Here is a 55234-nt window from a genome sequence, read left to right on the forward strand (position 1 = left end):
TGCTGCTCGCCCTGGTGCGGATGCCGATCGCGGCAAGCCTCGGTGTCGTGGCGCTGGTAGCCCTCGCCACACCGGTGTTTCACGGCGCGTCGAGTCGGCTGGTCGCGCAGTCGCTGGAGGGCGACGCCTATGTACTGGGCCGTTCACTGAACAACATCGCTGCCTCCGGCGCGCAATTGTTCGGCCTGGCCCTGGGAGGTGTGACCGTCGCGGCACTCGGCCCGCACCGGGCACTCGCGGTCAGCGCCGTCCTCTACCTCGGCTGCGCCCTCGCCATCCGTATCCGGCTACCCCGACTGCAACCGGGACAGTTCGGCGGCACACCTGGCGGCGCTCGGGGCGATGGCGGGGCCGTCCGGGCAAGCCTGCACGGTGCCGGCCTGCTGCTGCGCGGGCGCACGGTGCGACGACTGATGCTAGCCCAGTGGCTCCCGCCCGCGTTCGTAGCGGGCGCGGAAGGTCTGATCGTCGCCTACGCGGGAGGGCGCCACTTCGCGCCCGGCTGGTACGCGGTGCTGATGGGCTGTCTGCCGGTCGGCATGCTTGTCGGTGACCTGCTGGTGGGTCGACTGCTACGGCCACCCGCCCGGGAGCGACTGGTAGTCCCGTTGATTGCGCTGATGGGACTGCCGCTGGTCGGCTTCGCCACCGAGCCCGGAGTGGGCGTCTCGTCCTGTCTGCTGCTGCTCTGCGGCTTCGGATTCGCCTACGGTCTCGGCCTGCAACGGCCGTTCCTGGACGCCCTGCCGCAGGATGGCCAGGGCCAGGCCTTCGGTCTGCTCGGCTCCGGCAGCATGACGCTTCAGGGCGTCGGGCCGGCCTGCTTCGGCTCGGTGGCCGCAGGCATCGGAACAGGCGGCGCAATCGCCCTGGCAGGCGGCGCGGCGGCGCTTACCGCCGGCTGGATTCTCACCTGGCACCCGCCCACCTCCCCGGTCCCCGTCCCGAACTACTCAACGGGATCAGAGAACGACACCGAACAGCATGCGTGTAGCTCTCCTGCGCAGTAACCGTCGCAGGTCGGGTCGGCCGCGAACCGTCACACACCCCACCCCCACCCCCACGCCTCCCTGACAGACAGCCATTCCCGATAGCTCTTTGTGTTAGGAGTTCTTAACGGCATGAACGGCGACGATGAGCAGCTGCTGCGCGGCCGCGTGTACGGCACCGACCCCGACCACCCCGGCCCGCGTCCGAGCCGGACGTACGCCGAACTGGTCGGTGGCCCGCTGGATGGTCTGCTGCTGGACGTCACCGGCTGGACGCCAGACGAGATCGGCACCGGTGTCTCCCTCACAACCGAGCTCGGGCAGTTCGGACCGGGCGGGCGCGCGATGTACGACCCGCGCCCCGGCGACCAGCGTCGCTTCGACTGGACCGGCGACAGCCCCTGACCACGCCACAGCCCCCGCTGGTCACGGGCACGCAGCCGACCAGGCCCCCGACCATGAGGCCGACCACGGCAGGTCAGCGCGCTACTGGCCTGCCGACCACAACCGGCCTGCTACGACGTGCTCTCGGTCAGCCAGAGACCGAACCTAGAGCCCTGCTGGCCTTGGAACACTGCCCCAAACGATCTGGCCGTCGCTGACCGCCGCGTCGTTGAAGGTGACCGTGCCGCCGTCGCTGATCGTCGCGCCGTCGAAGGAGACCGCGCAATGGCTTACCGTCGCGCGCTCAAAGGAGACCCGGCCGCTGACCGTCGCGCCGTTGAAGGTGACCGCGCCGCCGTCGCTGATCGTCGCGCCGTAGAAGCTGACCGCACCACGGGCCAGGAGCAGGCGCCGCTGTTCTTGCGGGCCGCCGCGGACGGGGAGGACCCGCACGCCGGGAGGTACCGCGGAGACGAGCGAGGCGGGAAGGGTGGTCAGTCCGCACCCCGCGGCGACGAGGTGGAGTTTGGCCAGCCAGTCGCGGGCGGTGTGGGCGATCTCGGGGCGCTCGTCCAGGCCGGGCCACACGCCCATCAGTTGGTCCTCTCCCGATGAGGACCCGGCGATCCAGCGCTGCCCCCGCAGATCGGCCACGTCGACGTAGGCGCCGCGAGCGAGGGGGTGCGTGGCGGGCACCGCGAGACGCAGAGGGAACCGCTTGTAGAGCTCTTCGCGCTCGGATTGGAGTCGTAGCCCTTGTCTCCCAGCAGGGTCTCTGGACGCCTGCGAGGACGGCCTGGGCGGCCGGCGACGGGTGGGATGCCGTCGACCAGGGCGAGGGTCTGGGTGAAACCGTTGACGTTTGCTGCGGTGGTGACGACCTTGAACGGTGTGCCGCGTCCGTCGCAGATCAGGTGGTGTTTGCTGCCCGTCTTGCGCCGGTCGACCGGCGACGGACCAGTGTCGGCGCCCCCTTTTTCGCGCGGATGTGGGAGCCGTCCACGCAGGCCCGTGACCAGTCGAGTTGGCCGGCCGCGTTCAGCTCGGCGAGCAGGATGCGGTGCAGCTGGTCGAAGACGCCTGCCTCCTGCCACCGCTCCAGGCGCCGCCAGCAGGTCTGTCCGGAGCCAAACCCCAGCTCCAGTGGCAGGAGTTGCCAGGCTATGTCGTTGGAGAGGACCTAGAGGATGCCCTGGAGACAGAGCCGATCTGCCACCGGCCGCGTGCCCGGTGTCCGCTTGGGCCAGGGCGGCAGCAGCGGTTCGATCAGCACCCACAAGTCGTCGTCCACGATCCATGGCCGGGTGCTCACATCCAGAACGCCGCCAGGAACGAGAAGAACCAGATGAAGCCCTTCGACCGGCCCGACATCCCGAGGGTGACCCGGTGCCGCTGGTTCTTGATCCGGATGTGGAGCCACGGCTCGGTGTGCTGCGGATCGTGCGGCAGGGGCGTCGGCCTGAACTCAATGTCGAGCTCCACCGACAGCTCGCCACCCTCCAGCTACGCAAGGGCGCACCCGTCCTGCACGCGCCCGCGCCGCCGGCCGCGCCTGCGGACGCGGCCGGTCTGCCCCGCGAAGTACTGCTCCCCGGCGGCTCGTTCACCATGGGCACCAGCGCTGAGCCGTGGGCGCTGGACAACGAACGACCGCAACACACCGTGGACGTGGGGCCGTCCATACGCCCAACTAGCCTCGCTACGAAGAGCCTCACTCCCCGGGGGAGAAGGCGGCCGCAGTGGCGTGGTGTCAGGCTGCGGGCTTGAGTTCCTTGAGCATCACGGCGTACAGCGGAGAGTCCGGGAACGGCTGCCGCTCACCAACCTTCCGGTACCCCCAGCTCTCGTACAGTGCCTGCAAGCGTGGCCGTTTGGTGTCGACGGTGAGCACGGCAAGCGCCTCTGGCCGGTCGGCGAGCAGTGCGGCATGCAGCTGCTCCCCGAGACCCTGCTTGCGCCACTTCGGCCTGAGCATGAGTTCCGAGACAGAGAACGTGGACGTATCGGCCGGCTCCGCGTCCAGGTACTCACGCCACCATTCGCGGCCAGGCTCGCCCGGCGCCCCGTAGGTGAACCCGACGGGTTCACCGCCCTCGTAGGCGACCACGCACGCGAACCCTTCTCGGCCGCCCCAGTGGTCCACGAACCAGGGGAACCGCTGCACGAACTCCTCATGGCGCCTCTCGGCGTAGGCGTCAGCGTGAACTTCGAGCAGAGTTTGCCGTATGTCGGGAAGGTCGGCATGGCCGTAGTGGCGTAGCTGAACTGCCGTGGTCAACGGGCGCTCCATTCGGATCGGTAACGGTCGGCCCACTCCCGTGCCACCTGGCCAGACGGCGCATGAGTGAGAAGGCCACGGTAGAAATCGCCGAGCAGGACCCGGAGACGGCCGGGTAGCGGGCTGCCGGACATCATGTTGAAGACGCCCTCGGTGGACGCGCAGGCCTGCTCGGCGTCGCCCTGGTGGAGCTGGGCGACGGCGAGGTGGACCGTGGCCATCGCCCGGTTGCGCCGGTACTCCTTGGGCAGGGCGGCAAGAGCCCGGTACGAAGCGGCCTCGGCATCGGCCGGTTGTCCGAGGTATTCGCGGACGATCGCGGCCAGGGCGTGGAGTTCTGCGGGCCCGTAGAACGCCACCCAGCCCGGCCGCGGCTGCTCCTTCGCCTTGCCTAGGGCCTCCTCGGCGTATCCAAGAGAGCGGATAGCCGCTTGCCCGTCCCCGCGTTCGGCGTGGCCAACGGCGGCTCGGGCGTGAGCAAGGGAGCCAAACAGCGGATCATGGCGGGTGATCGTGGTCGACTGTGCGGCCTGAGCGGCGGCGATGCCCTGTCCGGCGTCGCCGCGCTGGTGGGCGAGGATGGCGGTGGAGTTCCACACCCGCATCTGGGCCACGGGGTCCTGTGCCATCCCGGCGAGCCGGAGTGCCTCGTTCAGGTGGGCCTGTGCGCGGTCGAGCTGGCGGGCATCGATACAGGACCAGGCGGCCATAGCCGTGTAGTCGGCGGCGACGCTGAACAGCCGTTGCCTGATGCGCTGCGTTGCAGCCTTGCCTTGAAGAGAGACGGCTTCGGCCGCGCCGGCGAGAGCTTCACGTTCGAGACCGGCGTGTCCGCCCCGTTTCTGATCAAGGGCGGTCAGGCCGTCCATGCCCTTGCGGAGCCGGATTACGTCCGAGGTGCCGACGCTGGATGGTCGAGCGGAAACGAGGGGTATGGCGGCGGCGGCGGTACCTCCGGCGCCGGTGAGGAAGCGTCGGCGGATCACGTCGGGGTCCTCCTGCGGCGGTGCTGGCGACCCTGGCGGGTAGAACCCGAGGGCCTCGATGGTGCACCTGAATACTGCCTCCAGAGCGTTGCGCTTGGCACGGTGAGGCCAGGTGGTTTTTCCGGTGAGCCATGTCCGTACGGTGCGGTCCCCTACGCTGTCCCGCTCGCCTGCGGCCAGCAGCTCAGCATTGACGGCCTTGGCTAACTCGGCTTGCTGAAAGCCCCGTTCGGCCATGGCGATCTTGAGGCGGGAATTTCCGGTCACCAACTCACCGTAGACCTGCGCTGATGACTGATGAACGCGGGCGACCGGAAATTTCCGGTCTGCTGCGACCACCAACCCCGCTGCTTTTCCTGTCCATATCGGCTCCTGCCCGTTGAACTGAACACGCATCGCGCCGGGCTGCACCCGGCCGGTGTCGCGGGCTCGTCCCCTGTCCCCGTGGGGGATGGGCCCGCCTCCACGGACGACCACCGAGGGGCAGCGATGACCCACACCGCCCAGGAACAGCACCCAGAGAGCATCACCCGGGCCAGCAGCGCGCCGCCGGTCGCCCTACGGAGCCCTGCACGCGCTGTCCGGCCGGCCCCACGCTCCCCCCAGAGGACGTGATGACGACGACAGCCGTACGCGCGCTTCGCACGGCCCCCCACCGCGGCGGCGACGTGCTGAACGAGCGCTTCCGTGTCACCCCCCGCCATGGCGACGATCCGCCCCGTACAGAGGACGCATGCCGCGTAGGAATCATGCGGCGGATCGCGGCCACCCGACTCAGGCACTGCGGCCTTGAGGCGATGCACGGCGACGTGATGCTGATCGTCTCGGAGCTGCTCACGAACGCGCTCCTGCACAGCGGAACTACGCAGATCAGCCTGAACATCACCATCGAGGACGAATCCCTGCGCATCGCCGTCGGCGACGGCATGCCGGGCTGCACCGAGCTTCAGGCGGCGGACGACAACGCCGAGTCAGGGCGGGGACTCGCGCTCGTCAAGAGCCTGGTGCAGGAGAACGGTGGGGACTGGGGGACCAGCGATGACGGCGCGACCACTTGGTGCCGCCTCAACCTCCCGACGAAGGAGGGACCGTGACGGCCCCGGCCACCGTCACGCGCTGGGACCACTCTGTGAGGCCAGCGGATCAGCCGCTTGACCCGGACCGGCTCCGTTGGGTCCTCCAGAAGATCCAGAGGTGGCAGCCGTACGTAGACGGGTCCCTGCTTGAAGACCTCGCGGTCGTACTCGATGACTACACGCCCAGCGAGGAAGAAGTCGAGGGCATCGCGCTTCGGCTCCGTGGCCACCTCATGCGGCTCGCGAAGCTCGCGGTCACATCGAGGGTGGACCAGCAGGACAACCAGGTCGCCGACCTCGTCGAGAGCGCGCGCACCGTCCGTTCCGAGGAACTGCCCGGGGGCCACCGGCAGGCCGTTGGTCACGTCCGCCGCATGGCCTGGAACGTCAACGAACTCCTTGAGCGATTAGTGGAGAACCAATGCCTCAAAGAGGCGGCATGAAGCCCGACACCGCCACCACAAAGACCAGAGGGAACAGGCCCCGCGTGCGTACCTCGACTGAGCCGGGCCTGGTGCCCTACGTCACCCTCAGAGAAGGGGAAGAAGGCGCCCCGGACACGCTGCGGATCATCCGTGAGTGGCCCAACAACCGGCCTCGACTGCGCTACGTGTATGAGGAACCTGACGATCGCGACGTGCGGGGTGTGCTGTGGGCGCGGTGCTCGCAGAACCGCAGGGACACAGACAACATGCCGACGGGCAAACCCCGGTGGAGGCTCATGCATCCCGCGCGGCAGCGGGAGACGATGCAGGGCCTGTTCTGCCAGGTATGCGTGAGGCCCGCGCGAACGCCGCTGGGCTTCGTCTTCCTGGCGGGGCCCGATGACCACCGGGCCGACGAGGCATCGGTCATCACCGCGCAGCCGCCCCTGTGCCGCAAGCACATCGTCCCCGCGGCCCGGCTATGCCCGTACCTCGACGGCCGGCCTGTGGTCTACCTGGCGCAGAGTGCGCCCCTGTACGGGGTGCACGGCACCTTGTACGGCTACGGCGCGGACGGCGTGCAGGTGGTGGCGCGGCCTGAGGCCCCGCTGCCGTACGGGGACAGCAACCTCCCCACCTTCCTGGCCTCCCAACTGGCCCGACGGCTGGGCTCTTTCCGGCTCGTCGACCTCGATGAGCTGACGCGGGAGATCGCGCTCGCGTCCTAGACCCCGCCTGGCGGCCGGTTGCTTCGGGCCCGGCTGCCAGGCGGCGCACAACCCCGGCGCAAGTGACCGCACGGGATCCCCTCGTTACGGCACCTCAAAGGCATCCTCACGGCTTGGAGAGTTCATGCTCATTGCCCCCACCTTCCGCAGCGTCGAAGGTGCCTACCTGGCACTTCTGGAGTTAGCGACCGACCGGCACGAGCACCGCCTCACCGCGCGCGGCAACGACGCCCAAGAGGTGATCGGCGCCCTCTTCCGCCTGCCCGATCCGCGTCAGCGGCTGCCCTACCTCGCGCAGCGGAAGGCCAATCCGATCTTCCATTTCGCCGAAGCGCTCTGGTACCTGGCCGGGCGCCGGGACCTGGAGATGATCGGCTACTACGCGCCGTCCATGCGCTTCAGCTCTCCCGACGGCATCCACCTCGGCGGCTCCGCCTACGGCTACACCCTGTTCACCCCGGCCGAGGGGGACACCGTCGCACCCTTCGACCGCGTCATCGAACTGCTGCGCTCGGAGACCGACAGCAAACGCGGCTACCTCCCCGTCTTCTCGTCCCATGAACTGGCCATCAGTGACAACCCGGACATGGCGTGTCTGGCGGGGCTGCACCTGCTCGCGCGCAGTGGACGCCTGCACATGGTATGCAGCATGCGGGCCAACGACCTGGACTGCGGGCTGCTCTCCGACGTGTTCAGCTTCACGATGATCCAGGAGTACGCCGCCATCCAACTCGGCCTTGAGGTGGGCACGTACACCCACTTCATCGGCTCGGCCCACGTCTGCGACCGCAACACCGAACGCGTCAAGCGGGTGCTGAACGAGGCCGCCAACCGCTCCGCACCGCACACCTTCCCCTTCCCGGCCATGCCGACGGACACCACCGCAGCCACGGTGGCGCGGGTCCTCGAACACGAGGAAGCTCTACGCACCAATGCGGTCCAGTACACGGCCGAGGAGATCAAGGCGACGGACCTGGATCCGTACTGGCAGCAGCCCCTGCTTCTGTTCGAGGCCTACCGGCAGCTCCAGCACGACAGGACCGCACAGGTCGACCCCGGTGTTCTCGACGCGTTGGAGCGGGGCCTGCGATGGCTCCTGGCGCGCAAGTGGCCGGCCTGCTCCGAGTCGGCGGGAAGCGAGCGATGAACCGCGGCGAAGTGATCCCCGGCGTCGACTTCAGCCGACGAGCCGTCATCCTGTGCAAACCGGACTGTGTGGAACGCGGCCTGGTCGACGAGGTCTTGGACCGGATCGCCGCCACCGGCGTCACGGTCTCCGGCCGTAGGGACATGGTCGCGCAGCCGTGGCAGGCCCACGTCGCCTACCGCGACATGCTCGCCGACACACGGATGCCCGCTCTCGACATCCCGGCCTGCCTCGACGCCACGTATGCGGGCCGTCCCGTCACGGTCGCGCTCGCCCACGGCGAGCCGGGCGTCCACCGCCGTCTGCGTCACCTCCTGGGACACACCGACCCCACTCGGTCCCCGCTGGGCACGATCCGCGGCGACCTCGCCGATGACAGCCTCGCCGCGGCACGCGCCGAGAGGCGGCTCGTGCGCAACCTCGTGCACACCTCCGACGACGCGGAGGCCGCCCGCCGCGACTTCGGCACCTGGTACCGCACCACGCACCACGGCGCCCACGCCCTCGACTTCCACCGTTCCGTCGTCATCCTGTGCAAGCCGGACTGCGTGGAACGGGGCTTGGTCGACGAAGTCCTCAACCGGATCGCCGCTGCCGGCGCGATGGTGTCGGACCGCCTCGAGCTCACCGCACAGGCTTGGCAGGCCCACGTCCACTACTGGGACCTCCTCGTCGACGCCGACTCCTTCCCCGACCGCGACGTCCCGGCCTGCCTCGACGCCACGTATGCGGGCCGTCCCGTCACGGTCGCGCTCGCCCACGGCGAGCCGGGCCTGCACGACCGACTTCGCCACCTCCTCGGCTACTTCGACCCCACCCAGGCAGCACCGGGCACGATCCGCGGCGACCTCGGCGACGACAGCCTCAAGGACGCGCTCGCCGAACAGCGCCTCGTGCACAACCTCGTACACACCTCGGACGACGCGGACGCCGCCCGCCGCGACTTCGGCACCTGGTACGGCGCCGGCCGCCGCGTTCTGCTCACCTCGCCGTCCCACGTGCCGCACCAGCCCGCGCCCGCCAACCGCTGACCGTCCCCGGCCTCTGGAGACTGCCTTGACTGCTCCTGCCGCAACTCGCCGCCTGCCGCTGCTGACGCCCGCGCAGATCGGCGCCCTAAAACCCGAACTCGCTGACGTTATCGAGTACCGCAAGTCCGGCCTGTCCCTGAACCACATCGTCGGCTGCCCACTGGAGTGCGGCTACTGCGTACGCCACCTGTTCGACAACTTCGGCATGAAGACACCGAAGCGCCTGATGAGCGATGAGGACGCCGTCGCCGCCCTCATCGAGCACCCGTACTTCCGGCCGCACACGACGCCGATCCAACTGTTCAATCGGGCCACAGACCCGCTGCTGCCCGTGGTGAAGCCGCACCTGTTCTCTGTGCTACAGCAACTCGACAACCGCGGCCTGACCAACCACGTCCTGGTCATCACCCGGTGGCGGGTGAGCGCCGAAGACTGCGCCGTCCTCAACTCCTTCAAGAACCTGCGGCTGACGATCCTGGTCACGCACTCCGGCATCGACGACCCGGCCATCGAGCCGGTGAACTCGGCCATCGCCGCCGACAGCCTGCGCATGCTGTACGAGCACGCCGAGCGGTACCGGACCGTCCACTACTGGCGGCCGATCGTCCCCGGCCTCAACGACTCCGACGAGCACATCGAGCAGGCCCGCGAGCTGTCCCTGCACGCACACGCCACAGTGTTCACGGGCCTGTTCTTCCGGGAAGAGATCGCCGCCTACTACGAGGCGCACGGCCTACCGGTGCCATACGAGGACACGGCCCGTCGGAAGATCATGCCGGAGCAGGCGGAACGGCGCATCCTGGACGCCTTCGACGCGAGCCGGCTGCCCGGCGGCCTGCCGTGGGGAACCCTGTTCCGCAAGACGAGCTGTGCAGTCGCGTACGCGCACAAAGAGGCCGACTACAACGGCCACTACGGGGTGCGGGAACTGTGTGACATCTGCCCGCCCGAGCAGATCGCCCGGTGCAAAAAGGCGTGGGTCAAACCGGACGTGGCGGTCGTCGAGCGTGAGGCGCGAGCCCTGGGGGCGGTCGGTGAGGTTGAGGTCAACGACCGTGCCATCGTCGTCGAGGGACTGGACGAGCCGCCCCGCTACTTCCTGCAGCACGGGTTCGGCTACCAGTGCCACGACCGCGACAAGCCCCACCACTACCGCCAGCACGGCCGGGCCCCCATCGGCTGGGAGGCGGAGAACGGACCCGACACCCCATGATCTTCAGCAGCTGGCCCGAACTGCTCGTCGTCGACGTCGAAGGCAACGGCACCACCCCGCCCGACCTTGTCGAAGTGGCCGCCCTGCCCATCCGGGACGGCCGCCCCGACAAGACCACCGCGAAGGCGTGGCTGACCCGCCCCAACCGCCCCGTCACCTCCTTCGCGACCCGGGTACACGGCCTGTCCAACGACGACTTGGCCGACCAGCCGGCCTGGGCAGAAATCTCGGGCCAGGTGCACGCCTTCATGAGCACGGCGTGGATCTGCGCGCACAACGCACACACCGACTACCGCGTGCTGAGCGCACACCTGCCGAACTGGGCGCCCGCCGGCGTGCTGGACACCCTCCGGCTCGCCAAGGCCACCTTCCCCAACCTGAGCAAGTACAGCCTGGACGCCCTCATCAAGCACGTGGAGCCGGACCTGAGCCAGGCCCCCGCGCCCGGGCGGCACAGGGCCACGTTCGACGCCTTCGCCACGGCGCAGCTCCTCATCGCCATGGCCTCCCGATACGAGACCTGGGACCAGCTGGTCGCCACGGCTGTGCCGCCCGGCCTGCCCGGTGCCCCTGAACCAGAAAAGGACCCGACTCTGTGGTGACCTCTTCCCAGCCCATCCGGATCGGCGTGCTCGGCACGCATTCCACCGGCAAGACGACACTCCTCAAGCGCATCGAGATGGAGCTGCGCGGCCACGGCCTGACCGTGGCCCGCACCGGTCGGCTCGGCAAGCGCGCTGCGGACGCCGGCCTGCCCAAGATGCAGCACCACACCGCGCAGTCCACCGAGTGGATCATCACGCAGGGCGCCGCCGACGAAATCGCCGCACGCGCCGCGGGCGCGGAAATCGTCCTCGCCGACCGCGCCTCCTACGATGCCCTCGCCTACTGGCACGCCGCACTGGAGTACCGCGGGGAGACCGCACCCCGCCTTGAGCGCGAACGCCTGCTGGCGCTCGCCGCCACGCAACTGCCGAAGTATGACCTGCTGTTCGCGACCGTGCTCGACGAGGAAGTGCCCGTCGACACCAGCCACGACTACGACCCCCGCTACCGCAAGCTCGTCGACCAGCACGCGCACCGCCTCCTGACCGACGACGGCATCCCCCACCAGCGAGTGACCAGCGACCCCGACAGCCACGCTCACGCCCTCGACGTCGCCGTTCGGCGGTGCCTGAAGGAGACGCTGGTATGACTCCTCCCGCAGGCACCATCACCATCGCCCAGAAGACGGTGTCCCGGCTCGGGTTCGGCACCATGCGCCTGACCGGCCCCGGCACCTGGCACGATCCCGACGACCGCGACACCGCGCGCAGCGTCCTCCGCCAGGCCGTGCACACCCACGGCATCAGCCACATCGACACCGCCGACGCCTACGGGCCCCACACGGTCGAGCACCTGATCCGGGACGCGCTCTACCCGTACCCGGAACACGTACTGATCGCCACGAAGGTCGGCCTGGTCCGCCCCGCCCCGGGCCAGTGGGTGCCCCTCGGTAACCCCTTCTACCTCCGGGCCTGCGTCGAAGGCAGCCTGCGCCGCCTGCGGGTCGACCGGCTGGAGCTGTGCTACCTGCACCGCATCGACCCCCAGGTGGCGCTCGACGACCAGATAGCCGTCCTGCAAGCCCTGCAGGACGAGGGAAAGATCGGGCACATCGGCCTGTCGAAGGTCACCCCCGAGCAGATCCGCCGGGTGGGCAAGGACCTGACCGTCGCCGCGGTGCAGAACGTCTTCAACACCACCGACCGCTTCGACGACGCCGTAGAGCTGTGCGCCGAGCTCGGCATCCCGTACGTCGCCTACCGGCCGCTCGACGCCGGCAACTTGGCTCGCGTGAACGGACCAGCCGCCCCGCTGCACTGGCTCCTCGAACAGGGCACCCACATCGCACCCATCCCCAGCACCAGTCAGCCGCGCCATCTCGACGAGATCGTGGCCGCCGTCCAGGACGGCCCGGCCTGATGCCGGCCACAGCTGCGATACCTGCGCTATGCCGTCGCGCCGCATACGAGAACTGGCGGCCGCCGTTGATCGGCGTACAGCTCCTCGTACCGATCGGGGTCGATTGCCTGCTGGTGGCCGAGACCCTGGGCAGCATCGTGTTACCCGTCGACACCGTGCACACGGGAGAGCGTCCGTGGCAGGCAGCCCAGCACGTTCTGCGCGGTGCCCGGCACGGAATCCCTGTTCTGCGGCACGTCGTGCTGGACCAGAAGCAGATGCGTAGGCGGAAGGTCATCACGCACGTCCTCGCGACCGCTTCTATGTCTCGCAGTGACGTTGCCGCGCTCACCTATCGGGATCCGCGCGGAGAGCTGCGCGTGTTGCCCACGGATCTCGTCATTAACCGTTTGCCCACTCTGGCAAGGCCGCGGGTCCTTTTCGCTTTGCAGGCACTTGCCATCGACGAGACCGTCTACCTGGAAGACGGCGTTGTGCAGGATTCGCCTCCCGCAGAGGCCAGCATCCCGCCGTGCGCGGGCGCTTGCACGCACGACGACGCTGGCGACTGCGACTTGGCGAACACCGAGGCCTGCAACCCCGCTTACTGAGCAAGAGAGGGCAGTGAAGCGATGAAGGGAGCTGATGTCCGATCCGATTCGGTCGTCGTTCTGAGCAGCGGCACGACGGGTACCCCGCCCGACGGCCCCGCTCGGCCCAGCCGAGCGACCGTCCTTCCGGCAGACGGCTGCGAGCGAGCCGGACGGGCTCGTCAGCGTATGCGGTCGTGATCGGCGATGTGGTGCGTTCGGGCGACGGCCGCCAGGACGAAGGTGACACTGATCAGCAGGGCCCAGGCACCGAACTTCTCCACTCCCACCGGCTGCCAGCCGCCGAGTTGGTACGGGTAACGCCAGGCGCCCAGGTAGGTGGCGAGGTTCTCCGCGATCCAGAGGAAGAAGCCGATCAGGACGAACGACAGCGCGAGCGGCATGCGGCGGCGTACGCCGAGCACCGTGTAGCGCACCGAGGTGCCGGCGGTGACGGCCAGGAGCAGGGCGGCCAGCGGCCAGCGGGCGTCGGGGAGCCAGTGGTGGTTGAAGAAGTTGACGCAGATGGAGGCGGCGACGGCGGCCGTCAGTCCCTGATGCTTCGCACCGGAGGATGCAGCGGCTGCACGCTGTCCGGCACGTGCCGGGTGTGCCGGCCGATGGCGAAGGTCTTCCAGGAGGCGAAGGCACCACGGAAGCACTACTGCCAACACGGAACGAGGTAGAGATGACCGCCGTCATGATCGAACTCACACGCAGGCCGGAGCCCGTCGTCGAAGACCCCGACGCGATCGTTCTCGTCGAGGACGTCGATGCGCTGACCGCAGGCACCGTCCCAGGCTGCGGCGACGACAACCCGTACAACTGACCCACTGTGCCGGGGCCGTGCCGCACGCACGGCCCCGGCCGGCACCTCTTGGAGGCTTGATGCCCATCCCGCGTCTGACCGAGCTGCTGGACGCCGTGCTGCGGCTGATCGAAAAGGCCAGTGGTCCCATTGCCGGCGTCGAGACCGTGACCGCGGGTCGCAACAGCGCCATCGCCGCTCGCGTGCGCACGGCGGATCGCACGCTGTTCGTCAAGGGTCTGCCGCTCGATCACCCGTGGGTCTGGACACAGAAGCGGGAAGCGGATGTCGGCCCGTACGTGAGGGACATCGCGCCTGAGCTCCACTGGCATGTGGAAGAGGACGGGTGGAGTCTCCTCGGCTTCGAACACATCGCGGGCGGACACGCCGACTTCACGCCCGGCTCGCCCGACCTGCCGGCGGTCATGGCCAGCATGGGGAGGCTGGCCGACGTACCCGCCCCGGACGTCGAACTGAAGACCATGCCGCACCGGCTCAGGACCTACGTCGACGACCCCGCAGACCTGTCCTGGTTCACCGGAAACAGCCTGCTCCACACCGAGTGGAACCCGCACAACGTCCTCATGACGGACCGCGGAGCCCTGTTTGTCGACTGGGGGTGGGCGTCGACCGGCGCGGCCTGGATCGACCCCGCCTTGTGGCTGCTGTGGCTCATCGCCCAGGGCCACACTCCCGGCCAGGCCGAGAGCGAGGCCGCCGCGCACCCGGCATGGCAGGACGCCCCGCCCGCCGGCCTTGACGCGCTCGCCCGCGTCCAGCACCGGCTGTGGGACTCGATCGCCGGCGAGAGCACAGACGACTGGGCCAGGCCGATGCAGCACGCGGCACAGGCCTGGGCCGAGTACCGGACCGCCAAGCCCTGACCGCCGTGTTCATCGACGCGGCCAGCCACTGAGCACCCCCGAGCCCTCGCCCCTGGCGTCCAGACGCGCGGACTTCCCGGCAAGACGGCCGCGCGGCCAGGGGCGGGCCCCTTTAGCCGGCCTGACAGCACCAGGCGGCGAGTGCCACCGTAGGAGCGACCGAGACGAGGAGACCCATGCAGGCCATAGCGCCGGACGATCAGGTCACACCCTGGGGCGTCAGCCGTATGAAGCCGTTCCCTCCCGCTGAAGTCCTGCCCGCGGCCCGCGCGGTCATCGACCCCCAGACGCAGACCGCCGCGTGGGTGGACCCCGACGGCACTCTGGTGCCGACGCTGGACAAGCACAAGCGGTCGCAGACGTCGAAGGAGACAACGACGAAGACCAGCATGGACGGCAACTCGGACCAGGGCAGCGACCAGCAGGGAGACTCCGACTGATGGCCGCGGGTGGGCCGCCCGTCCTCGTCGTCACGCGCCTGGACGACGCAACAGCCGACGAGGTGATCACCGAACTCAACCGGCGCAGCGTGCCCGTGGTACGCCTGGACCCCGGAGACTTCCCCACGACGGTCACCGCGGCAGCGGTGTTCGACAGCAACGGGCCCGGCGGCACCCTGACCACTGAGACGCGCAGTCTCGACCTGGACAGCGTGCGCTCGGTGTACTGGCGGCGGCCCACCCCCTACACCGCCGACCTCGCCATGAGCGAGCAGACCGCCCGCTGGGCCGTGCAGGAGGCCCGCTTTGGGCTCGGCGGCATCCTCGCCGCCCTCCCCGGCGCCCACTACCTGAATCACCCCTGGCGCAACCGGGATGCGGAGTACAAGCCGGCGCAGTTGGCGACGGCTGCCCGCTGCGGGCTGACCGTGCCTCCCACCCTGATCACCAACGACCCCGACCAGGCCCGCGCGTTCGCGGCCGAGCACGGGCCGGTCCTCTACAAGGCGCTGCGGGAAACCGACTACGCCGACGGTGACGGCCGGGCGCTGACGGTGTGGATCGACGACGTCGCCCCCGTCCAGATCGACGACCGGATACGGCACACCGTGCACCTGTTCCAGCAACGTGTGGCCAAGACCGCCGACATCCGCCTCACCGTCGTCGGCGAGTACCTGTTCGCCGTCCGGATCAATGGCTCGCCCGGTGTCGACTGGCGACGCCACTACGACCAGCTCACCTACATCCCCCTCACCGTCCCGCCCGAGATCGCCAAAGGGGTACGCGCTTACCTCGACGCCTTCGGCCTGGTCTTCGGCGCATTCGACTTCGGCCTCGACGCCCATGGCCGGTGGCACTGGTACGAGTGCAACCCCAACGGCCAATGGGCGTGGTTCCCCGACCACATCACGGCCCCGATCACCGCCGCCCTCGCCGATCAGCTTCAGCACGGAGGCCACGCATGACCGCCGACCCGGTCCAGCTCCGCCGCACCCTCGCCGCAGCCATCCCTGTCGAAGACTCCGCATGGCGTGATGCTCTCGAAGCGGTCCCACGCGAACTCTTCCTCGACGACACGGTGTTCCGCCCGTCCGGCACCCAGTGGGAGCCCGTACACCGCCATACGACCGGCGACGACGCATGGCTTCGCCTCGTCTACCAAGACATCACGTGGGTCACCCAGATCGACGGCACCGCCGCCGCGGACGCCCCCGGACCGCTGGCCGGCCGCCCCACCTCGTCCAGCACCCTGCCCTCACTGATCGTGCGCATGCTCGACCTCGCGCGCATCCGCGAGGATGACAAGGTGCTGGAGATCGGCACCGGCACCGGCTACTCCACCGCCATCCTCTGTCACCGCCTCGGCGACAAGAACGTGTACTCCATCGAATACGACCCGCACCTTGCCGCCGCCGCAGCCGACCACATCCACGCCGCCGGATACTTTCCGACGCTCATCACCGGCGACGGACTGACCGGGCACAAGGACGCCGCTGACTACGACGCAATCGTTGCGACCTGCGCCGTCCGGCACATCCCTCCCGCCTGGTTGTACCAGGTACGCGACGGCGGGACCATCACCACCACCATCAGCGGGTGGATGCTCGCCTCCGGCCTCATCCGCCTCACCGTCCACGACGACGGCACCGCCACCGGCCACTTCGCCGGGGACCAGATCGGCTACATGCTCGCCCGCCCCCACGAACGCCCGCCCCGCCCCACCTACTACCAGCACCCAGGCAACACCCGCCCCGCCCGCCTGGACCCCGGCCTTCTCGACGACTGGACCGGACAGTTCCTCGCCCAACTCGCCGCGCCCTCCGCCGAACTCATGACCACCGGCGACGGCGTGATCCTCGTAGACGCCGCCACCGGTTCACAGGCATGGACCGAACCCGCCGGAAACGGGTGGCAGGTGCACCAGCACGGCCCCCTGCACCTGTGGGACGCCGTGGAGGACGCCCTCACCATCTGGCAGGCTGCCGAAGCACCTCCACAGTCCGAGTTCGGCATGACCGTGGGGGCCGACGGCACGCAACGTGTCTGGCTTGGGGAGCCCGACGGACCCGCTTGGTGCCTGCCGGTCTGACCAAACCGTAGGTGCGGAACCGGGCCCAGGCGGGGACGATCGACGAGTATTTCGAGGTCGAGCGACCGCTGCTGTTGCCGCTGCCGGAGGAGCCGTTCGGGACCGGGTGGGTGTTTACGCCGCTCGTCGACCAGCTACGGCCAGATCGCGGGACGTCTCCCGCGTCGGCAAGTAGCTGAAACACAGGATTGGCCCCGGCCGTTGTTGCAACTTTGGTCGCGGCCCCCGCCCCTGCATCATCCCTTGGTCGGGCGCCGCGCGACCACCGACCGATATCGGGGCGTGTCAGGGCCTTCTTAGCGTGGGTCCATGACAATCGCGAGCAAAGAGAAGCCGGTGCGGCGCGGGGGCGTACGGGCCGAGGAGCGGGCGCTCGCACCCGACCTCGCGCGCGGATTCATGTTGTTGCTCATCGTCCTTTCCAACACGGCGTTCCATCTCTGGGCGGCGCGGGGCGGACCTTCGGGATGGCAGCCCGTGGACGGCTCGTGGCTCGACCACGCGGTGCAGTTCACCATGATCACCGTGCTGGACCTGCGGATCTATCCGCTCTTCGCGTTCCTCTTCGGCTACGGGATGATGCAGCTCTATCTGCGGCAGACGACCGCAGGCACCTCCGGGCGGGACACGGTCCGGATCCTGCGCAGGCGCAGTCTCTGGCTGATCGTCATCGGCCTGACGCACTCCGCGCTGCTGATGGCGGGCGACATCGTCGGCTACTACGGAGTGCTGAGCCTCGTCCTGGGCCTCGTCTTCCTGCGTCGAAGCGAACGCGCACTGAAGTGGTGGATCTGGATCGGTGCCGCCCACCTGGTCCTCGTGTCGCTGCAGCCGGTCGTATCGGCTCTGTTCCAGGGAGAGTTGGGGTCCCTCGGGGACGCCGCCGACGCGGATGCGGGCTACGTGGCGTACGCCGCGGAGGAGAAGAGCTGGCTCGACGCGGCCGGCACCCGCGTGTCCACCGGCCTGTATGTCACCTCCGGAGGCCTGCTCACGCTCGTCGGCGGCGGCTACGTCATCTTCCTGCTCGGTTTCTGGGCGGCACGCCGCCGTGTCCTGGAGGAACCCGGGCTCCATCGGACCCTGCTGCGCCGCACAGCCGTCATCGGCATCACGGTCGGGTGGCTCGGCGCACTGCCCGCCGCGCTCGCCCACGTCGGGGCCCTCGACGTACCGGACGACGCGCAGAGCGAAACGGGAGCGCTCTACCTGCTCCGGGAACTCACGGGCAACGCCGCCGGACTCGGCTACGTCGCCGCCGTCGCCCTGTTCGCGCACTGGTGGACGAGCAGGAGGATCCGACGGGGTTCAGCAGCTGCGGCGGCGGTCTCGGCGGTCGGCAAGCGGTCCCTGTCCTGCTACCTCGCGCACTCGCTGCTCTTCGCCCCGGTGCTGGCCGCCTGGGGCCTCGGGCTGGGCGAACACCTGACCAGCGCGACCATGGCGCTCTTCGCGGTAGGCGTCTGGCTGACCACTGTGGCGGGGGCGTACGCCCTGGAGCGGGCGGGGCGCCGGGGGCCGGTGGAGGCGGTACTGCGGCGGCTAATGTACGGGGCGCGGGGCCGGGCGGGGTGACACCGCTGGGCTGGGCCCCTCAGCAGGGCGCCTCGTGGACTGCCGCCTCTGCGGGAGAGTCATTCCCCAACAGCCTTCGAACTGGTCATGTGTGCCTTTGGCCGGAGCACAGAATCGGACGAAGGCCGTGTTCACATCCGGCGAATCCCACTCCGAGAAATCACGTGCGGACGGCGTTCGAGACTCATCGTCCCGTCGGGCCAGTTGGCCTGGCCGGGAGTCCGGGGCCGACAACGCCTCAGGCCAGGGACTCGAAGTATGCCTTCTGCGCGGGGTAGTAGTCCTCGAAGTCGGGCCGGGGCTCGCCTGTGCGCGCTGCGGTGAGCATGTCCAGGTAGTACTCCCAACCCGGGCCGGTCTCGCCGAGGTGCTCGGTGGAGGCAAGGTGATGGACCAGGCGGAGCTCAGTGGTGCCGCCGGTCTCGGCAAGTAGCAGCTCCATCGACCAGGAGCCGGCCTCGTCCTCCATCGAGACGGCGAGCCGGTGCGGTGGTTCGCAGGCTTCGATCCGCATCGGGCACCAAGGCGCCGACTCCTCGAACACCATCTGCACCTCGACGGTGCGGCCGGGCGCCGGCTGGCCGCGCCACGGGCCGAACCAGCGGGCGGTGCGCTCCGACTCTGTGACACTCGCCCAGACGTCGTCGGCGCGGGCGCGGTAGGTGCGGGTGAGGATCAGGTCGTATCCCGTCGGCGTAGGGACGAGCCGTCCGATGGGCTCAAGGGTCATGCCGTGTCCTCCTGGGAGTGGTGCGTGATGCGCGGAGTGCTTGTGGACTCCGCCCGGCTCCGGTCCCGCCGGGTGCGGTGGACCTCGGTCTCCAGCGCTGCCAAGCGCTGCGACCAGTCGGACCGCTGAGCGTCGAACTGGGCGAGCCATCTGGCGAGGTGGCCCAGCCGGGACTGGACGAGCGAGTAGCGCCGGTGGCGTCCGACCTGCTCGTCCCGGACCAGGCCGCTTTCGCGCAGCACGCGCAGATGACGACTCACCGCAGGCCGGCTGATGGTGAACGGTGCAGCGATCTCGCCCGCCGTCAGCGGGGTGTGGCGCAACATGACCAGAATCTCCCGGCGCACCGGATCAGCGATGGCATCGGCCACCTCGGTCAGCTCATCCACCCTTGAAGCGTAACCCATAGGTTACGCATCAAGCCGGCCCTCCACCTTGGCCTCAAAGCCTGATAGGCCCACGCCGAGGCATCGCGCCAACCCCTGTCACCATGCGTGACTTCCGAACGCATCAACCCAGGCGGCGCCTTGAACGGACGTTAAAAAGCAAGCTGAGCTTGAGTGTTAACCTCTGCCGGGCACGCGAAGACTGGTGTGGGGCGGGTGGCGGCAGGTCACGGGTCTGCTCGTAGGCTCGATCAACCCGGCACGGGAGTCTCCGCGCACGGGCGGTGAGACCTCCCGTAGGAGCGGTGTTCCGAAACTCCGTCACCGCCCCGCCGCGTTTGCCCATCGTGATCGAGTCGGACTTCCCGGCGATGGACTGGGAATCATAGCGAGATGCCTCACTCCAAAGCCCCACCCCTCGTAGCCGACGATCGCGGCAACGCCTTGGTTTCGTTCACACGCGGCGCCGAAGGAGCGCCACCGTGTGAAGCGCCGCTGCCGACAGCGATGGTCGCCATTTGGCATGCCGAGCGTGTCCTTATGGTTTTCGACCGATGGCGCCAGAGCTGGGAACTACCGGGCGGGCGTGTAGAGGAAGGCGAATCCCCTCGTCAGGCCGCCGCACGAGAGCTGCTGGAGGAGAGCGCCCAGGAACCAGACGGGCCGTTGAGGTTCATCGGCTACGCAGGCTTCGTACTGGCGCCCGATCAGCGGGCAGAGTATGCGGCTTTGTTCGCCGGCCGCACTGCCACTGTCCGGGGTTTTCTGGCCAACGAGGAGATCGCGGACATCCGCTGGTGGAACCTTCGGGATGTCCTCCCAGGACGTGTCCAGCCTCTGGACGTCTACCTCGCCCGCTTGACGCGTGTGTCGGCTTCGGGCCTCTCCCACTGTCAAAGGCGGGGTCAAAACTCAAGCTGAAAGGCTGTTTTCGAACCTCCGCGCCAGGTCAGCAGCCGGTTGAAGTCGGCCATCGTAGGCTCTCCGTCAGCCCTATCCGTCACCTGGAGCCCGACTATGGCATCTGACGAACACCGCATCGCGGCCCGTTATGCCGAACCCGGTGAAGAGATACGCGCCGTGCTCTCCGCCTACACCGGGGGCGGCTTCGGCCGGCGGGTGGTCGGTGTGACCAACCATCGACTCATCCTGATCAAGAGCGGCTATTGGTCGATCACGGACAAGGGTCTGTTGTGGGCCGATCCGCTGGACCAGGTCGCGCTGAAGGACAGCTACGAGGTGTGGCTGACGAACGGTATGAACACCGGTAACGCCTACTTGACGATCCGCAGGGCCGACCAAAGCACGCTCAGGCTCAATCCGCGCGACAGCTTCGTCGGTCGGACCGGCTCGGCCGCGTCCAACATCGAAGCGTTCTACTCGCTGATCCCTGGCCGTTACTGACACGCCCGATACACGTCCCGGGCACGGTTAGCTCAAGAGCAATGAGTTGGCGAACAGGCGTCCTGGCTGTAGTCACGGCTGACAGCTTCGGCCTACTCAACACCGTTGATGCAGCCGATGCGCAGGCGGCGTGCGGTCGCGGACCTACCGGTGCGTGCTGGTGCGGTGGTGGGTGAGGGCTTGCCAGCGTCGTTCGAAGTCGTCTGCTTCGTGGGTGAGGTGATCGGTGGTGATGGGCTTGTTGTACTGACCGGTGATCCCGCAGGCTGCGCATTCCTGGGCGATGGCGTTGAGCGAGGGCTGGCGGCCGTGCACCCGGTGCTGGGCCCAGACGTTGTAGAGGCGGAAGGACAGGAGGTAGCGGCGCAGGTTGGCGGGGCTGACCGGTTTTCGGCCGCGGCCGTACATGCCCTTCGCGGCGAGCGCGGCGGACAGCTGCTCGGCCGTGGGCTCCTCGCCCTGCCCGGCCTGGCACTCCATCCATGCGAGGTAGTAGCGGTCGACGGTGGTGAGGGCAGCTCGTTTCGTGGCTGCGTCATCACGGCCTGGCAGCGGAGCATCGATGGGGGTGTTCACCAGCGGGCCGCGCCGCTCCGTGGCGGCTTGCGCGCCCATGCCGGCGGGTGCCGCCTCGGGATGCTCCTCCTGCGGGAGTTCGTCGGCGGCCTGTCCGCCGGGATCGGCGGCAGCCTCATCGGCGGGTGAGTCGATGCCGGCGAACTCGCGCTCCTTGAAGCGCATGACGAAGTCTGCCTGTGGTTCTTCAGATACGCCGATCTCTTCGGTGTGAGGAACAGCGCGCCTTGGGAGTACCCGGAGCAGCGGCTGGACTTGTTCCTCGGAGAGCGGGGCACCGGCTGCGGTGGAGATGCCGTACGCGTCGCGGAGCCAGAGGGCCCACTGCGCGGCGGTCGGCTCGACGTGGAATTGCGCAATGAACGTCTGGTAGGACTCGGCGAGCCGGTCGACGGCGTCCTCAGCCGACCCTTGAGGGGCAGGTGACCGTTTGGGTGCGGAGGCGGGGACGTGTCGCGGCCTTGCTCCGTCCGGCTTGGTCATTTGCTGGTCAGGGGCTGCTGGTGTCTCGAGGGAGGCGTGTTCTGGCGGGGTGGGGGCGCCGGCCCGCTCGGCCGGGGGCCGGAAAGTCGGTGCTATGCCTGCCGCCGCCAAGCCCGCCGGGGCCGTGTCCGCGAGGGGGACGCCGTACTTGGCCAGGCGTAGGGGCATCAGGGACTCGACCGGGGCCTTGCGGCGCCAGGTGCGGCCGAAGCGGGAGCGGAGGCGGGCCTGGTAGACGAGGCGTTCCTGTTCGAGCTTGATGACCTGGTCGTAGGAGCGCAGCTCCCAGAGCTTCATCCGGCGCCAGAGGAGGAACGTGGGCACGGGGGAGAGGAGCCAGCGCGTCATGCGGACCCCCTCCATGTGCTTGTCCGCCGTGATGTCCGCTATGCGGCCGATCGCGTGGCGGGCGGCCTCGACCGAGACCACGAACAGGATCGGGATCACCGCGTGCATGCCCACACCCAGCGGGTCCGGCCAGGCCGCCGCGCCGTTGAAGGCGATCGTCGCCACCGTCAGCACCCACGCCGTCTGGCGCAGGAGCGGGAAGGGTATCCGTATCCAGGTGAGGAGCAGATCCAGGGCGAGGAGGACGCAGATGCCCGCGTCGATGCCGATCGGGAAGACGTAACTGAAGTTCCCGAAGCCCTTGTTGAGGGCCAGTTCGCGGACTGCGGCATACGAACCCGCGAAGCCGATGCCGGCGATGATGACGGCACCGAAGACGACCACGCCGATCAGAACCCGGTGCATCCGTGTCAGCTGCACCGGCGCGGCCACCCGTACTCCTCTTCCCACTACGTGCTGTACGTCGTGGTCGTCTCTTTCCGGCTGCGTGCGGGCAGCGGATCGTTCCCTGTTCGTCATTCATCTGCCCTGGGCTCGTGCAGGAGAGGTCCGGGTGAGGAGGGTGCGAATGAGGTCCTCGGTCTCCGTGTCGAGTGAGCAGTCCAGTGCCTGGTTGACCTGTTGGACGCGGGTGATGGCGGTGTGCAGCCCCTGCCGGTTCCCGGCAGCATGCTCGATCCGGAGCCAGTCCCGATACAGCAGTTCCGCGGTGTCGTCGACGTCGAGACCGGTCGCGACGGCGCGGCGGGCCGCGCTGAGGTCATGGTGCGGGCCGGCGGGGGTGCGGTAGGTGGCCACGGTGTGCGCGACGTCGATGATCCGCGTGATCATTTCCTGCTGGTAGGGCTCGGCCCAGGGTAGGGGTTTGCCGCCGAACGGTGTGCCGCGCACCAGAGTCAGCGCCCTCTCCAGGTCGGTGAGGCCTGACTGCCCCATCGGCAGGGCCCTTTCGACGAGTTGCAGGAAGCGGATCCAGTCGCAGCGCACGCCGGGGGCGAGCCGGTAGGGGTCCTCGCCGGTTTTGCGGCGCGGTACGTAGGGGCTGCCGCTCGGGTCGTTGCCCAGGGAGCGACGCAGGCCCTGTAGCCGGGCGTTGAGGGTGCTCGCCGTCCAGGGGCTGAGCGGGTCCATGTCGGCGCACAGCACGTCGGCGCTTCGCCCGGGTCGGAAGAACAACAACGCGGCGAGCTGCGCCATCCGCGGGCCGTGGCCGGTGCTGTCCACGCCCGTCACCTCGACGGGACCCAGCACGCGGATCTCCGGGGCGTGCAGGTCGTGCGCTTCGCACTCGTCTGCCTCCGCCGCCGTGAGTTCTTCGGCGGAGTCCTCCTGGCCGTCCGCCTCGGCGGCTTCCGCGGCCGCCGGTGGCGCGGGGGCCGCAGGCGCTGTTGCTTCGACGCCTGCGTCGGGTTCGTCGGCAGGCTTGGTCGACGACGCGGCGGAGGGCAGGAGGCGGAGCCCAGACGGATCGGTGGTGGCGGCGAGCAAGGCCGGGAAGACCTCGCCGCTCGGGTCCGCCGACGCCGTCGGGCGGCTGGTGGCAGCGGCGGTGGCGGGTGCGGTGGACTCCTCCGGGACGGTCTGCTCGGGCTGTTGCATGCTGTCGGGCTCGTCCGGGACGTCCTGCCAGGGGCCCTCGGCCGGGTGGGACGGCTGTCCGGACACCCTCAGGGCCGTGGTGATCTGCAGGTAGGCGGCGTGCTCCAGGCGCTGCACCGTGATGTGAGTGCCGGCGTAGTCGAGGCTTTGCGGATCGCTGAGGGAGGCGTTGAGGATCTCCGCCTCGGGGAAGTGCGCGGCTGCCGTGCTCGCCGGGGCGATCAGCGTGACGGGGACCGTGCCCGCCTTGTCGATGACGTCGGCGAACTGCCAGGCCGTGTCCGCGTCCAGAGAGGACGCGCACAGCAGCAGATACGGCTGATGCTGGGTTTCGGGCATCTGGTGCGCTTCCAGCAGCCGTTCGCTCAGATCGCGCAGCGCGTGCGCGGCCTGCCGCATGTGGGCGATCCGCGCGGTGGGCAGCAACTGCGGCAGGTCCTCGCCGAACCCCACGGTGACGACTTCGACGTCGCTCGCCCACGGGCTCATCCCGAGCTCCAGGGCGAGCGAGGTGCACACCTCGGTGATGTGGACCGGGTTGCCGTCCAGCAGCAGTGCAGGACGTTGCGCGAGGTTGAGCAGCAGGAGGTCATCCGCCGCGGTGCGGCCGATCGTGACCAGCCCGGGATACGGCGCGGGCACCTCGCGGGCGGTCTCTTCGTCCAGGAGCAGGGCATCGGCGGGCAGGACCCACCATCCACCCTGCCCGGAGACGAAGGGCGGATGCGGCTCGTGGGAGAGGTCGTCGGGCAGTACCTCCACCGTGCGGGCCCCGATCCGGGCTGCCCGCAGCGGCGGCAGGAGCGTGGTGTCCTCCTGCTGGGCCGCGTGGTGGGCCAGGGTCCGCAGGGCTACGTCCAGGCGGGTTGTGCCGTCCGGCTCGGCGGCTGCCGCCAACTGGGCTTCTGCTGTGGATGTTTCCGGCGCGATGGCGATCGTTTCGCCGGGCTTGCGGCGGCGGCGCTGCAGTGTCCGACGTAGGGCGAGGGCACCGGTGATCGCGGCGGCCAGCAGTGCGCCGGCGCCGAGCACGGTGCGCAGGTTCAGTTGGCTGCTGGCCGGAGCTGATGCTGGGGTCTCGGACGCCGTGGTGGCGGGGGAGGAGGCCGCGGTGCCGGACGGTTCAGTCGGCGCCGACCGTGCGGGGGCAGATGATGCGGCACTGGGGTCGGGTGTCGCGGCGATCGGAGCGGACGGGGAGACCTGTTCCTGCCCGGGTTGCTGGGCGGGGCGACTGGCCGGCGTGTCGGGGGCCGACGGCTGCGGTGCAGGCGCGGTGCTCTGGCTCGGCGCGGGTGCCTCATCCGTGCCCGCGCCCGGCTGCTGTGTGCCGTCGGGCTTCTGAGCGGCCGGGGGAGTGGACTCCTGGCTGCCCGGCTCATCACCCTGGTCACGGTCCTGGCCCGGCTGGTCGGGCTGGGCTCCGGGCACAATGACCTGCTGCCCCGCGTAGATGACGTCCGGGTCGGAGATGGCGGGCAGGCCGTGCGGCTGCGGCTTGCCCCGGCTGGCCTCGAACAGCTTCGGCCACTCGCCGCCGTCGCCGAGCTCCTCCTCCGCGATCTTCGACAGGTAGTCGCCCGCGTGGACCGTGACGGCGTGCCCGCTCGCGTCGGCAGCCGGGGCGCTGTTATCCAGCTGCGTACGAACTCCTCCCGCGGCTGTGGCGGTTGAGGGCATCTGAAGCTGCCAGCCGGGCTGCAGAAAGCCGTTGGCGTGGAAGACCTGGCCGTCGACCATGGGGCGGCCTTCGTTGAGGTCGGCGATCTCCCGCCACCGCTCGCCGTTGCCCAACTCCCGCTCGGCGATGCCCCACAGGCTCTCCGCCGGCCGCGTCTCGCGCACCGTGTACGTCGTGCGGGAGGCCGGCGTGTGCGCGGCAGATTCCGAGCCGGTTTCGACCTCGGTCGTCTGCCGGGCTTGGGCCTGCCCGGGCACGGGGGCGGCGCTCGCGGCTGGTGCCGCCTGGGCGGGGGAGGAGGCCAGGGCCGAACTCGTCGGCAGGAGGACCAGGATGCTCCCGATCAGCGCGGCCGCGGCCCGCTGCGAGGAGCCCAGCCCCCGCGGTGCGTGCCACGTCCGGCCGCGCAACTGCGCGATCAGCTCCCGGACCGCGCAGAACGTGAACTGCCCCCAGCCGATCCACCCCACCGCGATCAGCAGCATCAGGAAGGCTGCGCCGGTGTCCTGCCGGTCCAGCAGATGGGCCAGGTCGTCGCGGCCGGCCTCCCAGACCACCGGAGTGGCCCAGGCCAGCACGAGCGGCAGCCCGGCGACCGCGCCGGCCAGGACAAGCAGGCTGCACACGGCCTTGATCACCCGGGCCAGGGTGCGGACTCGAGCGGCGGGGGAGGAAGCGGTGCGCATCATGGTCCTTCGGGAGCGGTGATGCCGTGCAGGAGGGTGGCCTTGGCGTGGCCGGTCACCGGCATCGAGCCGATCCCGACCACGGGCAGGAACTTCGTGTCGTACGAGCCGTTGACGGTCACAGTGATCGTTTTGCCGTCGGCGGACACGGTCACCGTGCCCGCAGCGTTGACAGAGCGCAGGTATTCCTGGGCTGCGGCCTGTGCGTCCTGCGGATCGACGACGATCGCCTCGCCGGTGATGGCTTGGGCAGGGTCGATGGCCTGCCCGCCCGCCCGGGCGGCCTCCCCGGCGATGAAGTCGGCGCGTTCGGTGGCGCGCATCTTGCCGCCGCCGTCGACGGCCACACCGACGATGCCGAGCAGCACGACCACGCACACCGCGACGAACACCGTGATCCCACCACGGTCATCGAACCGGATGCGGCGGCGCCCGCGCTCCTGCTGGACGGTCATTACGCCCCTCGCGTCGGAAACGTCATGAGTTCGGGAGCCACGTCCACCGCAGGTCATGCTCGGCTCCTGGTCAGGGAGTTCGCCTGACGGGGGTGAAGAACATGACGAACCTTCAGGAATCATGGAGAGGCTTCGATAATCCTGAAACAGGGGCTCTTGTGGTGAACTGGCCCGGTGATGACGCTCGCGGTGGTGCGGCATCGCGGCTCGCCGCAAGTCCTGCAACCGGCCGTCGACGGTGAAGACTTCGAGCAAGAGATCGTTGACCAGGACGCGCTGGCCTTGGCGGCGACTGGCGCGGGGGACAGCAAGCCGGCATGGCCAAGACCACTCCCGCCGGACGAGGGGCCAACGCGTTGCCATAGCCTCACGGCCATGCCCACCGATCCCGCAGCCTGCCACTGCGTCGTCTGCCAGCAGGCCGACGCGCTGGATCCCCGCACGCAGTCGACCGTCGACACCGTCGCTGAGCACGGCTGGCAGGTCATGATGATCCCCGCCGACGACCAGGGGCCGGGCTGGGCCTACACCATCGGCCTGTGGCATCGGCACCGGATACCCGAGCTGGCGATGTTCGGCCTGGAGATCCACCTGATGCAGACACTCCTCAACGACCTCAGCCGGCGAGCCGTCGAAGGACAGCCTTTGGAAACCGACCAGGAGCGACACGACATCGCGGGCGTCCCGATCATGCTCAAACCCGTCGACTACCGCTGGTACAAGGCGTTCTTCGGCACCGCGATCGGCTTCTACCGCAAGCTGCCGTTCCCGTTCCTCCAGGTCCTCTGGCCCAACCGCGACGGAGCCTTTCCCTGGCAGGCCGGTGGAGAAAACCTTCGCGACCGCCAACCCCGGCTCTCGCTGCACCCCGACGAACACCCCGTAGGGGTCTGGACCCAGGATCTGTGAGCCGATGGCCGCCGTTTCATCCCGGACAATGACGCCATGACGCGCTGGTTCCGCAGCCACTGGGCCGAGGAAGACACCTGGTTCTATTTCGAGGTCGACGCCGACGGCTGGGTCACCCGCCAGGTCGAGCTCCAGGGACCGCTCGAGAAGCCCATCGCCGCGGCCTCGTTGGCCGAATGGGAAGCCGCCCAGCAGGCCGGAACCCTTGCAAACTACGAAGCGACGTTCGGCGCCACGGCGGAGGTTCCCGTCCACGAGTGGGACGCACACGAACCGCAGGACCTCACCGCCGGAGAGTTCGAGACCGTCTGGCTCACCGCACGAGCAACCTGCCAAACAAGAGCTCGCGCGCGCCTGACGCACGAAGCGTGAACCCAAGTACCCGCGCGCGCTCACAGGTCAGCACCCGCACTTCGGTTCGTACTCCACGACACTTCAGAATTCACGAACCCAAGAGCTCTCTGCCGGTACTGGTCCACTACGGAGATAGCCGTCGACTCCAGAGTGCGAGCCCCGGGCACGCCGGGCAGCAGCAGGTCGGACAGATTGACCGTGCAGTTCACGGTCACGGTGACAGTCCCCACCTGCCCGACCGGCACGTTGAGCCCGCCCGTGTTCACGGTGACGCTGCTGGAGGCGCACTTGATGCCCTGGTCGGTCAGGGACTCGATCGCAGCCGAATGGGCCGAGTCCTGGGCGGCGCCCACGGTGCGGTGAATGGAGGCCTCCCGCGCGGCGTCCTCGGCCGCAGCGTCGATCTTCGCGCCCGAGGTGACGAGGCGGCCGCCCGCGATCGCCATACACACGAACATGATCAGCGCAGGAAAGATGATGGCCGCTTCGATCGCCACGCTGCCCGCATCCCCTCGGGCCGCCCTCCACCGGGCACTTCGCACGACGCTCACTCTCCCGGAGTCGTCCAGCGCTCCACGGCGCCGGAGGCCGACTGGCTGACCTGCAGGCCGGCGACGCCCGGGATCATCGACTGAGCCGTCCCAGTCACCTGGATCCGCACCCGCTCGGCGGTGCTGCCCGCGGTGGAGACACCGGGGTTGAGCAGGCTGTCACCCGCCGCGCGGCCCAGCACATCGCGGGCCCGGGCCGCGCCATCGGCGGGGGTGGCCTGGTAGGAGCGGGCCTCGGTGAGACCCTCACGCGCGGCGGTCAGAGCGATCTGCCGCGCGTAGTACCACATGGAGGCCTGGATGACCGCCATCGTGGCGAGCAGCACGAACGGGAAGACGATCGCCATCTGGACCGACGCGTCCCCGCGGTCGTCGCGCCACCGTAGCCCGCGCCACCAGTCCTTAAGCCGACCGGAGACCATCAGATGCCGGACAGGCTGACGTTGTACCTGTTGATCACAATGGCGATGGTCCCGGCGATCACCAGGGCCCCGGCGACCGCCGCGACCCAGATGATGACGGTGGTGATACTGATATCGCCCCGGTCCGGCCGTCGGACGGCCTCGCCCAACCCGTCCTCGAGGCGGGACGTCAGCCAGCGGACGGCGCGGTAGGTGCGGGCTACGGTGTGCTTCATGAGGGGGAAACCTCCACAGAGTTCGTGCCGTGCGTTGCATCAGTTCGGTCAGACGGTGAGCATGCGGATCACCGCGGGGAACGCCATCAGGAGCATCACCAGCACGGCGAGCAGGGCGCCGGGGGCGGTCATCTTCTCGCTGGCGGCGTTCGCCTCCGCGGCCTGCGCGGCGAGCAGTTCGGTGTTGAGCGCGGCGGTCCGCGCCCGCAGGGCCTTGTAGACGGCGGCGCCATCGGTGGCCGAGCCGCGCATGATGTCGGCGACGTCCTCCAGGACCGGCAGGTCGTACTCGTGCGCCAGGTCCTCAAGCGCTTGATACGGCGGGATCTTCTCCAGCCGGGCGCGCCGCAGCGCTGCCTGCAGGTAGAGGAAGGGCCAGCCGCGGCCAACCGCGGCGGCCTTCTCCAAGGCCTCGGCCGGACCGGCGTCCGCGGCCCGCTGCAGCGCCACCAGGTCCAGGTACGCGGACAGCGCGTGGGCGAACTCCTCCCGCGCCCGCTTGGCCTGGTCCCGCACCACCAGATCGGGAGTGATGAACAGCAGCCCCGCGACGGCCAGCCCGACGACGGCGGGCACGTAGAACGGCAGCGAGATACCCGCGATAATCCACGGAATGGCGGCCAGCACCGGACACAGCAGGCCCAGTGCGGCGAGCGCGGTCTTCTTCAGCATGAACTGGCCCGGCCCCTGGCCGAGCAAGGCCAGGTTCTTGGCAGGGATACGCACTCCGGGCAGGCGCCCCAGGCGGACCAGCAGCCACCGGCCCCAGACCTCGTCCCGGTCCAGCTCGGGCTCCGGCATGGTCAGCCGGCCCGGGGCACTGCGCTGAAGCGCCGCAGCCAAGGCGGGCTGGGGGCGCAGCAGTTCACGCACCAGCACCGCGACGCCCGCGCCCAGGGCGCCGCCGGTGACCACCGCAGGCAGCAGGTTCACGAGCTCACTCCCTCAACCTCGCGCTCGGCCGGCACATCCGGCTGGGCCAGGGATGCGGGCAGGCGCACGGTGCTGCTCGGATCGGCCTCCAGGAAGCGTGCGATCCGTCGAAAGATGCCCAGCGACCGCATCAGGGCGAGCGTGCCGACGAACCCGGCGGTCAGGACCGCCAGCACCAACTGCCCGAGCAGCGTGTTGTACGGGCGGGTGAAGGACGGCACGAAGAACCCGGCGACGATGACGCCGAGGGTAATGGAGGTCATCCAGCGCACCGTGGTGCGGGACTTGGCCCGGTCGGCCTCGACCTTCCGCCTGCCGGCGACCTCGTCGCGCACCGTCGCGGCGAGGTCCTCCAGCGCCTGGGCCAGGCCCGGGCCGCGGTCGTTGACGGACAGGATGAGCGCGGCCGCCACCTTGTCCGCGGTGATGTCGTCCAGCTCGTCCGCGAAGGCCCGCAGCGCCTCCTCGGGCCGCCACCCCAGCCGCAGCCGGTCCGACAGGCCCGCGATCTGCTCGGCGAGCTCCTCCGGAGCCCCCTTCCGGCTGGTGATCATCGCCTGTTCCAGGCCCATGCCCAGCCGCAGCAGCCCGGCCAGCCGCTGCGTCCACTCGCTCAGGGCTTCCAGCTGGCCGATGCGTTCCTGCACGATCTGCGCCGGAGTGATCAGCCACGGCACACCCACCACGGCCGCACCGAGCATTGCACCGGCCACGAAGTTCCCCGAGACCAGCCACACCGCGCCGAACACCATGGCCGCGGCTGCCGTCAGCGTCCGCCGCCGCAGCCGGACGTCCTCCGCCTGCTCCTGCCCCGCCCGCACGGCCTTCCAGCGCTGCCGAAGTGGAGCCCGGCGCGGCGCCGTGGTGCCCACGAGGCCGGCCACGACGCCGATCAGCCCGCCCATGACGGTCATGCCGCTCAGCAGCGCCAGCAACAGCGTCATCGGCTCGCCCCCACCTTCAACGCCAGAGGCGCCGCCCATGCCCCGTACGGGTGCTGCAGCAGCGTGGAGTCGAAGCCGACCCGGCGCAGATCGTCGATGCAGCCCGGGTCCATACGCGGCACCGCCCGCAGTTCTCCGAACTCCCGGCCGGGGGAGAAGACCTCGTTCGTGGCCGGACGACCGGACTCGCCGATCCCGGTGAGCTCCAGCACGTGCGAGACGTAGCGGTGGCGGCGGCCGCCGATCTGCGTCTCATCCGTCATGTCGACGTACACGATGAAGTCGAGACCGTTGGCGGTCTGCCGGTAGGCGAGCTGCTCGGACAAGTTGCCCTGCGCCAGCGCGTACAGCTCGGCGATCCGGTCGAAGATGACGTCGGGGCGGCGCGCGTGGATCGTGCACAGGTTGCCGCCCGACCCGTTCGTCAACGCCTGCATCATCGCCACGACTTCGGGACCACGGACCTCGCCGACCACGATCCGCTCCAGCGACATCCGCAGCGCCGGGTGCATCAGGTCCAGCAGCGTGATCTCACCGGCGCCGCGGCCGGTGACGTCCTTCTCACCATTGGACTCCCGGCCCACCAGGGAGACGACTTGGCGGTGGTAGCCGTTGGCGTGGGCGAACAGTTCGTCCTCGGTCTGGACGGTGGCAAAGCGGCACTCCGGGTCGAACTCCTTGAGCATCGCCCGCAGCAGCGTCGTCTTCCCGGCCCTCTGCTTCCCCGCGATCATGATGTTCTTCTCGGCGCGTACACAGGCGCCGAGGAACTCCCGCAGAATCGGGTCGATCGTGCCCAGCCGGACCAGGTCGTCGAGATCGGCGTGAGAGACCCGGTGCCGGCGGATCACGGCATAGGTCATCGGCCCAAGCCCAGTGATCGCCTGCAGGCGGGAGCCGTCCTGCAGCGACAGCGCGAGCGTCGGGTTCGCCGTGGAGATCGTGCGCTCGCTGGGCCCGGAGCCCCGGGCCAACTCCCGCAGCAGCTCCAGCAGTTCCTCCTCCGAGTCCGCGATCGGCCCCACCATCCGGCGCTCGCCGTCGCCGTAGTCGAGCCACACCTGGTCCGGGCCCTGGATGATGATGTCCTCGACCCGCTCGTCGTCCAGATACGGCTGCAACCGGCCAGCCCGAAAGAGCAGGTCATAGGCAGCGCGCCGCAGTGCTCTGTCCTCGTGCGGGGTCATGGCCTGGGCGTCCGACCACAGCGCGACCGCTTCGTTGATCCAGTCCAGGCAGCGCTGCTCCTCGCTGGCCCGGTCCATGCCCGGTGTGGTCTTCAGTAACTCCTCGCGCTGCTTGGCGACCTGGGCCGCGATGTGCCGGGCGACCTTGTAATCCACGCTGACCTGCGGAGCCGCTGCGCCGAGCCCGTGCGTACTGGAGGCAGCGCCGGCCGGCGTCGCGTTCGCCTGACGGGGCCACGCTTGTTGGGGGCGGCCGGGCGGCGGGGCCACGCTCGGATCGGCGTGCAGAGGCCTACCGCGCACGGGTCACCTCCCCCGTGGCAAAAGTGCCGCGCGGATCGAGGCGGGCCCGCCGCATCGCGGCCCGCTGGACCAGCACGCTGCTGCCCGTCCGGGCCGCCTTCATCAGCGGCGACTTGGTGAAGTGACGCGGCTGCTCGGCGCCGTCGGACAGCACGCGGGCATCCTTCGGCGCGTACGGCAAGGTCGCCACCACCGGCACCTGCAGCACCCGCTGCACCTCACCCGCGGGGTAGGGCCCCTCATCGATCACAATCAGCCCGATGTCGCCGACGCGCTCCTCCAGCTCACTCACCCGGGCCTGAGCGGCCTGCAGACAGCGCAGGGTGTTGCGGACCACCACCAACACGGCGTCGGCTTGCTCGGCCAGGACGCCGGAGGGCCCGTACGCCCCCCGGCGGCCGAGGTCGATCAGGACGTCGTGGCCGGTTTCGGCATCGATGCCGCGGAACATCTGCGCCAGGACCTTCCACACCGAGACCAGGCTCGCTGCCTGCGCAGGGTCGGTGATGCCCGGCAGCAGCAGCCGGTCGCGCGGTGAGACCTGTTTGCCGTCCTCGCTGCTCAGGTCGATCAGCTGCCGCCAGAAGGCGTCGCTGAACTCGCCCTTGCGGGCAGCGACCGAGATGTTGCGGAGCCCGTACCGGTCACCGAGCGTGCCCTGCAGCAGACCGTGCAGCACCGCCCCGCCGTCCGGGTCGCACTCGGCCAGGATCATCCTCCGGCCCGGCTCCAGCGGCCACGACAGCAGCAGAGCGAGCGCGCTCGTGGTCACGCCGGGCGCGCCGCTGCACCCGGCTAGCGCGATGACAGCCATCAGTTGCCGTCCGGGGCCGCGAGGACCAGGCGCAGAGTGTCGGCCGCCACCCACGCGGCAGCGGTCGGTCCCTCCTGGGCGGCGGTGGCGACGTCGACGACCACGATTCCTGTGCCGGGGGCGGCGGTGGAGGCCTTGACGACCCGTCCGGCGATGGTCTGCGGCAGGGTGTCGGACGTCTTGCCGGTGTCCGTCTGGCCCTGGGCCGGGACGTGCACCAGCTCCACCTTCTGGCCCGGCACCAGCGCCGTGGCCGGCACCTGCTCCGGCTTCAGCCCGATCGGCACCAACTGCTCACCGGCCTTCACCAGCGAGTCCTTCGTCACCTGGGACGGGGCGAGCAGGGAACCGGGCTTGAGCTCCACAGCGGCCCGCCTCCCCACTACCGAGTCCAGGTCGGTGCCGCGCACCGCCTTGACAGCCGGGTCCAGGGCCACCGAGGCCGTGCCCAGATCGTCTTCAGTCACGACCTGGCCGACCTGGACGTCGCGGACCACGGTCACCACCTCGGTGCGCTGGCCGACCTGCAGCAGCAGGACGGCAACCCCCGCCCCTCCGGCGGCGATCAGCGCCAGCGACAGGGCGATGACACCTGGTCGGCGACGGCGGGCCGACACCCGTGGGGGAGCGACAGGCCCGACGCCACGTCCCTGCTGGAGGACCCCGTTCGAGCTGACTGCCTCTACACGTTCTCGGGTCTTGCTCAACGTCTCGTCCTTCCGGCGGCGTTACCTGACGACCTGCAACTCGCCGATCGCCACCTGCACGTTGGTTTGCCGGACCTCGGTGAGCTGGCCCGCCGCTCCGCCGCCCTGCCAGTCGATCGTCCACGTCGAGGTCGCCGTGACCAGGTACTTGCCGCCCTGGGAACCGCCCGAGGTCTTGGAGTACACGTGTCCGCAGGTCGGCGACTGAGCCATGCCCTCGGATGCCTGGTAGGGCGTGCCCGGGCCGTTGCAGGTCACGGAAGAGCCGTCACCCATCTCCCAGACGATTTTCGACACCTTCGCGGTCGCGGTGACGGTGATTCCGCCCGCCGAGGCCGACGCGGTGTTCGGTCCGTAGGCCGTGGCGCTCTGGTTGACCCACATCCACATCGGGACACCCACGGTGTACTTCCCGGCCGCCTTCGGGCTGGCGATGTCCGGGCCGAGCAGCGTCATCGAATCAACCGCCTGCTGCGCCAACTCCTGGGGGTCCACCTGCGGCGCGGGAGGCTGGCCCTGTGGCACGACGACGAAGCCGTCAAGATTTTGCTGCTGCTCCCCAGCGGGCTTGGTGGTGTCCCAACACGAGTAGAAGTACAGATCGCTTTTCTTCGGGTCTGCGCCCTTCCAGGGCTCGCCCGCGCTGGCCGGTGGCTCAGGATCGATCTCGGTGTACTTGCACTTCAGCTTGCTGTCGCCGCCGTCCTGGGAGCTGGCCTGCTGGTTTTCCCCGCCGGTCTTGCCGGGCACCCTGACATCGACACAGAACTTGACGACCTGGCACTTGCCCGCACCGACATCGGGGTCGTCGCCGGCCTGGGCGGTGCCCGCGGCGGCAAGGACGAGAGCGGCACCGAGTAGGGCGGAGCGCCATATCAGCAGGTCTGCGTTTGAGCGGTTAACTCGGTGACCATCCACTTCGTTCCCCACTTCTCGAGCTTTGCGGTGCTGACGTATTTGACGAGCCGCGTTGACGGCAGTGGGACCTTCTTCTTCGTGGCCTTGTCGATCAGCGTCCAGTTCGTGGTGTCGACGCAGTCCGTGAGGGTGGCCTTGGGAATCTCACCGTCGGTCACCTTGGGATCCCGCGGGCGGATCATCGGCTTGCCGGTCGTCACCTGCCCGGCCTTCCGCATGGTCTCCAGGTCCTGCTCGATGAGACCCAGGGCTCGCAGAGTGGTGGTCTTCCTCAAGTCGGTGCCTGCGGAAGACGCCTTGGCGTAGGCCTCGGTCTGGGCCTCCCAGGACTGGGTGTATGCGGCGAGGACCGCGGCCGCCTCAGTTTCAGCCGTGGAACTGGGAGACGACGAGTCAGCGGTTTGAGTAGGGCTGGGCGTGGACGGTGACGCGCCCGTGCCGCTGTCGCTGCAACTGGCCAATGCCAGCAGAGTGCCAGCGAGGAGCACGGCGGTTGCGTGCTTCCTGATGCGAACGGCGGTGAGCCCCGGTGGGCGGCGTAGTGCTCGTGTCACGTGGTCTCCCCGACGCGGTGCGGCAGGCCGCTGCCCCAGACGCCGCGTACGGCATTCCACAGCCGCGGCCTGATCCAAGCTGCGGTTATGCCTTTGCGTAGCGGCAAGATTACGCATTTGCCAGTCAACTTCCCAGCCTGATACTTGAGTTCACTCGTGCAACTCGGGACGTATCTGCTCACTTTTGAATCCGGATGTCGATATGTAGCCACGGGTGGGGCCGGGGCGCATGAAGAGAGGGGGACCGCGCACCCTGGCTGCTCGGTCCGCCGCTGTTCTCAAGAACAGCGGCGTCTCGGCCTGGCCCGGCCACAGGGGGAGGCCCTGGGGCCGGGAGTCTTCGAGGATGTGGCTTCTGGATGGGGTCATGCCATGCCGTCGTCGCCGGCGGGGTTGGCCTGATGGGGCGGCCAGATGACGAGGACGTCATCGTCGAGGGTGACGGTCCGCCCGGCATGGCTGTCGCGGATGCGGGCGACCGTCTCACTGCTGAACTCCCCGTGAGCCACCACTGATGAGCCGATGACTTCGATGCTCTCGGTCGAGGGACTCGCGGCGACCCTGGGCAGGGGGGCATACGCCCGAGTGGGTCCACACTGGGCAGTCGAAAGGCTCGCGTGGAGTCCGGCCGAGAAGGCATGGATCCTCATCAACTCGCTCGTACGACCGAGGTGGCGGCATGGCGCGACAACCGCGGACCCGATGACGTCGACACTGGCCGTCGAGGGATGCGTGGCGACATCCCGGAGTAAGCAAAGGCCGTGATGGGTCGGCACGGACATATGAGGGCGGGGCGTTGGTGCTGCGATCGACTGGCACGAGACATGAGTCCTCATCAGACCGGCTGGCACGGCTGTGCAGAGGCAGGTTGAGCGGGGGTGCGGTGGGGGCCGGGCGGGAAGGTTGGGGAGTCCCGGCCGACCCCCACCTGGCTCTCGGCGAGTCCCGAGACGGGGGGAGCCGGAACGCGCGGAGAGCGATCGAAGAGGCCTGGACGACTGGACGAGCGTGAGGATGCCCCTCAGGCACGTACACGTTGGCGGGCCCTGTCCCAGACCTTGCGGATGCCCCAGCGGCTCCTGTTCAGCGTCCGGGAGACCTCCGCAATCAGCACCATCGACTCACCGAACTGGTCGCGGACATCAGCCGTGGACGGTTCCCAGACGCCGCGAGGGTACTGGTCCGCAACCGACTGGCACGTGCGGACCAGTTCCGTCATCCGCTTGTGGAACTCGTCGACGTCGGTTTTGGTGAAGCTCTCGGCGTTCAACTGCGGCGTGATCAACGGATTCCCCTTTGTGCTTCCGCACCCCAGGGGCTGTTGGCGGCGGTCGTCGGAGCCGGCCTACGCGGTCATCGGGGGGTGGCGGATGCGCAGCTGCGAAGCGGTCGTGGGCAGGGCGTTGGTGCTCGCCGACGTCGACGTCTCGATTCCGGCGTCGGCACCACCTGATGGTGGTGTACACCCGCCAGCGTGTCAACAATTGAAGAAATTGCACGTCACACTGGCTACGTTCCGGGCCTGAATGTCGTCATCTGTGGCATGCATGCCACGATCAGCGGCAGGGATTGACCGCTGCGGAAGGTGCGGGCGCTGGCCTGCGTCCGGACAGGCGGCGGGAACGGGGCGGCTACAAGTCTTTGCGGTTCAGGCGTGCGTCGTCGCGGAGTTGGGCCAGGACCGGGAGCAGCGGCGTGAAGTCGTCCGCGCCCGCGCCGCCGGTGCGCAGTTGTACGGACTGTGCGCCGTAGACCTCTGCGAGGGAGGTCAGGACCAGTTCGCGCAGGTCGACTTCGGTCATCCGCCTGAGGTGTTCGATCAGGGCGGCGCCTTCGTTGAGATGACAGAAGCCGCGGGGCACGCGAGAGGGCGGCTGGCATTGGCGGGAGACCTGGTCGAAGTACTTCTCCAGCCTGTCTGCATGGTTGGCGTTCGCGCCACGCTTGCCGTTGAGTAGCTGCCACACGCCCTGCGATGAGATCTTGGTGGCGGCCTCGATCTCGTCGAGCGTGTACATGGCCGTCCTGCCGTCGGGCGTGGCCTTGGTGCGCGTCTGGCGCAGGAAGGTGAGCCGCTGCGCGAACAACTGACGCTGAAACTTCTCCAGCGATTCCTTGTCGTCCGGCTCGACCTCCGGCAGCTCGCCGTCGAGGAGCTCCTGCACCCGATCGGGGCTGACGCCTGTATGCAGGGAGATGATCTGAGGGTTGAGCAGCCGCTCCGCGGGCTGGCGCAGAAAGGCGGCGTACTGGTCCACAGCGCGCCGGAGCCGCGCGATCTCGGCGGCTGCCGCTTTCCGGCGGGAGGCTTCGTTCAACAGGGTCTCCAAAGGGCCACGGCACCGGCTGCGCGGAGTGAGCGTACCCGGCCGGGGTGCCTCCGACCAGAGCACTTCTTCAATTGTTGACATCCGAACAGCTGGTCCATCAGGATCACATATGCCCTGCGGCCGGCGATCGACGTGGCCCGGGTGGTTCGTACATCTTCCCGTCCTTGCCAGGCAACCACGGAATTGGTGCGATGACCCAGCCTGCCGCTGCCTCTCCCGACCCCACCAGCGAGTCCTTACGGTCGGGCGGCTGTCCAGCCCATAGCGGCGCCTGGCATCTCATCCGCGAGGACATGCGGCGCGATCCGGCCGAGCTGTACGGCGTGGCCCGCGAGGAATACGGAGGCGTAGTGCCGACCGTGCTCGAGGGCGTCTTCACGTGGACGGTGTTGAACTACAAGGAGCTGCGGGAGGTCACGCAGCGCGCAGAGATCTTCAGCCGGGACTCGCAGCATTGGCGTCCACGCGAGGGCGGCATGCCCGACGGGTGGCCGCTGGAGCCGAACACCCGCCGGAATCCCAGTGCCTTGTTCGCCACCCGTGAGGAGCATTCCCGACTGCGCAGCGCCCTGGTCAGGGCGCTGGGCGGCAAGGACAAACTGCAGCGGGTACGCCGCGACACCCTGGCCACCGGGCACCGCCTCATCGACCGCTTCTGCTCGGCCGGTGAGGTCGACCTGGTGGCCCAGTACGCGGTGCAACTGCCCATGCTGACCCTGATGCGCCTGTTTGGGTTCCCGCCCGAGACCGAGAAGCCTCTGCGGACCGCCATCTTCACGCTCCTTGAAGGGGGAGATGACGCCCCGCAGGCCGCCCAAGAGGTCCTGGACCTGGTGGCCCGGCACGTCGCCCGGCGACGCGCGGAGCCGGCCGCGGACTTCACCACCCGGCTCATCCGGGAGCACGACGCGGACTGGGCGCGCAACGCCGAAGCGAACGGGTGCAGCTGGGACCAGGCCACGGTGGACGACGAGATCCGCTGGCAGATCTGGCTGACCTTCATCGCGGGTCACGGGGCGACCAGTACGTGGATCGCATGCGCCATCGAACAGCTAGTCAGCCGCCGCGACATCCAAGTGGGAATGTGGGCCGGCTGGATGGACATCGAGGGTGCCCTGCGATCCACGCTCTGGGAGCGCACGCCTCTGCAGAACGTGATCGGCCGGTGGGCCACCCGTGATCACATTCTGGGCGGACGCCACATCCGCAAGGGTGACATGCTTGTACTCAGCCTCGCCGGAGCGAACACCGACCCGTGCTTCGGGACCGAGCGCGACTTCACCGACCGCAACGCGTCCTACTTCTCCTTCGGTCACGGCCCGCACGAGTGCCCCTTCCCGGACCTCGCCCACACCATCGCCAAGGCAGCGATCGAATGTGTCTGGGACCGGATCCCCGACGTCCGCCTCACCGACCAGGAACGCCGAGTCGAGTGGGAGGAATCGATCATGATGCGCTGCCCCCGCCAGCTGCTCGTCTCGTTCAGCACCAACGCACACCGTGCACCAGCGCGGAGTTCCGCACCCCCCGGAGGCCACCCATGACCTTCTCCCTCGACCAGCCCGTGACCACCCTCGACCCCTTCGCCACGGATGTAGTCGCCGAAGGCCACCGGCTGCGTCAACTCGGCACGATCGTGCCCATCAGGCTGGACGACGCCGTCAGTGCCTGGTGCGTCGCGGACTACGAAGCCGCCGAGAAGGTCTTCACCAGCCCCGACTTCAGCAAGGACCCCTCAGACTGGGCGGCGTACCAGGACGGGCTGATACCCAAGGGCTGGCCGTTGCTGAAGCTGATCACCATGGAGAGCATGCTCAACCGCAAGGGCGTCGACCACGCGCGGTTGCGCTCGCTGCTTAGCAAGGACTTCACGCCGCGCCGGATCGAACGGCTGCGGCCCACGATCGAGGCCATGGCCGCCGAACTGGTGGACGAGCTGGCCGCCGCGAACGGCGTCATCGATCTGCGCCGGGACTACGCCTTCGCCCTACCGATGCGTGTCATCTCCCACCTCTTCGGCGTCGACGACCTCGCCGTCCGGACCCTCCTCGCCGAGTACTACGGCGTCGTCATCAGCAGCCAGAGCGAGGAGGAGGAGGTGCTCGCCGCCGGGATCGGCCTCGGGCAGATCCTCGGCAAACTGATCGAAACCAAGCGGGCCGCACCGGGCGACGACCTGACCTCCGCCCTGATCACCGCTCACGACGGCCAGGACCGTCTCACCGGGAAAGAGCTCATAGAGACGCTCCTGCTGATGCTGTTCGCAGGACACGAAACATCCAAGAACCTGATCACGAACACGGTCTGGTCCCTGCTGAAGAACCCCGGCCAGCTCGCCGCGGCGCGCAGCGGCGCCGATCCGGACTGGACCCGCACAGCCGTGGAAGAGACGCTCCGCTGGCGCTCCCCGATCAGAGTCGTGATGTTCTACTACGCGGTCAACGACGTGCACATCGACGGCGTATGGGTACGAGCCGGCGAACCGGTCCTGCTCTACATCGCCGCGACAGGCCGGGACCAAAGCCACTTCGGGCCCACCGCCGACGACTTCGACCTCAGCCGCACCACAGCCGCCCAGCACCTGAGCTTCGCCCGCGGCGCCCACTACTGCATCGGCGCGCCGCTCGGCCGCATGACCGCCACGATCGCGCTCGACGCTCTGTTCACCCGCTTCGACGTCGCCTCTAGCGACCTGGACGGGCTCACCCCGGAGCAGACGTACGCCTCCAACTCCTTCCAGTCGCTGCCCGTCACCCTCACCGCGCTCGCACCGGTGTAGGACGAGAATGCCCGTATCCACCGGATCCCAACAGCCGGCGACGCTGCGGTACTTGGGCCGCCTGCGAAGCGGCCGCAAGCGGCCCCGCGCAGAGTGCAAGGCAGCTGCGCGCCTTGCGGTCGGAACATCCGCGGCGGTCTCGCGCTCCCGGTCCGCGAACTGGGAGCGAGGCCGGTGGCAGATGCCTCTGGACTGATAATCTCGCTCCGCAGACCCACCAACACCATCAGTGATCGTGTTGAGGGAGGGGCGGAGGATGCCGACCACACCAACCGCCTGCCAGCCGAGGCAGACACGCAACGGGGCCCACCGTCAGGGACGACCGCGCGCATCACTGTGCGCGATGCCAGGGCGGGAGGACTGACACCATGGGCAGCACCGGAGCCCAGCGCGCCGGATTCTTCCGCAGCCGCGCCCTTGACGAAGCACCCAAGCCCCGTCGCTCCTTCGACGACGACATCCGACGGGCCCGCAAGATCTTCCGTTCAGACCTCGGCCTGCGCCCGGGCGCCACACTTCAGGAGCTCGTCGAAGCCGTCGCCGAGCTCAACCAGCGCCCGGTCCGGGTCGATGAGAGAGATCTCGATGCCTCCCTGAGCGGAATGTGCCTGCACGGGCCCACCGAGGACCGCATCATCGTTGGCCGCGACAACACCGAATGGCAGCGGTACCGCGTCAAGATCCACGAGATCGGGCACCTGTTACCCGGCATGGTCTGCGATACGGACGACTGCCTGGTCAGTGGACACGGGCAGGTCCGCGGCAGCCAGCTCGACCCGCAAACGCTCGCCAACCAGTTGACGACGCTATCCCCGGATCTCGTGCACGACGTGCTCAACGCGTCCCGGCCGGTCAAACTGCGCGCCACCCACGACAGCACCGAGGAGCTGGCCGTCGAGGCCTGGGCCACGGTCGTGCCACGGCTGTTAGCCCCGCCCGGAGGTGCGTCCGGCCCCACAGACTCCATCACTTCCGCGTTCTCCAACCGGTCTTGGTGAGCCGATGTGGCAGGACGCCCTGACGGGCATCAACCTCACCATCGCCGTCATCACGCTGATCCTCGGCGTCACCAAAGCGGTGGCTGCACGCAGTGAATCCGGCCCCACCCTGAAACTGACCGCCTCGGTCCTGCTGCACGCGGGCCTCATCTTCCTGCTCGCCACCCCGCCGATCTACCGGGACACCGGCCGCATCCTGCACTCAGCGAATCTGCCCGCTCTGGCGATCGACGTCGCGACGCTGCTGTGCGTGGGGCACGCCCACTACATGACCCTGCTGTGGCATCCGGAACGGCACACCGAAGAACAACGACGTCGCGCGGTGCGCGCATGGCTCCCCTTCTATGCCGGCGCGATCACCCTCATGATCGCCCTCTACGCCTACGCCGACCTGTCCGGCGCCGCGCCGCCACTTCACTTCGGTCCCTATTACGCCGAGGTGACCGCGGTATTCGCCCTGAAGATCATCTACTTCGGCGCGCTCATCGTGGCCGTCGTCGCCACGATGATCCTCTGCACCCAGGCTGCCCTGCCCAACCGGCCCGACCTCGCCAAAGACGTCCGCCGGTGCATGGTCTGGTTCGGTATCGCCGTCGGGCTGGACCTCGCCACCGCCGTGTTCACACTCACGGCCATGACGAGCGTCCTGGTCCGCGGTGACCACCACCTTGACTATCTCGCCGACGCCTCCTGGGTCGCCACCATCCTCAGCGGCATCGCCGCCAATCAGAGCCTCGGCCGTCTCGTCCTGGCCACCACACGGAGCGACCGCCGCGACATCCGCACCATAAAACCCTTGTGGGAGATGGTCGTTGGCGACGCGAGACACCTCGTGATCGCTACCTCCTGGCGTCAGGACAGCCGCATCAAGCTGGACCGGATCATGATCGAGACGCTGGACGGCATCCGCATCCTCAAGCCGTGGATGACCACCTCGTCCGGCTCCGCAGTCGAGGATGTCCTCAACGACGATCGCCGGCGCCAGAAGGCCGAGCAGCACCGAGACAGGAAGCGATGGCGGCGCGCCCGCGAGGCCGGCGCCGATGTCGACGCCGCGCGGACTGCCGCGCTCCTGCGCCACGCCGCGCTGCGCCGCTCCCGGAACGAACCACCGGTACCCGAAGCCGACCGTCCCGAGAAACTTCCGGGCGTCGACGTACCGGAAAGTCAGCAACAGGCCTACCTGGTGGGCGTTGCACGCCATCTCGATCACGCCATCGTGACCGAAGCCATCGAGCAAGCCGAAATGCGACGAGCACTGTCAGATCCGGCAGCCACGTGAACTTCCGTTCAGGCGCAGGGATTTGACTTCGATCACACTCCGAGTTGCAGGCGGGCACGTCGGGTAGTTTCCGGACCTCCGCTCCCCACAGTGAGGAAGGGCTCGCGTGATCCCGTACCCGAACAACCGCGTGGCCATGATCTACGAAGCGATCGGCAAGAAGCTCAGGCCGCTACGCCGCAGGGACACCTGGCACGCCATCGTGCTGCGACGGCGACCTCGCTGACGGGCACTGGTTGACGCCCGGGAGAACACCACCGCCACCCAGTTCCAGGGCGGCACCTGGCCCGCGACGCCGAACGCCTCCCCCCCCAGCACACCCGGATCACCTGGGTGGCCGGCCTCCTGATGCCCCGCCGGCTGACCAGCGGCCCGTCCGGTCCCCAGAGGGCCCAAGCGGTGGATGTGGGCCTTCCGACTGGGTCCTTGGTCAGCAGCCAGCAGGCGAAAGCCTGATGTAGTACACCGGAGTCCAGTTGGGATTGGAGATGGAACCGGTCGGATAGCTCGAGTAGCAGTCGATCAGGCCGCCGGATGCGTTGTACGTACGAAACGAGGTTCCGCTGTACTGCCGGTTGTTGAGATACCCGCGGCCGATCCAGTTCTCAACCTCGTACAACCCGTAGAAGTAGTACCAGAAGTCGGTGTAAGTGGGCTGGGAGCCCTCCTTGATCTTCATGCAGGCGTATCCCGTGGCGCAGTTCGGCGCACTGTTGGGTTGCCCGGGATAGAACCTGGCTGGCTCCGGATCGCTCCACGGTCCGCCGACCATCGGCCCGACGTCCATACGTGCTGCCGAGACCGAGACGGCGGACTTCATCTCTTCGGTCGAGAGCCTCTCCCCATGCGATGAGGTCCGGGAGTCCTGTGCCGAGTCAGCGCTGGCAGTCCCGGCGAGTAGCGCTCCGGCGAGCGTGAGCGCTCCTGCGGCTGCGACAGCCGCCCTTCTCGCGTTGCGTGCCATTGCTCTCCTCCTGACGTTCATGCAGCGGGTGACCCCTCGGTGCCGCGGGCCATGGTTCATACCCTGTGGCGTGAACGTGGGCAGGTACCTTGCCGAAACCTTGCTTCACTGGTCAGCCGTGGGCTGCGGCGGCGGAGGACCGGCTCGCGCGCTAGGCCCAACTCCCCTTGCGCCCCTGAGCCCTATGGGTGTCGCCCTCCGTGCATGTGACGCAGTGATCACCGGCTGGCGGCATCCCCTCACGTGATCTTGGGCATGCATCGGTGCGTTTGACGACACCCCCACAAGGAGTGACAACGCCCGATGAGCGCCCCCACCGCGTCGACCACCCCCACCCCCACAGCGCCCGGCGGATGGCCGCTGATCGGCCACGCCCACCGGCTCGCGCGCGACCCCTTGCCGTTCATCACCTCCCTGCGCGAGCACGGCAGCGTCGTACGCATAGGCATCGGCCCCACGCCGGCCTACGTCGTCACCGATCCCGCGCTGACCCGCCGCGTGCTGGTGACCGACGCCGCGGATTTCTCCAAGGGCGGCAAGATCATCGACGCGTTGCGCGTCTTCTTCGGCGACGGACTCGCCACCGTCGCGGACGGCGATACTCATCTGCGCAACCGGCGCCTGATGCAGCCCATGTTCAACAAGGCACACATCGCCACCCGCGGCGACGCCATGATCGACCAGGTCCGCGAGATGGTCGGTCGCTGGCGGGAGAACGAACCGCGCGACGTGTACGCGGACATGAACGACATCACGCTCGCCGCGTTCCTTGTCGCGCTGTTCGGCACGGACCTGCCGGCGCATCTGCAGGGCGAGTTCACCGCTTTGATGCCCGCCATCATGAAGGGAACGATTCGGCAGACCATCCTTCCACCGTGGGTGACCCGGCTACCGCTGCCCGCCAACCGCGCCCACGCCGACCGCGTAGCGCGCCTTCGCGCCCTCATCGACCAGGCCATCGACCACCACGCCAGCAGTGGGCGCAGCGCGGCAGCCGAGGTCCCCGCCGACGCCGAGGGATGCCCGCACGCGCCGGCTGCCGCCGCCGAGCGGGTCGGGCTGTTCGACACCTTGCTCAGCGCCGAGGCCCAGCTCGGCCGACAGCAGCTGCAGGACGAGGCAATCACCCTGCTGACCGGCGCGATCGAAACCACCGGCACCACCCTCGCTTGGACGCTGTACGAGCTCACCCAGCACCCCGACGTCGAGCAGCGGCTGCGCGCCGAACTCGACGCGGTCTGCCACGATCGGCCCCTGCGCCACGAGGACCTGGACCAACTGCCCTACGCGCGCCAAGTGCTGCAGGAAGCCGTTCGCAAATACGGGCCCGCCTGGATGGTCACCCGCACCGCGACCCGCGACATCGTCCTCGGCGGCCACCGCGTGCCCAAGGGCGCCGATGTCGTCTGGAGTCCCTATCTCCACCAGCACGACCCGGACTACTTCCCCAACCCCCACCACTTCGACCCAGACCGCTGGAACGCCGAGCGAGCCCCGACAACGCGAGGCGCGTTCCTCGCCTTCGGAGACGGACGGCGCAAGTGCATCGGCGAGAACTTTGCCTGGACCGAGCTCCAGATCATCCTGGCCGCTGTCCTGCAGACCTGGCCGACCATCGAGCTCACCTCGCGAACTCCGCGCGCCCAGGCCGTGGTCACCGTCAAGCCCGACACGATGGCCATGGCATACAGCAGGGTGAAGCAGGCAGCGCCCTCCGCCTGACCGCGGATCTCCCTCCGGCTCCCAGAACCCGGAGCCGGATGACCTACACCGTCACTCGATGCCCCTACAGATCGGCTTTTGGGCACGGCTCACCGCCGGTCGGCGGCACCCCACACGCTTCTGGTTCTCGCCCGTCCCCTCCGAGGCCGTCGAGGACGACGGCACCCAGGGATACCTCACGGGCAAGGACAGCCACGAGCGGACAGCGTGGCTCGACGGCGGTGGAGATCACTGGTATCCCTCCGTGTGCTTGCTCAGTCGTACGTCCGCTGTGGCGGCGGGAGCGTGGTGGGCGAGGAAAGCGCTGACACGGCCCTGCTGGGCGGCAGCGGTGGCGGTGAGCTCGTCGAGCGGCACCGCCCCGGCGGTGGTGCGGGCGGCGCGCTCCAGGGTGGCGACGTTGCCGGGGCGGGCGTAGTCGGCGAACACCTCGTCCAGGTGCGGACCGGTGATCCGGACGGGTCCGACACGGCGCCCGTCGACGGTGAGCGTGATGTAGTGCTCGAACCGGTCGAGTGCGGCGACCTCGTCCGTGCTCGGCTTGTCCCCCCACTCCGCGGTGATCGGAGCGATCGCGGTCTTGGAACCGGCCGTGGACGCCAGCGTGGACGCGTTCTGTGTCAGGGACATCCGCACCGGGGCCGGCAGGCGGCCCAGCAGCTGGGTCATCCCGTGCACGGTGACCCTGTACTTGCGGAAGTCTTCGAACATCGACGCGATGGTTTCCGGGGCCGCGCCGGTCAGGGTGATCAGCTCGTCGAAGTACAGCCGGAACAGCCGCCGTTGGGCCTCGGGCGTGTCCCGGCGCGAGCGCACCGCCCGCAGCAGGTCCCGCGCGATGAGCGCGGTCAGCAGCCGGTCGGTGGGGCCGTTGCCGGCCGGACACACCCACACGACCAGCCCGTTGTCCATGGCGGCCCGGCTGTTGTACACGCCGACCGGCTGACCGAGGAAGGCACGGGTGACCGGGTTGGCGGCCAGCCGCGCCATGGGGTTGAGGACGACGGCGAACGCGTCCGGGGGGAAGGTCGGAAACACCGTCCGCCACCACGCCCGTGTCTCCTCGTCCAGCCGGTCCGCCACGGCGGCCAGCGCCGCAGCCCGGAAGCTGGGGTCGGAGATCAGGGACCGCACTTGGAAGAGGGTGGTCTGGTCTTCGCGGCGGCCGGCCTGGCAGGCGGCCTGGTTGATGGCGACCAGCACGGCCAGGCAGGAGGTGAGGATGGTCAGTGCGCGGGGAGCGGTGGCGTCGTCCCAGCCGAGGATGGTGGCGAAGGCGTCGGTGACCGCCTCGACGACGTCGTGCGGAGTGGGCCCGTGGTGCAGGGCGATCGGATTCCACGAGCTCAGCATCGGTGAGGGCCCGGCTGTGTTGAGGTCGATCAGCGCGATCTTCTGCATCAGGTGGTCGTGGGCGAGGAACGTCGCGGCGCGGGGCCAGGAGTCGCGGTGCGGGTCGAGGAACATCAGCCCGCCGCCGGCGTGTGCCCACCCGATCGCCTGCGCCAGAGCGCGTTCCGTCTTGCCGCCGCCGGCCTTGCCCACCGCGCACTCGAACAGCGTCTCGGCGGTGTAGGTGGCGACCAGACGCCTGCGTCCGTCGGGTGCACGGTAGATGCCCTGCAGCAGCAGTTCAGGATTGCCGAACTCGAAGGTCGGCAGATCACCGGCGAGCAGCGGCAGCCGGCAGTGGGCGGTCGGCGGCTTGAGCAAGCCGGTGAGTTCCTCCAGCCGCACCCAGTTCGCGCGGGGTGGCTGGCACTGTCCCAAGTCCCAGCGGCGTTCGAAGCTGCGCCGGGTGGGCCAGTGATCGGCGCCGAACCGCCACGGTCCCAGCCGCCAGCCGCGCATGGCCCACCGCGAGTGGCCGCCGAACACATCGAACCCTGCTTGGAGTTGGGCGAGGCGGGCCTGGGCGCGGCCTTCGACGTTGGACGCGCACATCACGAGCAGCTGTACGCGAACGAGGTGGTCGTCCTCGGCGAGCTTGCCGAGGGCCTCGGACCGGTCCACCCGGCGCGGCACCGGGGGCATCACCAGCCGCCGCCCGGCTGATTGATCCTTGCCGGTGAGTAGCGCCTGCAGGTTCCAGGCCAGCGAGTCCTCGATCCCGGTGGCGTCCTGGCGCACCCAGCGCGCCGCGCGCTGGGTCTCCCGGCGCTCCTGGCGGCGGGCGGTACTCATGAGCTGCAGACGGCGGGCGCGCAGCGCCCACTTGGGGGCGCGCTGGAGGTCGAGGCGGATCTCGGCGAGGTCGCCCAGTTCGGCGCGCAGGTCGGACACGGCGTCGATCAGGGGCTGCAGCGGGTCGGGCTCCAGTGGCACCTCCCGCAGGGGAGAGGTGAGCTTGCCGCGCAGGATGAACTCCGCCCGCACCACGTGATCGCGGGGCTTGTCCACGATCCGACGGGAACGCTCGACGGTGACGTTCGGCCCGAACGGGGTGATGGACAGCAGCCGTTCGCCACCCGCGGGGCCTTCGACGCGGTAGCGCAGCGGCGCGGTGCCGTCCGCGCGCAGCCTGATCTGCACCGTCTTCGACCGGCGCGGCGCCCACCACGGCATGCTCGTCGAGGCCCGCGCCAGCTGCACCCCGCGGCGGAAGATCTCCTCCAGGCCCGGGTCGAAGTGCCGGGTGGGGGTGAGCTCCAGGGCCATCCGCTCGGCAAGGGCCCGCTCCGCCAGGCGCCGCATCACTATCTCGCCCACACCCCAGGAAACGGCGATGGTGAGGGCGATCAGGTACCAGTGGTTGTAGAGCCAGCCGATGGCCTCGACGAGCCCGGTGATCAGGCCGAATACCTGGCCCGTGGCCCGGTCAGGGGCCTGCTCCGTCAGATACGAGGCTGCGGAGTCCACGTCGGCTCCCCCTTCCGTATGGTGCGGGTGAAGAACAGATCGGTGATGCGGCCGTCGGTGTAGGTGCCGCCGCGGTCGGCACCCGCCCACACCAGGTGCACGACCGCCGTGTCAGGGCTGCCGTCGCGGCGGGCGATCGCGGCCTGGATGCGGAAGCGGGCCGTGGCGAAGGCCGGAGCGAGTGCCCGCCCGGAGTCGCGGAAGACGCCGGGCCACTGGGCGCGCCCGATCCCGGTGGCGTCCGCGCGCAGCAGGTCCCGCCCGGCCGCGAGCAGGTGCCGTTCGTCCTCGGTGGCCAGGTCGGCGGGCCACGCGGCCTCCAGGGCCTGCTGGATGGCCCGATCGCCAGCCGCGCCCTCGCCGTGCGGCGGCAGCGCCGACACGATGGCCGACGCCGTCGCCGTGGCTGCCGCCGTGGACGCGTCCACGGCGTCGAGCGAAGAGTGCTCGCTGAGGGAAGGCGATGACGGCCGGGCTGCCGAGGCGGCCGCGGGCGGCGACGACGAAGCGGATGAGCTGGGCTTGTGCGGCGGGGCCAGCAGGAACACCCCAGCCACCGCCAAGACCAGGGTGGTGGCCAGCAGCAGGCGCGGCGAGCGCGGCGGGGACGTTGTCACAGCAGCCGTGCCCCTCCCGCGAAACCAGACATGGCATTGACCGCGTCCAGTCGTACGACGGTGCCCGGGCGGGCTGCGTTGATCATCTGGCCGCTGCCGGCGTAGATCCCGACGTGATAGATCGTTGAGTCCCGGCCCGGGGCGTAGGCGTAGAAGACGAGGTCCCCGGCCTTGAGCGCACCGGTGCCGAGACTCGCGGGCACTCGCTGGCCGACACTGGCCTGGGCGGCCGCTGTGCGCGGGAGTTGGATGCCGACCTTGGCGTACGCGTACAGGGTCAGCCCCGAGCAGTCGAAACCCTCTGTGTTCGCGCCGCTCTTGCCGCTGGGGGAGCAGCAGATGCCGGTCGACTTGCCGTTCGCGTTGCCGCCGCCCCAGGAGTAGGGCACACCGCGCTGGGAGAGCGCCGCCTCGATAACGGTGCGGACCTTCCCCGTGACGTTGCTCAGGTCCGGGTCTTTGGCGGGCGCTGTGTACTGGTTGATCCAGCCCAGCACGTTCGAGACGTACTCGGTGGAGCGGTTGTACTGGAGGATCGCCGCCTTGAGCTGGTCACGCTTGGCCAAGTCGCGGCCGTTGCCGCACAGGTAGATCGCGGCGCCGAGGGCGGCGTCGTCGGCGTTGTGCGGGTCGGCGGTCTTGTTGCCGCCGGCGTCCGCATCGACGCGTTCCCAGGTGGAGGGCAGGAACTGGAAGGGGCCCACAGCCCGCTCGCCTCGAGAGGAGCCGTCCCATTTGCCGCCGTCGGTGTCCGGGAAAACGGTCGTGTTGCCGCCGGCGCCGGACCCGTTGAGGAGCACCCCGTAGATCTTCGGGCGGATGTCTCCGCCTGCGGCGATGGTGCGGCCGATGGCGTGTTTGGACTCGGCCTTGGCGATCCCGGCGAGGATCGGCCAGCGCATGCCCTGGCACTTCGGCACGTGCTTGCCGACCTGCTGGACCGCCTTCTCGTAGGCGGTGAGCATGCGCGGTGGGATGTCCGCCGCCGTGCCGCCCTCGGCGATCCCGCCATCGCCGGTGCCTGCACCCACCTTCAGTGCGACGTACGCGCTGATCGCGTCCCCTGCCGGCACGGCGCAGCACACGGCGGCGAACATCAGCAGCGCGACCACGCATACCCACCGCCCCATGCGACGGCCCGGCGGCCTCACTCGTCGTCACCGTCCTCGGAGCGCCACCGTTCGCGCATCTCGCCCAACGCCTCGGCTTGCCGCATCCGCTCCTGGTTGCTGATGCCGGCGGAACCGTCTGCGTCACTGCCGCCGGTGAGGCGAGGCGGGCCGGCAGGCGGCGTGGCCGCCGTGCGCTGGGTGCGTGACGACGGTGCGCTGGGCCGCGCGGAGGCCGATCCGCCTCCTGCGGTGCGAGGGGAGGCATCCGGCCGGTGAGCAGACGCCGCCGGGGCGGCGGTCGTCGGCGATGTCCTGGTGGACAGGCGGCGGCTGGTGAAGGGGCCGGGCCCGCCGCTGTCATCGTTCTCCCGCACAACCCGGGCCACATGACGCCGTGTGTCACCCCACGCCCGGCCGTCCTCGCGGACGGTGTTGCTCCACACTCGCACTTGCTGGCGGGCGTCCTGGGCATAGCGCGAGCCTCCTGACCGGGCCCGGCGGACGTTGGCCGGCAGGCCGACTGTCGCCCCGTAGGCGGTCCGGCCGCCTCGGTTCAGGATGCGGTAGCCGCGGAAGCGGACCAGCCGGTTGTGGGCGCGGGTCGACAGCAGGGTGCGGTCGGTGTCCTGGTCGTGCAGCACTTGGCCGGTGTTGCGGTCGACGACCTGGCCCTGCTCGTTGCGGTAGCGGTCGGGCGGACCTCCAGGCCGGCGTGGCCCCGCACCGCCGGGACCACCGTTGCCGCCGTCCGGCGGGCCGCCCGTGTTCGGGTCCCCGCCGGCGGTGGCCTTTTGCCACTTGGCCAGCTGCTCTCTGTCCGGGCGACGGCCGATCAGCAGCCAGTGCGCGCCCTTGGCGCCGAGCCGTGCGCCCAGCCCGCCCACGGCCGCCGCCGCGGTGAGCGGAGCCAGACCGCGCCCGGCTTCGGCGGTGGCATCGGCGAGGATGCCGCCGGTGTCCACCGGCATGCCCGCGCCGTCGACCAGCGAGGCGAGGGCGCCCATCAGCCGCTGGCGGGTGCCGAGCATCCCGTACCGGCCGCCTCCACCTCCGGTGAAGGCGCGCAGCCCGCCGCCGTAACCGCCCATCGCGGCGGGGGAGTTCATGGCGAGCGCGGCGCCGAGCTCGGAGGTGTCGCCGGGCAGGTGGGTGCCGCCGACCTTGGCGTAGCGCATCCGCATCGCCATGCGCTGGCCGAACGAGGTGATGCCGGTCAGCAGGCGGCGGTGGCCCGCCGCGCCCGCGATGGCGAGCACGTCGATCAGCAGGATCCGCTCGACCATCAGGTCCGGGCCATCGGTGATCACGGCGTCGATGGCGATGCCGAAGAACGGAATGAACGCGCAGATGCCGAGCATGGCGAGGATCGCGATGCCCCAGATCGACAGCCACTTCCACACCGACTGCCGTGGAGGTCCGGGCAGCATGGCGGCGACGAACGTCACGCCGCCGGCGGCCGCGGCCGCGGCGCAGATGCCCTGGGTGCCGAGCAGGACGATCGCGGACGACAGCAGCATGCCGCAGACGAACAGCGCGGCGATCAGCATCAGCAAGGCGCCGCCGACCCGCCACCAGGTGGGCTGCTTGGCGTACGCGGCGCAGGCCTTGCCGACGTCGCCGGACTCTCTCAAATCGCTGAGAAACGCCTCGAACTCGCGGTCCTCCTCGCTGACCACGGCGTTTGCCGAGTCCAACAGCTCGCCACCGGGGGTGAGTTCGGGCAGACCGTCCTCAGCGCCTTGGTCGCCGCGCTCGCAGTACGCCTTGAGCGGCCCCTTGATCAGGTTGCAGGGATCCTCGTTCTCCTCTTCGTCGGTGTCGCGTTCGCATACCTGTCTGGCCTGCCCGTCGAGCAGGCGGCAGTTGTCTTTCTCGTCCTCCTCGCTGTCGCCGCTGTCCTTGGTGGCCAGGTAGCCGCCGGTGACCCACTTCAGGTGGACGGCGTAGGCCTGGCGATCGGACTTCTTGGCCGGGTCGAGAATGCGCCCGTACTGGAGCAGCATGTAGGGCTTGACGATCATCGCGTTGGTGACCGAGTCCTGGAGCGGGCGGGCCACGTCTTGCGCCGACACGGGCTTCGCGGCCTCAAGCTCCTCGCACTTGATCTCCTGCCTGCCGGCCATGCCGTCGCACGGACTCAGGGTGGCGAGCTTGCCGCCCCAGTCGTAGGAGTTGACGCTCTCCTGGGCGACCTCGGCGGCCACCTGCTGGGTCTGTCCCAGCGGTCCGTTCTGGGTGAGCAGGTAGTCGGGGCGGACGAAGGTGGACGCGGCGAACGCCGCGATGAGCAGGGTCAGGAAGATCTCGCCGAGACCGCGGCCAACCCGGCCGCGCACGATCATGAAGCCGGCGAAGACGAACGCCCAGGCCAGCAGCAGCCCCTTGAGACCGAGAGCGTCGACGACCACGGTGTTGTAGGCGTCGGCGACCTTCTGCGCCGGAGCGGTGAGGATTTTCAGCAGCGGGAACCGGAAGGCGACCTCGATGGACCACCCGGCCAGTCCGACCAGGAGCCGGATGAGGGTGAACAGGCCGGACAGGGCGAAGGCGAGGGACTGCGTCTTGAAGCTGACGATGGAGCCGCCCTGGGCGTTCAGCTCGTAGCCGTTGATCGGCACCCCCTCGGATGAGGTGATGTTCAGCGGCGCGAGGAGGTCACCGGTCTCGCTGCTGCTGCTTGCCGCGTACACGACCTGGCTGTTGACCAGGAGGAAGACGCCGGTGAGCAGGACGACGACACCGGCCGAGCGGAACGTGCCGCGGTCTGGGCGCCACACTTAGTGCCGCCCGTGTCCGGTGCCCCGGCGCCGCCACACGACGACGGCCGCCAGTCCTGCCGCGGGCGGAATCAGCATCCATGCCGCGCTCGCGTCGTCGCGGGGTGCCTCGTGTGCGGAGGACGTGGTGGGGCTGGTGCCGCGCTCGCAGTACTCCTTGGCCGGACCCTTGATCAGATCGCACGGATCCTGGCGCGCGGATGCGGAATGGGACTCGGCGGCGAAGGCCTGTCCGGTGCGCGGCCACCACGCCTGCGGCACGCCCGCCCCCAACGCCAGGGCGAGCAGGACGGCCGGGAGGACGATCACGATCAGGGCGCCCGCCACGGCGGCGATGCGCCGGGAGCGGGATGAGGAGAAAGAAGACGCGGTCATGAGACGTGCTCCCTCGGTCGGCCCGTGTCGGGATCGCTCGGGGCGTGCGCCGTGCTCGCACTCACGCGGCGGCCCGGTGTGGTGGCGATCGAGGCGGTGATGCGCTCGATGCGGGGGATGACGACCTTGATCCGGCCGGTGTTCTGCCGCGGGCAGGCCAGCAGGAACTCCCCTTCGCGGCCGCGCTGCCCGACAGGGGACAGGCCGTTGGCCACCAGCCGCAGCAGCTCGGGGTCGCCTGGGTCGAGGCCGACGAACTCCAGGCCGCGGCGGGCGCGTTCACGGTCGGTGGTGCGGGCAAGGGCGCGGTAGGCCATCAGGCCGCGGTCGGGGCCGAGTTCTTCGGCGTCGTGGGAGGCGGCGAGCAGGCCGGCGCCGTGCTTGCGGCCGTCGTGGAGGATCTCGTGGACCAGGGCGGTGCCCTCGGCCGACGAGGTGAGCCAGTACAGCTCGTCCGCGACCACCGCGGTGAACCGCTCGGGGTCCTCGAACGCGGTCTGCCGGGCGAGCGCCGCGATCAGGTAGAGCACGGCGCGCCCGATCAGGGCCTCCAGCGGCTGCTGGTGCAGGACCTCCGGATTGGCGAATGCCGCCTTGGGCGGCAGCTTCAGACCCGCGGTCGTGATCACGATCATGTCGGAGGTGCTGGAGGCGTCCAGCCGCACCGGGGGCAGGGCGGGGTCGAACACCATCGCCGCCAGGGAGTTGGTAGCGACAACGCGGACAAGGCCGGCGAGGGCGGAGGCCGCGTCCTGCCGCTTGCCCACCTCGGTCTGGGCCATCTCCTCCAGAACGTCCAGCACCCGGCGCATGGACGGCTGCGCGCTGGCGGCGGCCTTCTCAACGGCGTGGTGCAGGACCTCGCCGTTGGTGCTCATCGGGCCGATGCCGAGCTGCAGGGTCAGGTAGGACAAGGCGTAGTGGCGGCCCTCTGGCCCGTCGAACATGCGCAGCGGGTCGATGGACACCTCGGCCTGCGCGGCGTCGATGATCTGGACACGGCCCTTCGCAGCGGTACGGGCGAAGGTCGCCCACTCGCGCACGGGGGTGCGGTCGATGCAGATCGCGCAGCCGCCGCGCGCCCACACCGCCTCCGCGATCAGCTTCTGCAGGACGCTCTTCCCGGCCCCCAGATCACCGACGATGCCCAGGGAGGCGCTGGCGTCGTGCTTCGGCGCGTCCGCGACGTTGATCATGACGGGGCGGGTGGTGCCACAGTCCAGGTCGATGCCGAGGAACATGCCGTTGGGGTCACCGACCTCACCGATGGTGAAGGCGCCGCCCAGTGCCCAGTCCTCGGAGACCTGGTGCTGCGTGAACTCCCGCACCACTCCCGGCCGTGTAGTGCCCGGCAGGCCGAGCAGGAACAGCGCCTCCTGCAGGCCGGCCGGGCGCACGGCCCGGTAGTCGGCGCCTGCGAGCAGCGCTGCCAGGGCCCGGGCACGCGCGTCGCAGATCGCGGCGGTCCGTCCCCACACGCTCAGCACGGTCACGGACTGCACCTCGACCTCGACCGACGTGCGCGACAGGCGGGCATCCAGCTCGCCCAGGTCGCGGGCGGCCTCGGTGAGCGAGGCCGGCATCCCGGTCGGCCGGGCGTCGTACTGGTCGGCCTGGTCGACGAGTTCGTTGCGTTTGCGCCGCACCTGCTCCCGCGCCTTCTCCGCAGGCAC

General features: G+C 69.4%; 58 protein-coding genes and 4 pseudogenes (2 of these 62 cut by a window edge). 29 read left to right on the forward strand and 33 right to left on the reverse strand.

Going from position 1 to position 55234, the window contains the following annotated elements:
• Both ACTWQO_RS25955 and ACTWQO_RS25960 read left to right on the forward strand, forming a co-directional pair.
• Positions 1 to 1010: the 3' portion of an MFS transporter gene (locus ACTWQO_RS25955; protein WP_443239766.1), read on the forward strand. The gene continues 307 nt to the left of window position 1, outside the view; the window shows 1010 of its 1317 coding nt (coding positions 308-1317); its start codon lies off the left edge, out of view; its stop codon occupies positions 1008 to 1010.
• Positions 1011 to 1121: 111 nt separating this feature from the next.
• Complete coding sequence (locus tag ACTWQO_RS25960) at positions 1122 to 1394, forward strand: hypothetical protein (protein WP_443239767.1); 273 nt, start codon at positions 1122 to 1124, stop codon at positions 1392 to 1394.
• A 372-nt stretch (positions 1395 to 1766) separates the two neighbouring features.
• On the opposite strand, the pseudogene ACTWQO_RS25965 reads toward ACTWQO_RS25960, so the two are convergent.
• The 5 genes and pseudogenes from ACTWQO_RS25965 to ACTWQO_RS25985 all read right to left on the reverse strand — a co-directional run.
• Positions 1767 to 2081 (reverse strand): annotated as a pseudogene (locus ACTWQO_RS25965) (LysR substrate-binding domain-containing protein); the annotation flags it as partial.
• On the reverse strand, positions 1967 to 2392 hold the full coding sequence (locus ACTWQO_RS25970) for a transposase (protein ID WP_443239823.1): 426 nt from the start codon (positions 2390 to 2392) through the stop codon (positions 1967 to 1969). The pseudogene ACTWQO_RS25965 and the gene ACTWQO_RS25970, both read right to left, overlap by 115 nt.
• The gene (locus ACTWQO_RS25975; protein ID WP_443239824.1) at positions 2284 to 2538 is read right to left on the reverse strand and encodes a transposase; all 255 of its coding nucleotides are present in this window, start codon (positions 2536 to 2538) and stop codon (positions 2284 to 2286) included. Before ACTWQO_RS25975 ends, ACTWQO_RS25970 begins: the two co-directional genes overlap by 109 nt.
• Positions 2539 to 2553: 15 nt before the next feature.
• On the reverse strand, positions 2554 to 2685 hold the full coding sequence (locus ACTWQO_RS25980; RefSeq protein ID WP_443239768.1) for a hypothetical protein: 132 nt from the start codon (positions 2683 to 2685) through the stop codon (positions 2554 to 2556).
• Complete coding sequence (locus tag ACTWQO_RS25985) at positions 2682 to 2855, reverse strand: hypothetical protein (protein ID WP_443239829.1); 174 nt, start codon at positions 2853 to 2855, stop codon at positions 2682 to 2684. Before ACTWQO_RS25985 ends, ACTWQO_RS25980 begins: the two co-directional genes overlap by 4 nt.
• A 6-nt stretch (positions 2856 to 2861) precedes the next feature.
• Here ACTWQO_RS25985 and ACTWQO_RS25990 point away from each other — a divergent pair.
• A pseudogene (locus ACTWQO_RS25990) lies at positions 2862 to 3036 on the forward strand (ergothioneine biosynthesis protein EgtB); the annotation flags it as partial.
• 87 nt (positions 3037 to 3123) lie between these two features.
• Here ACTWQO_RS25990 and ACTWQO_RS25995 read toward each other — a convergent pair.
• Together ACTWQO_RS25995 and ACTWQO_RS26000 are read right to left on the reverse strand one after the other, a co-directional pair.
• Positions 3124 to 3663, reverse strand: coding sequence for a GNAT family N-acetyltransferase (locus ACTWQO_RS25995; protein WP_443239769.1), 540 nt, complete (start codon positions 3661 to 3663; stop codon positions 3124 to 3126).
• Positions 3648 to 4904, reverse strand: coding sequence for a hypothetical protein (locus ACTWQO_RS26000; RefSeq protein WP_443239770.1), 1257 nt, complete (start codon positions 4902 to 4904; stop codon positions 3648 to 3650). The genes ACTWQO_RS25995 and ACTWQO_RS26000 overlap by 16 nt, the downstream gene beginning before the upstream one ends.
• A 347-nt stretch (positions 4905 to 5251) precedes the next feature.
• Here ACTWQO_RS26000 and ACTWQO_RS26005 point away from each other — a divergent pair, with 347 nt between their 5' ends.
• From ACTWQO_RS26005 to ACTWQO_RS26050, 10 genes are all read left to right on the forward strand, one after another.
• On the forward strand, positions 5252 to 5731 hold the full coding sequence (locus ACTWQO_RS26005; protein WP_443239771.1) for an ATP-binding protein: 480 nt from the start codon (positions 5252 to 5254) through the stop codon (positions 5729 to 5731).
• Positions 5728 to 6156 carry a DUF6415 family natural product biosynthesis protein gene (locus tag ACTWQO_RS26010; protein ID WP_443239772.1) on the forward strand — a complete coding sequence of 143 codons (429 nt, stop codon included), beginning with the start codon at positions 5728 to 5730 and terminating at the stop codon, positions 6154 to 6156. The genes ACTWQO_RS26005 and ACTWQO_RS26010 overlap by 4 nt, the downstream gene beginning before the upstream one ends.
• A gap of 44 nt (positions 6157 to 6200) precedes the next feature.
• Complete coding sequence (locus ACTWQO_RS26015) at positions 6201 to 6866, forward strand: hypothetical protein (protein WP_443239773.1); 666 nt, start codon at positions 6201 to 6203, stop codon at positions 6864 to 6866.
• A 124-nt stretch (positions 6867 to 6990) separates the two neighbouring features.
• A complete protein-coding gene (locus ACTWQO_RS26020) occupies positions 6991 to 8013 on the forward strand; it encodes a thymidylate synthase (protein ID WP_443239774.1) in 1023 nt (340 codons plus the stop codon).
• A complete protein-coding gene (locus ACTWQO_RS26025; protein ID WP_443239775.1) occupies positions 8010 to 9044 on the forward strand; it encodes a nucleoside-diphosphate kinase in 1035 nt (344 codons plus the stop codon). The genes ACTWQO_RS26020 and ACTWQO_RS26025 overlap by 4 nt, the downstream gene beginning before the upstream one ends.
• Before the next feature lie 25 nt (positions 9045 to 9069).
• Complete coding sequence (locus ACTWQO_RS26030; RefSeq protein WP_443239776.1) at positions 9070 to 10257, forward strand: radical SAM protein; 1188 nt, start codon at positions 9070 to 9072, stop codon at positions 10255 to 10257.
• On the forward strand, positions 10254 to 10859 hold the full coding sequence (locus ACTWQO_RS26035; RefSeq protein WP_443239777.1) for a 3'-5' exonuclease: 606 nt from the start codon (positions 10254 to 10256) through the stop codon (positions 10857 to 10859). The genes ACTWQO_RS26030 and ACTWQO_RS26035 overlap by 4 nt, the downstream gene beginning before the upstream one ends.
• On the forward strand, positions 10856 to 11452 hold the full coding sequence (locus ACTWQO_RS26040; RefSeq protein WP_443239778.1) for an AAA family ATPase: 597 nt from the start codon (positions 10856 to 10858) through the stop codon (positions 11450 to 11452). The genes ACTWQO_RS26035 and ACTWQO_RS26040 overlap by 4 nt, the downstream gene beginning before the upstream one ends.
• Positions 11449 to 12222: an aldo/keto reductase gene (locus ACTWQO_RS26045; RefSeq protein ID WP_443239779.1), complete on the forward strand. Its 774-nt coding sequence runs from the start codon at positions 11449 to 11451 to the stop codon at positions 12220 to 12222. Before ACTWQO_RS26040 ends, ACTWQO_RS26045 begins: the two co-directional genes overlap by 4 nt.
• The gene (locus ACTWQO_RS26050) at positions 12222 to 12812 is read left to right on the forward strand and encodes a hypothetical protein (protein ID WP_443239780.1); all 591 of its coding nucleotides are present in this window, start codon (positions 12222 to 12224) and stop codon (positions 12810 to 12812) included. Before ACTWQO_RS26045 ends, ACTWQO_RS26050 begins: the two co-directional genes overlap by 1 nt.
• Before the next feature lie 161 nt (positions 12813 to 12973).
• Here the strand turns inward: ACTWQO_RS26050 and ACTWQO_RS26055 are convergent.
• Positions 12974 to 13339, reverse strand: a pseudogene (locus ACTWQO_RS26055) (DUF817 family protein); the annotation flags it as partial.
• 6 nt (positions 13340 to 13345) lie between these two features.
• Here ACTWQO_RS26055 and ACTWQO_RS26060 point away from each other — a divergent pair.
• From ACTWQO_RS26060 to ACTWQO_RS26090, 7 genes and pseudogenes are all read left to right on the forward strand, one after another.
• Positions 13346 to 13477, forward strand: a pseudogene (locus ACTWQO_RS26060) (radical SAM protein); the annotation flags it as partial.
• Between the two features lie 2 nt (positions 13478 to 13479).
• Positions 13480 to 13620: a hypothetical protein gene (locus ACTWQO_RS26065; protein WP_443239781.1), complete on the forward strand. Its 141-nt coding sequence runs from the start codon at positions 13480 to 13482 to the stop codon at positions 13618 to 13620.
• A gap of 59 nt (positions 13621 to 13679) precedes the next feature.
• On the forward strand, positions 13680 to 14483 hold the full coding sequence (locus tag ACTWQO_RS26070; RefSeq protein WP_443239782.1) for an aminoglycoside phosphotransferase: 804 nt from the start codon (positions 13680 to 13682) through the stop codon (positions 14481 to 14483).
• Positions 14484 to 14659: 176 nt separating this feature from the next.
• Positions 14660 to 14923: a putative ATP-grasp-modified RiPP gene (gene tgmA / locus ACTWQO_RS26075; RefSeq protein ID WP_443239783.1), complete on the forward strand. Its 264-nt coding sequence runs from the start codon at positions 14660 to 14662 to the stop codon at positions 14921 to 14923.
• Positions 14923 to 15888 (forward strand): ATP-grasp ribosomal peptide maturase, encoded by a 966-nt coding sequence (gene tgmB, locus ACTWQO_RS26080; protein ID WP_443239784.1) that lies wholly within the window; start codon positions 14923 to 14925, stop codon positions 15886 to 15888. The genes tgmA and tgmB overlap by 1 nt, the downstream gene beginning before the upstream one ends.
• Positions 15885 to 17012 carry an ATP-grasp peptide maturase system methyltransferase gene (gene tgmC, locus ACTWQO_RS26085; protein WP_443239785.1) on the forward strand — a complete coding sequence of 376 codons (1128 nt, stop codon included), beginning with the start codon at positions 15885 to 15887 and terminating at the stop codon, positions 17010 to 17012. Before tgmB ends, tgmC begins: the two co-directional genes overlap by 4 nt.
• 309 nt (positions 17013 to 17321) lie before the next feature.
• On the forward strand, positions 17322 to 18587 hold the full coding sequence (locus ACTWQO_RS26090; protein ID WP_443239786.1) for a DUF418 domain-containing protein: 1266 nt from the start codon (positions 17322 to 17324) through the stop codon (positions 18585 to 18587).
• Between the two features lie 238 nt (positions 18588 to 18825).
• Here the strand turns inward: ACTWQO_RS26090 and ACTWQO_RS26095 are convergent, their stop codons facing one another.
• Both ACTWQO_RS26095 and ACTWQO_RS26100 read right to left on the reverse strand, forming a co-directional pair.
• Positions 18826 to 19317 carry an SRPBCC family protein gene (locus tag ACTWQO_RS26095; RefSeq protein ID WP_443239787.1) on the reverse strand — a complete coding sequence of 164 codons (492 nt, stop codon included), beginning with the start codon at positions 19315 to 19317 and terminating at the stop codon, positions 18826 to 18828.
• A complete protein-coding gene (locus ACTWQO_RS26100; protein ID WP_443239788.1) occupies positions 19314 to 19706 on the reverse strand; it encodes a metalloregulator ArsR/SmtB family transcription factor in 393 nt (130 codons plus the stop codon). The genes ACTWQO_RS26095 and ACTWQO_RS26100 overlap by 4 nt, the downstream gene beginning before the upstream one ends.
• 504 nt (positions 19707 to 20210) lie before the next feature.
• On the opposite strand from ACTWQO_RS26100, the gene ACTWQO_RS26105 reads away from it, so the two are divergent.
• A complete protein-coding gene (locus tag ACTWQO_RS26105; protein WP_443239825.1) occupies positions 20211 to 20624 on the forward strand; it encodes an NUDIX hydrolase in 414 nt (137 codons plus the stop codon).
• Positions 20625 to 20720: 96 nt separating this feature from the next.
• Entirely contained in the window at positions 20721 to 21107 is a 387-nt protein-coding gene (locus tag ACTWQO_RS26110; protein WP_443239789.1) for a hypothetical protein, read from the forward strand.
• 144 nt (positions 21108 to 21251) lie between these two features.
• On the opposite strand, the gene ACTWQO_RS26115 is transcribed toward ACTWQO_RS26110, so the two are convergent.
• From ACTWQO_RS26115 to ACTWQO_RS26125, 3 genes are all read right to left on the reverse strand, one after another.
• Positions 21252 to 22919, reverse strand: a complete 1668-nt coding sequence (locus tag ACTWQO_RS26115; protein ID WP_443239826.1) for a DUF2637 domain-containing protein — start codon at positions 22917 to 22919, stop codon at positions 21252 to 21254.
• 114 nt (positions 22920 to 23033) lie between these two features.
• Complete coding sequence (locus ACTWQO_RS26120; protein ID WP_443239790.1) at positions 23034 to 26480, reverse strand: LysM peptidoglycan-binding domain-containing protein; 3447 nt, start codon at positions 26478 to 26480, stop codon at positions 23034 to 23036.
• The gene (locus tag ACTWQO_RS26125) at positions 26480 to 26935 is read right to left on the reverse strand and encodes a pilus assembly protein TadG-related protein (RefSeq protein WP_443239791.1); all 456 of its coding nucleotides are present in this window, start codon (positions 26933 to 26935) and stop codon (positions 26480 to 26482) included. The genes ACTWQO_RS26120 and ACTWQO_RS26125 overlap by 1 nt, the downstream gene beginning before the upstream one ends.
• 177 nt (positions 26936 to 27112) lie before the next feature.
• On the opposite strand from ACTWQO_RS26125, the gene ACTWQO_RS26130 reads away from it, so the two are divergent.
• Positions 27113 to 27844: a DUF4262 domain-containing protein gene (locus ACTWQO_RS26130; protein WP_443239827.1), complete on the forward strand. Its 732-nt coding sequence runs from the start codon at positions 27113 to 27115 to the stop codon at positions 27842 to 27844.
• A gap of 36 nt (positions 27845 to 27880) precedes the next feature.
• Positions 27881 to 28216: a hypothetical protein gene (locus ACTWQO_RS26135; protein WP_443239792.1), complete on the forward strand. Its 336-nt coding sequence runs from the start codon at positions 27881 to 27883 to the stop codon at positions 28214 to 28216.
• Between the two features lie 20 nt (positions 28217 to 28236).
• On the opposite strand, the gene ACTWQO_RS26140 is transcribed toward ACTWQO_RS26135, so the two are convergent.
• The 13 genes from ACTWQO_RS26140 to ACTWQO_RS26200 form a co-directional block, all read right to left on the reverse strand.
• Positions 28237 to 28695 carry a TadE/TadG family type IV pilus assembly protein gene (locus ACTWQO_RS26140; RefSeq protein WP_443239793.1) on the reverse strand — a complete coding sequence of 153 codons (459 nt, stop codon included), beginning with the start codon at positions 28693 to 28695 and terminating at the stop codon, positions 28237 to 28239.
• Positions 28696 to 28745: 50 nt separating this feature from the next.
• A complete protein-coding gene (locus ACTWQO_RS26145; protein WP_443239794.1) occupies positions 28746 to 29171 on the reverse strand; it encodes a TadE family protein in 426 nt (141 codons plus the stop codon).
• The gene (locus ACTWQO_RS26150; protein ID WP_443239795.1) at positions 29171 to 29386 is read right to left on the reverse strand and encodes a hypothetical protein; all 216 of its coding nucleotides are present in this window, start codon (positions 29384 to 29386) and stop codon (positions 29171 to 29173) included. The genes ACTWQO_RS26145 and ACTWQO_RS26150 overlap by 1 nt, the downstream gene beginning before the upstream one ends.
• A 48-nt stretch (positions 29387 to 29434) precedes the next feature.
• Positions 29435 to 30319, reverse strand: a complete 885-nt coding sequence (locus tag ACTWQO_RS26155; RefSeq protein WP_443239796.1) for a type II secretion system F family protein — start codon at positions 30317 to 30319, stop codon at positions 29435 to 29437.
• Complete coding sequence (locus ACTWQO_RS26160; RefSeq protein WP_443239797.1) at positions 30316 to 31263, reverse strand: type II secretion system F family protein; 948 nt, start codon at positions 31261 to 31263, stop codon at positions 30316 to 30318. Before ACTWQO_RS26160 ends, ACTWQO_RS26155 begins: the two co-directional genes overlap by 4 nt.
• Positions 31260 to 32753, reverse strand: coding sequence for a CpaF family protein (locus tag ACTWQO_RS26165; RefSeq protein WP_443239798.1), 1494 nt, complete (start codon positions 32751 to 32753; stop codon positions 31260 to 31262). Before ACTWQO_RS26165 ends, ACTWQO_RS26160 begins: the two co-directional genes overlap by 4 nt.
• The gene (locus ACTWQO_RS26170; protein WP_443239799.1) at positions 32743 to 33567 is read right to left on the reverse strand and encodes a hypothetical protein; all 825 of its coding nucleotides are present in this window, start codon (positions 33565 to 33567) and stop codon (positions 32743 to 32745) included. Before ACTWQO_RS26170 ends, ACTWQO_RS26165 begins: the two co-directional genes overlap by 11 nt.
• On the reverse strand, positions 33567 to 34274 hold the full coding sequence (locus ACTWQO_RS26175) for an SAF domain-containing protein (RefSeq protein ID WP_443239800.1): 708 nt from the start codon (positions 34272 to 34274) through the stop codon (positions 33567 to 33569). Before ACTWQO_RS26175 ends, ACTWQO_RS26170 begins: the two co-directional genes overlap by 1 nt.
• Before the next feature lie 21 nt (positions 34275 to 34295).
• Complete coding sequence (locus ACTWQO_RS26180; protein ID WP_443239801.1) at positions 34296 to 35024, reverse strand: ATP/GTP-binding protein; 729 nt, start codon at positions 35022 to 35024, stop codon at positions 34296 to 34298.
• A gap of 125 nt (positions 35025 to 35149) precedes the next feature.
• Positions 35150 to 35467, reverse strand: a complete 318-nt coding sequence (locus ACTWQO_RS26185) for a hypothetical protein (protein WP_443239802.1) — start codon at positions 35465 to 35467, stop codon at positions 35150 to 35152.
• A 644-nt stretch (positions 35468 to 36111) separates the two neighbouring features.
• Entirely contained in the window at positions 36112 to 36255 is a 144-nt protein-coding gene (locus tag ACTWQO_RS26190) for a hypothetical protein (protein WP_443239803.1), read from the reverse strand.
• A 512-nt stretch (positions 36256 to 36767) separates the two neighbouring features.
• Entirely contained in the window at positions 36768 to 37031 is a 264-nt protein-coding gene (locus ACTWQO_RS26195) for a hypothetical protein (protein ID WP_443239804.1), read from the reverse strand.
• A 346-nt stretch (positions 37032 to 37377) separates the two neighbouring features.
• Entirely contained in the window at positions 37378 to 38064 is a 687-nt protein-coding gene (locus tag ACTWQO_RS26200; protein WP_443239805.1) for a hypothetical protein, read from the reverse strand.
• Positions 38065 to 38267: 203 nt separating this feature from the next.
• Here ACTWQO_RS26200 and ACTWQO_RS26205 point away from each other — a divergent pair, with 203 nt between their 5' ends.
• The 4 genes from ACTWQO_RS26205 (at position 38268) to ACTWQO_RS26220 (ending at position 43135) form a co-directional block, all read left to right on the forward strand.
• Positions 38268 to 39620, forward strand: a complete 1353-nt coding sequence (locus ACTWQO_RS26205; protein WP_443239806.1) for a hypothetical protein — start codon at positions 38268 to 38270, stop codon at positions 39618 to 39620.
• Positions 39617 to 40855, forward strand: coding sequence for a cytochrome P450 family protein (locus tag ACTWQO_RS26210; protein ID WP_443239807.1), 1239 nt, complete (start codon positions 39617 to 39619; stop codon positions 40853 to 40855). The genes ACTWQO_RS26205 and ACTWQO_RS26210 overlap by 4 nt, the downstream gene beginning before the upstream one ends.
• A 368-nt stretch (positions 40856 to 41223) precedes the next feature.
• The gene (locus ACTWQO_RS26215; RefSeq protein WP_443239808.1) at positions 41224 to 41853 is read left to right on the forward strand and encodes a hypothetical protein; all 630 of its coding nucleotides are present in this window, start codon (positions 41224 to 41226) and stop codon (positions 41851 to 41853) included.
• Between the two features lie 4 nt (positions 41854 to 41857).
• Positions 41858 to 43135, forward strand: a complete 1278-nt coding sequence (locus ACTWQO_RS26220; RefSeq protein ID WP_443239809.1) for a DUF6545 domain-containing protein — start codon at positions 41858 to 41860, stop codon at positions 43133 to 43135.
• A gap of 430 nt (positions 43136 to 43565) precedes the next feature.
• On the opposite strand, the gene ACTWQO_RS26225 is transcribed toward ACTWQO_RS26220, so the two are convergent.
• Complete coding sequence (locus ACTWQO_RS26225; RefSeq protein ID WP_443239810.1) at positions 43566 to 44099, reverse strand: hypothetical protein; 534 nt, start codon at positions 44097 to 44099, stop codon at positions 43566 to 43568.
• A gap of 303 nt (positions 44100 to 44402) precedes the next feature.
• On the opposite strand from ACTWQO_RS26225, the gene ACTWQO_RS26230 reads away from it, so the two are divergent.
• Entirely contained in the window at positions 44403 to 45821 is a 1419-nt protein-coding gene (locus tag ACTWQO_RS26230; protein ID WP_443239811.1) for a cytochrome P450, read from the forward strand.
• A 228-nt stretch (positions 45822 to 46049) separates the two neighbouring features.
• Here ACTWQO_RS26230 and ACTWQO_RS26235 read toward each other — a convergent pair whose 3' ends face one another.
• The 6 genes in view from ACTWQO_RS26235 to ACTWQO_RS26260 are tightly spaced (at most 35 nt apart) and all read right to left on the reverse strand, a layout consistent with a single transcriptional unit that may run on beyond the window.
• Positions 46050 to 48680: an ATP/GTP-binding protein gene (locus ACTWQO_RS26235; RefSeq protein WP_443239812.1), complete on the reverse strand. Its 2631-nt coding sequence runs from the start codon at positions 48678 to 48680 to the stop codon at positions 46050 to 46052.
• Complete coding sequence (locus tag ACTWQO_RS26240; RefSeq protein WP_443239813.1) at positions 48656 to 49297, reverse strand: hypothetical protein; 642 nt, start codon at positions 49295 to 49297, stop codon at positions 48656 to 48658. Before ACTWQO_RS26240 ends, ACTWQO_RS26235 begins: the two co-directional genes overlap by 25 nt.
• The gene (locus tag ACTWQO_RS26245; RefSeq protein ID WP_443239814.1) at positions 49294 to 50409 is read right to left on the reverse strand and encodes a C40 family peptidase; all 1116 of its coding nucleotides are present in this window, start codon (positions 50407 to 50409) and stop codon (positions 49294 to 49296) included. Before ACTWQO_RS26245 ends, ACTWQO_RS26240 begins: the two co-directional genes overlap by 4 nt.
• A gap of 35 nt (positions 50410 to 50444) precedes the next feature.
• Positions 50445 to 53186: a hypothetical protein gene (locus ACTWQO_RS26250; protein ID WP_443239815.1), complete on the reverse strand. Its 2742-nt coding sequence runs from the start codon at positions 53184 to 53186 to the stop codon at positions 50445 to 50447.
• Positions 53187 to 53561 (reverse strand): hypothetical protein, encoded by a 375-nt coding sequence (locus ACTWQO_RS26255; protein WP_443239816.1) that lies wholly within the window; start codon positions 53559 to 53561, stop codon positions 53187 to 53189. It abuts the gene before it with no gap.
• Positions 53558 to 55234 carry the 3' portion of an ATP-binding protein gene (locus ACTWQO_RS26260; protein WP_443239817.1) on the reverse strand. Its footprint extends 1002 nt past the window's final position, so the window shows 1677 of its 2679 coding nt (coding positions 1003-2679); the start codon falls outside the window, past its right edge; it ends in the stop codon at positions 53558 to 53560. Before ACTWQO_RS26260 ends, ACTWQO_RS26255 begins: the two co-directional genes overlap by 4 nt.

This window comes from Streptomyces sp. 4N124, from assembly GCF_052245395.1.
In the GTDB taxonomy this organism is placed as follows: domain Bacteria; phylum Actinomycetota; class Actinomycetes; order Streptomycetales; family Streptomycetaceae; genus Streptomyces.

Excerpts from the sequence above, each read along its gene's own strand:
- ACTWQO_RS26210 (WP_443239807.1), top strand. The coding sequence starts at position 39,617 with ATGACCTTCTCCCTCGACCAGCCCGTGACCACCCTCGACCCCTTCGCC.
- ACTWQO_RS26135 (WP_443239792.1), top strand. The coding sequence starts at position 27,881 with ATGACGCGCTGGTTCCGCAGCCACTGGGCCGAGGAAGACACCTGGTTC.
- tgmB (WP_443239784.1), top strand. The coding sequence starts at position 14,923 with ATGGCCGCGGGTGGGCCGCCCGTCCTCGTCGTCACGCGCCTGGACGAC.
- ACTWQO_RS26225 (WP_443239810.1), bottom strand. The coding sequence starts at position 44,099 with ATGGCACGCAACGCGAGAAGGGCGGCTGTCGCAGCCGCAGGAGCGCTC.
- ACTWQO_RS26130 (WP_443239827.1), top strand. The coding sequence starts at position 27,113 with ATGACGCTCGCGGTGGTGCGGCATCGCGGCTCGCCGCAAGTCCTGCAA.
- ACTWQO_RS26145 (WP_443239794.1), bottom strand. The coding sequence starts at position 29,171 with ATGGTCTCCGGTCGGCTTAAGGACTGGTGGCGCGGGCTACGGTGGCGC.
- ACTWQO_RS26090 (WP_443239786.1), top strand. The coding sequence starts at position 17,322 with ATGACAATCGCGAGCAAAGAGAAGCCGGTGCGGCGCGGGGGCGTACGG.
- ACTWQO_RS26120 (WP_443239790.1), bottom strand. The coding sequence starts at position 26,480 with ATGCGCACCGCTTCCTCCCCCGCCGCTCGAGTCCGCACCCTGGCCCGG.
- tgmA (WP_443239783.1), top strand. The coding sequence starts at position 14,660 with ATGCAGGCCATAGCGCCGGACGATCAGGTCACACCCTGGGGCGTCAGC.
- ACTWQO_RS26110 (WP_443239789.1), top strand. The coding sequence starts at position 20,721 with ATGGCATCTGACGAACACCGCATCGCGGCCCGTTATGCCGAACCCGGT.
- ACTWQO_RS26050 (WP_443239780.1), top strand. The coding sequence starts at position 12,222 with ATGCCGGCCACAGCTGCGATACCTGCGCTATGCCGTCGCGCCGCATAC.
- ACTWQO_RS26070 (WP_443239782.1), top strand. The coding sequence starts at position 13,680 with ATGCCCATCCCGCGTCTGACCGAGCTGCTGGACGCCGTGCTGCGGCTG.
- ACTWQO_RS25960 (WP_443239767.1), top strand. The coding sequence starts at position 1,122 with ATGAACGGCGACGATGAGCAGCTGCTGCGCGGCCGCGTGTACGGCACC.
- ACTWQO_RS26255 (WP_443239816.1), bottom strand. The coding sequence starts at position 53,561 with ATGACCGCGTCTTCTTTCTCCTCATCCCGCTCCCGGCGCATCGCCGCC.
- ACTWQO_RS26170 (WP_443239799.1), bottom strand. The coding sequence starts at position 33,567 with ATGGCTGTCATCGCGCTAGCCGGGTGCAGCGGCGCGCCCGGCGTGACC.
- ACTWQO_RS26115 (WP_443239826.1), bottom strand. The coding sequence starts at position 22,919 with ATGCACCGGGTTCTGATCGGCGTGGTCGTCTTCGGTGCCGTCATCATC.
- tgmC (WP_443239785.1), top strand. The coding sequence starts at position 15,885 with ATGACCGCCGACCCGGTCCAGCTCCGCCGCACCCTCGCCGCAGCCATC.
- ACTWQO_RS26105 (WP_443239825.1), top strand. The coding sequence starts at position 20,211 with ATGGTCGCCATTTGGCATGCCGAGCGTGTCCTTATGGTTTTCGACCGA.
- ACTWQO_RS26150 (WP_443239795.1), bottom strand. The coding sequence starts at position 29,386 with ATGAAGCACACCGTAGCCCGCACCTACCGCGCCGTCCGCTGGCTGACG.
- ACTWQO_RS26220 (WP_443239809.1), top strand. The coding sequence starts at position 41,858 with ATGTGGCAGGACGCCCTGACGGGCATCAACCTCACCATCGCCGTCATC.
- ACTWQO_RS26005 (WP_443239771.1), top strand. The coding sequence starts at position 5,252 with ATGACGACGACAGCCGTACGCGCGCTTCGCACGGCCCCCCACCGCGGC.
- ACTWQO_RS26020 (WP_443239774.1), top strand. The coding sequence starts at position 6,991 with ATGCTCATTGCCCCCACCTTCCGCAGCGTCGAAGGTGCCTACCTGGCA.
- ACTWQO_RS26035 (WP_443239777.1), top strand. The coding sequence starts at position 10,254 with ATGATCTTCAGCAGCTGGCCCGAACTGCTCGTCGTCGACGTCGAAGGC.
- ACTWQO_RS26215 (WP_443239808.1), top strand. The coding sequence starts at position 41,224 with ATGGGCAGCACCGGAGCCCAGCGCGCCGGATTCTTCCGCAGCCGCGCC.
- ACTWQO_RS25995 (WP_443239769.1), bottom strand. The coding sequence starts at position 3,663 with ATGGAGCGCCCGTTGACCACGGCAGTTCAGCTACGCCACTACGGCCAT.
- ACTWQO_RS26045 (WP_443239779.1), top strand. The coding sequence starts at position 11,449 with ATGACTCCTCCCGCAGGCACCATCACCATCGCCCAGAAGACGGTGTCC.
- ACTWQO_RS26160 (WP_443239797.1), bottom strand. The coding sequence starts at position 31,263 with ATGACGCTGTTGCTGGCGCTGCTGAGCGGCATGACCGTCATGGGCGGG.
- ACTWQO_RS26230 (WP_443239811.1), top strand. The coding sequence starts at position 44,403 with ATGAGCGCCCCCACCGCGTCGACCACCCCCACCCCCACAGCGCCCGGC.
- ACTWQO_RS26125 (WP_443239791.1), bottom strand. The coding sequence starts at position 26,935 with ATGACCGTCCAGCAGGAGCGCGGGCGCCGCCGCATCCGGTTCGATGAC.
- ACTWQO_RS26065 (WP_443239781.1), top strand. The coding sequence starts at position 13,480 with ATGACCGCCGTCATGATCGAACTCACACGCAGGCCGGAGCCCGTCGTC.
- ACTWQO_RS26205 (WP_443239806.1), top strand. The coding sequence starts at position 38,268 with ATGACCCAGCCTGCCGCTGCCTCTCCCGACCCCACCAGCGAGTCCTTA.
- ACTWQO_RS26025 (WP_443239775.1), top strand. The coding sequence starts at position 8,010 with ATGAACCGCGGCGAAGTGATCCCCGGCGTCGACTTCAGCCGACGAGCC.
- ACTWQO_RS26095 (WP_443239787.1), bottom strand. The coding sequence starts at position 19,317 with ATGACCCTTGAGCCCATCGGACGGCTCGTCCCTACGCCGACGGGATAC.